Genomic DNA, 57,671 nt, shown 5'->3' with positions numbered 1-57,671 from the left:
CGCCCTGGGTGGAGTTGGTCAGACGGCCGTAGATGTTGCCCGGGTCAGCGAGGCCGAAGCGGGCCTCGGCGTGGTCGAAGTTGTGGAAGACGTAGGAGGTGGTCGCGTAGATCGGCACCGCACGGGAGTCGGTGGCCGGGTCGGCCTGCTCCTGGCCTACGTGCAGCTGCAGGGTTTCAAAACGGTACTTCTTGTTGTTCTCGGCCATGATGTGCTCCTTGTAGTGGTCGCGAGGTTTTTCCTTGCCACCCGCCTGCCGTGTTCGGCGGTTGGCGAGGTGTTGGTTATGAAGGTACGCGCGGCGTGCAGCGCGGCGCAAGCCGGACGTTATCGGGGTTGCCTATAGACCCTTATAAGCCGTTGGAATCATTGGGCTCGCGGGTTCCGTACGACGTTGAATTCATCGTCGGAACCGCCGCGACACGCCGGCGGCGGCGATACGGTTCGGCGTCACGCGGATGCGGCGAGGACGAGGCGCAGGTACGGCGCGGACATGCCATGGACCATGGCCGCACCATGATATGAACACGATTCGCCTCCCGACCCATGGATTGGCTACGCTCTCGAATGTGATGCCGGCGTTTCTGCCGGCCATGGCATCCGTTGCGATTCGATTGGAGCTATTTATGACTGACGTCACCCTATATGACCGTGATCCGCACTACATCCCGCGCGTGGCCGCCGTGCACGACATGTGCGGCTACGGCAAGTGCTCGCTGACCGCCGCGATTCCGATTCTCTCGGCCGCCGGCTGCGATGTGTGCCCGGTGCCGACCGCGCTGTTCTCCGCGCACACCCGCTATGCGGTGTTCACCTTCCACGACACCACCGATATCCTCTCCGGCTATCTCGACGCCTGGCGCAAGGAGAACGTGGACCTCGACGGCGTGTATTCCGGTTTCCTCGGCTCCCCCGATCAGGTGGCCATCATCCAGCGTCTGTACCGCGAGTACCCGAAGGCGCTGCGTCTGGTGGACCCGGTCATGGGCGACGCGGGCAAGATGTACCCCACGTACACGCCGGAGCTGTGCGAGGCGATGGGCGCGCTGGCCGACGGCGCGGACGTGCTCATGCCGAACCTCACCGAGGCGTCGATCCTCACCAAGCGCGACTACCCGGGTCAGGATCTGGATGATGCCGCGGTGACCGACCTGCTCGACGCGCTGCTGAAGCTCGGCGCCAAGAACGTGGTCCTCAAGGGCATCGACCACGGCGACGGCAAGATCGTCAACTACGTCGCCAGCGCCTCCACTGGTGCCGAAGCCAAGGTGGAGCTCGCCCATGACAAGCTGCCTTACATGATTCACGGCACGGGTGACGCCTTCGCCTCCGCACTGTGCGGCGCCGTGCTGGCAGGCCGCGGTCTGGCCGAATCGGCCGAGATCGCCGGCGAGTTCGTGCGCCACGCGATGGAGAGCACCCGCTACCAGCCGAACTTCGAGGAGCGCGGCGTGAGCTTCGAGCTCAACCTCGGAGAGCTTACCGGTCTGGTGAAGTGAATCAGCGCTGAATCGCCCGGCTCCCCTCTCTGAGGGGAGCTGTCAGCGCAGCTGACTGAGGGGAGCCGACGAGCCGATGGGAGCCCACACGGAAAACGCTACCGGTTCTTGAAATACCTGAGCAGGTGGCTTTCGCGGGTCAGCAATACGGCGACCCCCGACCCCACCAGCAAGCCCACGACCGCGGCGACCGGCACCCGAAGCAGCGTGTCGGCGAGCGCCGCGGATTCCGCATCCGCGTTGCCCATCCACACCCATGCGAGCAGCGGACTCGCCAGCAGCACCCCGGACACGGCCCACGCGCCCGTCTCCAGCATGACCTGCGTGATCAGCGCCGTTTTCGGCACACCGCAGTGCAGGGCGGACGCCATCTCCAGCTTGCGGGTCCGGGTGACGATGAATCCCAACGCCAAAGCAGCCACAAGCGCGATCCACGGCACATAGGCGGTCAGCCGCGCGCCGAACAGCGCCGCGCTGTCCCATGTGCTGCCCTTGGACATGTTGAGCTTGGCGATCTGTGGCCTCTCCTGCGTACTCTCCATGCCGGAGCCGACGCCCGCCAGACGCAGCAGCGACTCGATGTCCTTGGTCTCGGGCCATGTACGCACCCAACACTGGCTGAACGTCTCATCGGAGTCCGTGGGCACCGGAGTCAGGGCCGCGTATGAGAAGCCGGATTTGCGCCCGTCGTCGGGCCAGTCAAACACGCCGGCTACCTGCACCTCGCGCCCGTCGCGCAACGTCAGCAGGCTGCCGGCCGACGCCTTGAACGGTTTGGCCGCCTCGGCGGAGAGCATCACGCCTTCCGGATACAAGGTCACGGCATCGGTCTCCCCCATCCCGGCCCGCGTACCGGCGGTGCTCAGCGCGAACACCTCGCGCGCGCCCGGCGTAATCTCCACGACGGGTACGCCGGTGGACGGCAGCGCCGCGAACACCATCTTCCGGTCGGTCTGTCGCACCGCGCCAGCCGCTTCGACACCGTCCAGCGAGGCGAGGCGGTCGCACGCCGCCCCGTCGATGTGATTGTTGTACTCCATCACCCATGTGGAGCCTCCGGCGGCAACGTAGTCGTCGGTCTGCCGCTGGATGCCGGCGATGGTCAGCCAGTCGGCCCCTGCCAGCAGCACGATGAGGCAGGCCAGCCCGACGGCCAGCGCGCAGGCGTGGCTGGTGCCGGTCGCCAGATCGCGCCACGCCTCCCCCAGCATGCCGCCCAATCGCATGCGAGGCGCACCGGAAGACATATCGTCACGCCGTCGCCAGATCATGACGCACCTCCTCGCTTTGCCAGTCGCGCAGGTCGATGAGGTCGGTGCAGGCGTCCCTCGTGCGCGGATCGTGCGTGGCCACGACGACGATCGCGCCGCTCATCGACAGGTTGTGCAGGTGTTCGTTGACCGTGGCCGCCGTATTGAGGTCGAGCTGCGCGGTCGGCTCGTCCACCAGCAGCAGGCCGGCGTGCGAGGCCACGCCGCGCGCGAGCATGAGTCGTTGCGCCTCACCGCCGGACAGATCGCGGAAAGGCTTCAAAGCCAACGTTGTCAACCCGAAGGCGTCCAGCAGTTCCATGGCGTGCGCTTCGGCGTTCCGCCGCCGCTCGCCGCGCGCGATGAACGGCAGTGCCACATGGTCGAGCGCGGTACGACGGGCCACGCCGTGAGGGTTCTGCAGCACCCAGCACACGCGCCCGCAGTCGATGCGCTCCACCGTGCCCGTCACCGGCTCCACCCATCCGGCGATGATGGACAGCAGCGTGGATTTGCCCGATCCGGACGGCCCGGTGAGCGCGTAGACGTGCTTGGGCAGCAGCGTCATGGTCAGATGGCGGAACAGCATGTCCTCGCCGGTGCGGTCGAAGCTGTGGCCCACATCGGTCAGGATCACACGCCGCGTATCCCGGCGTACGTTCTGCTGTGTGTCACGGCGCGCGGCAGAACATCCGTCATGCTGCACGGCACGCCGTCCGTCCCGCTGCACATCCAGCCGCGCATCCTGACGCGCATCCTGACGCACATCCCGCCGCACGTCATCCCGCGCGCCCCTTCGCGGGCCGTCCTCCCTCACCTCATTGCCGCCCATCTCACTGCCCGCCTTGGCCCTGGGCCGCATCAGATGAGGATTGGGCCGTGGTATCGTCCGATGCCCCGCCTGATGACGACCCGGCAGCAGATGCAGTGGATGCGGATTCGCCCCCGACCCCGCAGTGCGCGGTGGTGCGCGGCGTCACATCCACATGGTCAAAGGACGTATCACCACTCGTGGAGACCATCGTCTTGCCCAGCTGCGAGGCGACGATGGAGACGGGCACCGGCTTGGCGTCCACGCTCACGCATCCAAGTCCACCCGAGGCGTCGTAGATTGCGGAAGGCGGCACGGTGAGCGCGGTCAGCGGCTGCGCGAGCCTCCAATCGTAGGACACGCTGAGTGTGCCGCCGCCCGTCCCGGACGTTCCCGCCGCACCGGTGCCCGCTCCCCCGGAGCCACCCGCCGTCACACCGCCGGAATCCCCGCTCATCGACGCCAGACGGAAGGCCACGGAGCCGCCGATCGCCGCGAGCAGCGCAGGATCGGTGAGCTCGACGGTTCCGGCCGGCACGGCGAACGTCTGCTCGCCGATGACGAGCGTGCGATCGCCGGCCACTAGATCGGTGGCGGACGTCGGCAACGTCGCCTTGAGCGGGATCGCGGCCGTGGTGAACAGGTCCGCGCCCGCAGTGATCTGTCGTCCCACGGCGATTGAGGATTGCTTGACCGTCACCGAGTCGGCGGGTATCCAGACGAACGATTCCGGGCCGATGGACCAGCCTGAGTCGGCGGTGATGCGGGCCGCGCCCTCACTGTCGGCGAGCGCGTTGTAGGCGGCGATGGTGTCCCACGTCATCCAATCGGAGTCGGGCGCGCCATAGCCGAGGCGACGCAGCGCGGCGTTGAGCCCTGCCGCATCGGGTCCGCGAGTGCCGCTGGACAGCGTGCGGTACAACGGCACGTCGGTGTGCAGTGCGAGGACGGGCTTGGCATCCACATCGAACACCGTGCCGCCGGAGCCGATGACGGCGCCCGCACCGGCGGAGGTGCCGGTGATGGTGCCCGACACCGGCGAGGTGACGGTGGATGATTCGCCGAGGGAGACAGCCAGCGTCACGGACCGTGCGTCGTCGAATTGGGCGGAGGACACCTTCACCGTCGTGGCCTCGGTACTGGAGACCAGGGACGGTGGGATCTTGGAGCGGGTGAGGAGGAACCCGCCGCCAAGACCCACCGCGAACATCACCAAGGCGAGCAGCACCACGATGGAGGCCGCCACCCCATTGCGCGCGGCCCGCAGTTCCTTACGATTCCTTGCTGCGCTTTCCCGCTTCATGTCGGCCTCCTTGCCTTGTGCCCCACGCTTTGCGCCTCATGTCTTGCGCCTCATGTCTTTCGCCGTCTTTCGCCCGGAAGAGCAAACCATGTGCACGCCTTGGTTGACTTCAGCGTATTACCGGTTCCGACGGCTTCCCAATACCGTTGTCGTCCGCAAGACGACAGTTCCGACCGCTACTGATGCAGCGGGTCCTGTCCGCATGCCCAGAACTGCTTGCCCTGTGGCGAATTCTGATCGTATTTGTAGTTCGGATTGGGTTGGCCGTCGAAGGTGGTGCTCATGTACTCGATGAAGAACTCGTGCCAACGCCGGAGATTGGCCTCGAACTGGCTGTTGTCGGTCACGTTCGCGGTGTTCATCGTGCTCATGTACTCGTCTTCGCTGATGGGGCTCGGCAGCAGATCGTGCTTGGCATAGCATTGGTAGATCTTGCGTGCCATGGCCTCCTGATCGACATTGTCAGGGTTCATGTTCATCGTCGCGTACAAGCTGGAGATGTCGCCCGAGCCGGTCTTGGCATGGCACTCGTCCATGACCTTGAACTGCTCTTCGTCGGACATCGACCCACGATACTGGCCGACCCCCTCGCCCCGGTCCAATGTCCAAGTGGCCTGCAGCCCATAGGGTTCGAGGCACTTGTTGTAGTCGTCGTAGACCTCCTGCACCTCGGCTTCGGTGATTTTGCCGTCCTTGAGTATGTTCCTGACCAGATCGGTGGGCGCCTGGTCATATTGCTTCTTGAATTCCGCGGCGTACGGCCCGGAAAAGGTCGGTTCGCCGCCGGTGCCGGATGTGTCGGCCGTCTTGGACGCCCCGTTGACGTCCGCGACCTGTCCGCATCCGGCGAACATCACGCATGCCAGCGTCGCCGCCCCGATCAGCACAATCGCGTGGTGCAGCCGTTGACGAATCGTCGTTGCCGTATTTCCCTGCATGATGGCCTCCCTGCCTTATGGATTTGTATATGTTCTCGTATGTGTGTTGTGTGTTACGTGTTGCTGTGTGTTGTGTGCTTCGCGCTGCACGCTGCGCCGATCCTGCATCGGCCCGTGCATCAGCCGTGTGCCTCACGGCCGCGTACCGGCCGCGTTGCGCATCGGCCATGTGCCGGCGCCGACAGACTGTGCACCGACGGCGCAACAGCCGGGCATCGTAACGATGGTTCAAGCCCCGAATCGCACGACTGACGCTGTGCCTACTGCTGATTCAGCGCATCGGTCTGGCATTCCCAGAACTGCTTCGCCTTGACGGCGTCGTAGTCGGGGTTCGGGCTGCCGTCATCGTTGCGCTCCATGTAGGCTCGGTAGAACTCGTTCCACTTCCGGGTCTTTTCGACGATCTGCTCCTCGCTCAGCCCTTCCGCGCCGGTGACCTCCAGATCGAGGAACTCCTGCTCGGTGATGGGCTTGGGCAGCAGATCGCGCTGTTTGAGGCACTGGTATATCGCGCGCTGTCGGGCACCGGCGTCAACGTTGTTCGGATTGCTTTGCAGCGCGTCATACATGGACTCGACGTTCCACAGGTCGGTCTCGGCGGCGCATTCGGCGTTCTTCTGGTTCATCTCATCCTCGCTCAGACCGCTCGCCCGCACCTGGGAGAGCTGCCCTTTGGTGGAGGCCAGACCGTATGGCGCCAGGCACTGGTTCTGCGCGTCGAAGACCTCCGTAAGCTCCGCGTCGGTGACCCGGCAGTCCTCGAGGATGCGTTTGCCCAGCTCGGTCTTGGACTGCTCCCAATTGAGCTTGAATTCGGACGCATACGGCCCCTGGAAGTCAGGTGCCTTGCAGACGGTCGCCGCAGCGTTCGCCGGCGTCTTCCCGTCGGCGTTCGCCGCGCCGCCGCCCTGCCCCGGACCGGAACAGGCCGCCATCGCCAGGCACAACGGCACCAGCACGCCGGCCGCGATCATCCGCCGCGCGACGCCGCCATATCCGTTCGTGTTCATCGTCATCCCCACCAATCATCGTGGACTTCCTCGTCATGATTCAGCTTAGGTCCGCTTCCTGCGTGGACCGCAATCGCCGTGTAGTCGGTGAGGTTACAAGGATCAGCTTTCAGACCGTCTTTGGCTGGTCCGCCAGCGTCTTTTGCCGTGGAAGCTGCTGAAAAGGACTGTATGTACGCGCCATCACGAAACAGACGCGTACATACAGTCCCTCTTGCCATCACGACAGACGGTAAACGCAGGACCTTCGCCGAGACGCGTACTTACCGTCGCTTTCATCATCGAGCACCGTCAGAAGGAGCCGAGAAGCCATCGGCATCCGGCCATTCCGAGATCATCCGATGTCTGTCATCCGCTGGCTTACGCGAGCGCTCGCGCGACGGTCCCATCTGTCATACCTTGGATTTACCGACAACGAGGTCACAAAGACACTGTGCGAGCGGCTGAACGGCATCCGTGACATTCACCCGCCGCGCCAAAACCAAAGACCCAAGGCCAAAGACCCAAGGCCCAGACCGAAGGACAACACTGATGAAACGCAGTACAACCTACGCAATCCCCCTGTCCATCATGTCTCTCACGCTGATGTTGACGCTGGCCGGCTGCGGGGGCATGCCAGGTACCGATGCCGCGCCTCAAGCCGCCGAACCCACCTTCTCCGGTCCATGGGCCGAGGACTTCCAGCGGAATTACGATGACGCGGGCCGGCAGGGCAACACGTTCGCGCAGGACGTGCTGCGTGATGGGCGGATCACCGAGGCCGAAGCCACCGAGGCGGTCAACCGGTATGCGTCGTGCATGAAGGACGCCGGGTTCGCGCTCGATTACGTCAATCCGGACGGCAGCAGCCAGATGTCGGGCGAAATGACCGACGCCGAGAATGCACGATACGGTGAGGCGGACGGCACCTGCGATGCATCATCGGGCTCCCGGTGGATCACGGCGCTGTACAACGCGGTCGCCGGCGATCCGAACGGCAATCTGCGCAATCGCAGCGACGAAGAGGCTCGTCAGGATCTGGCCGACTGTCTCAAACGCAAGGGCGTGGTCGGCGATGAGTTCACCGCCGAGGACATTCCCGAAGTCAATGCGAGCGGCGACGAGAATTGGGAGTTCCACCGTCAATTCGTCGAGCCGGGCGGCCGGTACTACAGCGAGCGCAGCACCGACATACTCACCCAATGCAACATGGATCCGAGGCAGTAAGGCAACCATTCGTCCCGCCGGCGATGCCACTGGGGTGAAGCATTTTCCCCAACGCATAGACGCCAGCGTCAACGTCAATGGCGTGGCCCCTTTCCCCAAGCTGCCTCGGGAGCATGGACGCCAGTATGGCGTAGTAGATGTGCTGGCCCGCGCCGGCCGAGCGGCCCCGGAAGCATGGACGCCAGTTCGGCTTGGCGCTCGTCACCGGTTTGGCCCATCGAGCGGCCCCGGAAGCATGGACGCCAGTATGCCATGCCGTACTCGCTGACGGATTCGCTGCCCCCTAGACCCATCGGGCCGACTTTTAGACCCATCGGACCGACCTCCCGACAAGGGACGATATTTGACGCAGGACGCCAGCCCACCGTGTAGGGAACGGCCCACGATGTAGGGAGCGGATTTTCGCTTTTCCCGGAATTCCGCCATTTCTCATCCCTACACGGTGGGCCAATCCCTACACGGTGGGAAGTTCCCTACACCATGGGAACGTTCCCTACATCATGGGAGCGTTCCCTACATCATGTGGTCTCTGCAGACGGCAAGCGGCCCGGCATGCCCAAGCCACCATTCAGTCACCCGCATGCCTCGACCTTCTGCCGGAAGCCCGCATCGGCGCGCTTGCCGGCATCGAACGGCCCGGTGCCCGCACGACTGTCACGCTCGTAGTCGTCAATAGAATACGATTCGCTCACCAACCCCTGCTTCACATAGCAATCGATGATGATCTGCCTCACATCCTTGCCGTCGTTGTCCGGATTGATCTCGGCAGCACTGGCCAGCTGCCATATGGTCCGTGCCCCGTCGCGCGTCGAGCAGGTCTTCACATCCTGATTGAACGTGCCACCCCACGCCGCCGACTCCGCCTGGGATGCCCCGCTGGGTGGCCGCGCGCTTATCTCACCCAGCTCCCCCATCGTGATCGAATCCGTGTCGTGACCCAGATCGCCCAGACATTGGAGCACGTGATCGTTGAGCTCGGCGAGCTCGGATTGCGTGATCACGCCGTCTTCGAGAATCCCCACCGCGAAGTCGGCGCCATCATCCTGCAACGTCCGGCGGGCTTGCCTCAGCTCAGCGGCATAGTGCGCGTTGAGGTCATACCCGCCAGCCGTCTCCATAGTTCCTTCAGTTCCTTCGGAGTCCGGATTGCCGGACGACGGGCCAGCGCAGGCAGTCAGCGTGCATAGCATTACAGCGGCCACGCACGCCGCCGTCAGCCATGCACGCCCCACGCCGGAGGCTACGGAAGTACCGCAAGCGCCCGGAATCCCGAATGAACACGAATCATGCATGTCAGCTCCTTCGCCGTCGGAACGGCATCATCACGCCGTTGCCGCCATGGTATGCAATCGTTCGCGGAACGTCATGCCCATGCGTAATCCCAGGGACGACGCGATTTCGCGGTAAGCCGGCGTCACACCGCAACCGGTCTCACAAGCCCGGCATCTCGACGCTGAGCGAGGGATGGCCGCCGTCCTTGGACGCCACGTCGCGCAGCGTCACGTAATCGGATTCGACGCCGCATTGACGGATGATCTCGTTCTTCTCCTGACTGCCGATCGAACCCCGAACCGTAACGATCACCTCGCCTTCGCCGCCGTCGACCGGCTGCGCCTGAAGCCCGTACACGGACAGGCATTCGTTATACGCCGTGCGCACCTCCGCAAGTTCGTCGTCGGACACCACGCCATCCTCGAGCACTTCGCGGCCAAGCCCGGTATGCAGGTTGTTCCATGCGTTGAGCAGGTCGTACTTGTCTGGCCCCGTGAATTCCGGGTGCTCACTTCCGGACGATGACTGCGCGTCCGTGCCGTTCGTCGCGTTGTATGGCACGTCGCGCCATGGTTCGGGCAGCAGCATGGCCCAGATGATGGCGCCGACCGCAACGATCACCAGCAACGCAGCGGAGACAATCGCGACGGCCCGTCGCCGCATGTCGGCATTCATGATGGGCTCCCATCGTCATGCTCCGACCGTGCAGGGACGCGCCCATCGGAGCATAAGGCGCCGTTCCGCTCTGTGACCGTCCCCGAATCCGAACGACCGGGTGCATCCCCGTCTGGGCGCGTGGGGATACGCGCGTACAGCACCCAATCGCCGTCCTCGGCGCTGTCGTTGAGCACGCCGCCGAGTCCGGCGATGATGCGACGGTGCATCATGAGCCCGCTGCCGTGCGCGGGGACGCCGGCGCTGAAATCAACGTTGGCATCGGAAACGGCCATCCCCTCGCGACCATCGGGTTCGCCGCCAATATCGGAGCCCACGCCGGCGACGTCAGTGCTTGCGCGGTTCTCGCCACGCCCCCTCGCCTCGCCGTCATCATGTTCGGCGTCGCGCGGCTGCCGCAACGGGTTGGTCTCCATGATTTCGATGGCCGAGCGGCCCAACGTCACCACGCAGCAGTAGTCACCTGTGGCCGGATCGAGATGACGGCTGATGTTCGCCGCGATCTCGCCGATGAGATTGGCGGCCTCCTGGGCCGATTCGGCGGCGCAATCATCCGGAAGCTCGCCACGTATCTCGAAGGTGCCGTGGAATCCGAGGCGAGCCAGACGCTCCCTGCCCGTGTCGACGGCCCGTGCAATCGCCGTGCCGCCCGCAGTATGGCCCGGCATGCCGCCCGACATTCCGCCCGCCGCATCCGTCGCGTCTCCCGTTATGCTCACTCGCCCACGCGACTGGCGCGCTGATTCCCTGACGACTCTCGGTTGCCGCGGTCCCGGTGATTCCGCTGATTCCGGAACCCGTACCGATGCCATCGACTCAGCCGACCCCGCCGATGCCGTCATTCCCGCAGATGCTGTCAGCCCCGACGCCATATCCGAATCCGCCCTCTCACCTGGCCGTGCCGACCCCGCGGATTCCACCGAACCGGCCGGATTCGCCAACTGCTCGGGCGCCACCTCCTCGAGCAGGTCGATGACATGATGGATCTCGTCGAGCACATCAAGCGCCTGCGTGTTGACGAATTCCCAGTCCCGCCGCTCAGTGGCGTGGGTGGGGTCGTCGGGCGTCCGCCGCAGCTGTCGTTGCGCGGTCAGGGCGATGTACGACAGTCCGCCGCTGGCCGAATCGTGGATGCGCGACGCCAGCCGCGTGTTGCGCTTGAGCATATCGGCCTGCCACTGGCGACGCTCCAACGCCATCGCATGGTCGCGCATCTCGTCGCGCTGTCTGCGCCATCGGAAGGACATGCCTCCCATGGTGGCGAGGGTGAACATGCCGATGTAGTTGACCATGCCCACCCATGTGGCGGACACCGCGTTGAACGTGTTGAGCGCCACCGGCACGCATTCGGCGAGCGACACGGTCAGCAGCGCACCGATCGCCACCGGAATCGCACTGTCGTATCCGATGATCGCGAGCGCCAGATATGCGGCCCACAGCGGATTCGGGCCGGACAGGTCGAGCACGAACAGCCGCCCCAGCACCGTGGCGATGATCATCCATCCAGACGTCCGTGGCAGGAACGGCGAGAGGACGATGGCCACCACCGATGCCCCGGAGAACACGAAGTTCAGCGGGTACACCGGTGGGATCGCCGCCCATTCGATAAGCGTGGCCGCAAGGATGAACAGCGCCATGACCACGCGGAACCAGTGCGCGCGCAACCATCGCAACGCGAACGTCGCACCCCTCATGACGCGGCTTCCGTCAGTGCGACGATTGTCGATTCCGTCATGGCCCGCGCCACGGACCGTAGCCCCGGCACGGTCTCCGCCCACTTCCCACGCCCCGGGCAGGCCATCGATTCCGTCGCGATTCCCGCCACGGAATCGATCATGATTCCCGTGCGCCGCGTATCCGGACGCGCCGTTCATCGCTCGTCCTCCGCGGCTCCGGTCCACAACGCCACGGCTTGGCCGCGCGAGGTGACGCCCAGCTTGTGGATGGCGCGGGTGAGATAGGTCTTGGCCGTGGAGACGCTCACCTGCATCTCGCCGGCAATCTGCTCGGTGCCCAGTCCGCGCGAGCACAGGTTCATGGCCTCGGCCTCCCGGTCGGAGAGCAGGAACTGCCGGGGTACGCGCCGTCCGCCGAGTCGCGCGTGGGCCGCCGCCGCGGTGTCGAACCCCTCGCCCCATGTGCCGCCCGCAGCCACAGTGCGTATGGCCCGGATGATCGGCGATTCCACGGATTTGGGCACGATGCCCTGGGCGCCGGCCTCCGCAGCCTTGCCGGCGTATACCGCCAGCGAGAAGGAGGTGACGGCCAAGATCGCCACGCGTGCGGTCTGGATGCGGATGGTGCGGGCGACCACCAGTCCGGACAGTTCGTCCATCGACATGTCGGTGAGCAGCACGTTGGGGCTTTGGACCGTATCCAGGCACCGCGCCACCGCGTCCCGTCCGGAGGTGGTCTTCCATATGACGCGAGCCTCGGGCATGAGCTCGCCGATCGACCGTTCCAGAAAAGCGAGCGAAAACTCGTCGTTGTCCAGCAGTCCGATGGTGACGATGGGACGGATCGTGCGCGATTGGCCGGCGGTTTCCTGTGCATTCGGCTGGTTCACGGATTGTTGATTCACGGATTGCTGGTCCACGGATTGCCGGCCTGCAGGCTGTTGGCCCGCAGGCTGCCGACCCGCGTGCCCATCACGTCCGTTCGAGGGGTCGGCCCATTCCACATCGCGCGATTGCAGTCCATCGTTCCCGGTCATCATGCGTCCCCTCCATGCGGCGACTATGCCACTTCATCTTTCACCGTAGCATTGCTGCACCGCGCCGTGCGAAACATGTTGTCATCCGTCGGACGACATTCATGTCAACATTCCTAACAAACGGTGGATAACCGGGATTCCGTCCACACGTTATCCACAACACGTCAAGCCGCGTCATACTCTCCACATTCGCCGTTCGAGCTTGTGTTCGAACGGCACCGACCCGCACAGTGGAGTCATGACTACTTCAACAGCCGCTCAATGCGCCGATTCCACCGCCACTGCCCTCTCCTCCGCTCCCATCGAACTCATCGCCTCCAACGCCTTCCCCGGCCCCGTCAAACCCTCCGATTCCGTCAAGTCCGCCTACATCCATCCGGACATCACCTGCCCGGACGGCATCCACGAACCTGCCGGATGCGACGCCGGCGCCGTTCCCGATCTTCCCTTCCAGCCCATGCTGGACGCCCCCGACCCGGCGACGATGGCGCCCTTGGACCAACTCGCCGCCGTAATGGGCGACCGGACCCTGACCCCAAAACGATTCGGCCTGTTTGGCGAGCAATACGCAGCCCGTTGGTTGGAATCGCAGGGATGGACCGTACTGTCGCGCAATTGGCACACACGGTATGGCGAACTGGATGTCGTGGCGCTCGCGCCGGGCCGCGTCATCGTGTTCGTGGAGGTGAAGGCGCGTCGCAACGCCCGTTACGGGCCGCCGCAGGAGGCGGTGACGCCCACCAAGCAACGCAATCTCCGGCGTGCGGCGTGCGACTGGCTGATCGACCGGCGCAACCGCATGCCGCACGCGGGCATTCGGTTCGATGTCATCACCATCGTGATGCGCGCGGGACGTCCGCAGGTGCTTCACATCCCCAATGCCTTCTGACCTTCCCCGAAGCGGTTTCGACTCGTCTTCCGTCTCTGTCTTCCCCGCCGTTACGACTCATTACGCCAACCCATTCCAAACCCATTCCACTCCGTTTCCAAACGTTCCGAAAGGAGACATCCATGGCCATCGGCAGCACGCTTTCGATCGGTCTGATAGGACTGCGGGCCTTCATCGTGCAGGTGCAGGCCTTCATCAGCCCGGGACTGCCCTACTTCACCATCATCGGCCTGCCCGATGCCAGCCTGTCCGAGGCGAGGGAACGGGTGAAATCCGCCTGTCACGCCTCCGGCTTCGCCTGGCCGCAGACGCGCGTCACCGTGAACATGAGTCCGGCCGCCACGCCCAAACGAGGGTCCTCGCACGATCTGGCCATCGCGGCGAGCGTGCTGTGCGCGGCCGGCGCCATCGGGCACGACTGTCTCGAGGACACCATCATGCTCGGCGAGGTGAATCTCGACGGTTCCGTGCTGCCCATACACGGATTGCTGCCGATCATGCTGCACGCCGAGGAACGCGGCATCCGCAAGATGATCATCCCCTACCGCAACCTCGAGGAGTCGGCCATGGTGGATGGCCTCGACGTAGTGGGTGTACGACATGTGGGCGAGCTCATCGAACTCATGGGCGGCAAGGCCTCCTACACCATTCCCGATCTGGTCGTCACCGGCGACGAAAGCGCCGACCAGCAGATTCCCGCCGATTCACACACCTGCGGAGACATGAACGAGGTGCTGGGGCAGGAATACGCCAAATGGGCGTTGCAGGTCGCCGCGGCGGGCGGTCACAATCTCATCATGACCGGGCCTCCCGGCGCCGGCAAGACCATGCTGGCATCCCGGCTGCCGGGCATCATGAGCCCGCTGACCGAATCCGAACAGCTGGAGGTGGCCTCGATCCGGTCGCTGTGCGGCACCTTGCCGCAATACGGCATCACGGATGTGCCACCGTTCGAGGCGCCACACCACACCGCCACCACGGCGGCTCTGGTCGGCGGCGGCAGCGGCATCGCCACGCCGGGCGCCATCACCCGTGCGCATCGCGGCATCCTGTTTCTGGACGAGGCGCCGGAGTTCTCCGCAAGGGCGTTGCAGACGTTGCGCGAACCGCTGGAGTCGGGGTATGTGGCGTTGTCGCGGTCCAAGGGAAGCACCTACTATCCGGCACGGTTCCAGCTCATCATGGCCGCGAATCCATGCCCGTGCGGCTACTACTATGGCACCGGCGAGCGCTGTACCTGCCGGGAGAAGGACCGGATGCGGTACTTCTCCCGTCTCGCCGGCCCGGTGCTGGACCGCGTGGACATCCAGCTTGCCGTGCCGCCGGTCTCGCGCATCGCGGCGAGCAACGAACCGTTGGGCGAATCGAGCGCAACGATCCGGGCACGGGTGCTTGAGGCCCGTACTGCGGCACGGCAACGGTTCCGGGAATACGGATGGACCTGCAACGCCCAGGCCTCGGGCAACTGGCTGCACACGCACACCTCGCTCAAGGCGATGGAACTGGTGAACCGGGCCTTGTCCGATCACCGGCTCACGTTGCGCGGCGCCGACCGTGCGATGCGATTGGCGTGGACGCTCGCGGACCTGCGCGGCCGCGTATCCCCCACCGAACAGGATGTCCATCAGGGCATCGAACTGAGAACGAGGATGTCATGACCGGTTCCAACATCGCCAGCAGCACCGAAACCAGCAGCACCGTCGTCACCAGCAGCACCAGCAACACTGGCAATACCAGCAGCGCCAGCGCACATGCCGGCACCGCAACACATGGTGGCACTGGTGTGAATGCCGGTACCAGCACACATGCCGACACCGGTGCGAATGCCAACGTTCCCGTCCAGCATTCCTCGCCACGCCCCGCCGCGATTCCGGCTCCCACCATCGAGGCGCTCTACCGTGCGGCGCTCACCTTCTGCTTGGATGGCACCGATGTGATGATGTACGCCACACTCAAGGGCGCGCCCAGTGCCGAAAGCCTGTGGCATGCCTTGGCGCAATCGCATCCAAGCAATCCCGACAACGTCTCCGGCCCCGCCTTGGGCCGTATCGACCGCATGTTCGTCAACGGCATCACCCGATGGGGCCGTAGCGTTTCGACGGATATGATGGCGTCCTTCCGCACGTCGCTGGCCTCCTGGCACAACCGCATGCGGGACCTACCCTCACAGGACATAATGCAGCTGGCGAACTGGTTCACCGTGGACGGCACGATGTGGCTCATCGGCCCCGACCATCCCTGTTGGCCCCACCAGCTGGCCGATCTGGCCATCCGCTCGGACTGGGCGCCGCCGCTATGCTTGTGGATACGCGGGGACCCGCGAGCGCTGACCAGCTGTCCCAACCCCATCGGCATTGTCGGCTCGCGGGACGTCAACGAATACGGACGCTACGTCGCACACACCATGGCCGAACAGGCCGCGGCGGCCGGGCATCTGGTGGTCTCCGGTGGCGCGATGGGCACGGATGCCGCCGCGCATTGGGGCGCGTTGAACGCGCTGCACGGCCGCAATCCCGCCAATGTGGGCAAAACCGTGGCCGTGTTCGCCGGCGGGCTCAACCATATGGGACCGATGCGCAACCGAACCCTTTTCGAGCGCATTGAGGCGCAGGGCGGCGCGCTCATCAGCGAGCATTGCCCGAACACCATCCCCGAGGCCAGACGTTTCCTGCTGCGCAACCGCATCATCGCCGCACTCTCCTCCACACTGGTGGTGGCGCAGGCCAGACTCCGCTCCGGAGCGCTTAACACCGCCGGTTGGGCATGCGAGCTCATGCGCGAAGTGTATGCGGTGCCGGGCGACATCAACCAGCCCGGCAATGCCGGATGCAACAAGATGATCAGCGACCATCGTGCGATTCTGCTGTGCGCCGCCACATCCACCGAGGACATCTGCCACGAACGCCATCGGCCCATCATGACCGCGTACGCCGGTCCGCCGGGAACGCTGTCGAAGGCCGGTTCCGCGAGTCAGCCCATACACGAGACGGCACAATCCGCGGCTTCCAACGACGCATCCTTGCCCGCCGAAGAGGAGACCGCAACCGGAACAGCCGCCGAAGGCGCCGCATCCCCGACCTCTCCGACTCGAGCCGCGGACCATCGCCCAAGCCGTTCCGCACCTCCCGGTCGGCCGTCCAATACCCGCGCCATGAAACCGGCGTCCGGCGGCATGCCCTCATCGGCGAAGCAACGCATGCCGGACATCGCACCGCATGGATCCCGCACCGCCTCCGACGCATCCGAGGCACGTCGCTCCCCGACCGATGGCAACCAACCGACGCTGATGCAGACAACGTTGATGCAGACGACGCTCCAATCGAATCCGATCAGCCGGTACGATGACGGCCCAGTTGGCGACCATTGCCATCAGGACGCCCATGCCGGCACCTCAACACGACGCATGCCCGATCTGCGTGCCCCATCCAAGTCGCAGGAGGACGCGGAGCCGCGCATCGACCCGAACACGTTACCGGAACCGCAGCGGGAGATGGTGGGGCTTATCCGTGAATGCCGCAGAAGGCATCTCATCGTCACCCCGGACGCCCTGTTGCGTGTGGCGCGAGAACTGCATAACGACGAGATTCCGAATATCGGCACCGTGCTTGAGCTGCTCGGCGCCCTTGAACTCAAGGGGGTGGTCACGCGGCAGGCGGACGGCGTGATGCTGAGCGACCGCGTGCGGTGATGGCGGGCACGTCGCACTGACCGGCGGGTGTGCGAGAATCAACACCATGAGTCCGAAACGTTTGGAAGATATGTACGATGCGGTGATCGTGGGCGCCGGCGCGGCCGGCTTGTCGGCGGCGTTGGGATTGCTGCGATCCCCTGAAATCGGCGACCTCAGGGAGCAGGGCGTGGACCCGAAGATCCTGGTGGTCTCCAAGCTGCAGCCGCTGCGCTCGCACACCGGTTCCGCGGAGGGCGGCATCGCGGCGAGCCTGGGCAATGTGGAATCCGACGACTGGCATTGGCATTACTACGACACCATCAAGGGCGGCGACTGGCTTGTCGATCAGGATGCGGCCAAGCTGCTCGCCGAATACGCGCCGGAGACCGTGATCAATCTGGAGCGGCAGGGCGTGGCGTTCTCCCGTACCGAGGATGGTCATATCGCCCAGCGTCGTTTCGGCGGTCATACCCGTGATTTCGGCGGCGAGCCGGTCAAGCGTGCCGCCTACGCGGCCGACCGTATCGGTCATCAGATTCTGCACACCTTATGGCAGCAGTGTGTGGCACAGGGCGTCGAATTCGCCGAGGAGTGGTACGTGACCGATCTGGTGCTGGCGAACGAGGCCGACTCGGCCGCCGACCCTTATCGATTCGTCGCGAACGGCACCGACAACGCAGGCAACTCGGAAGACGCTGGCAACGGCGCGTCCGCCTCAAATCAAGCTGCGCCGCTTCATGCGGACGGTCGGGGCGGTCGTGTGGCCGGCATCGTGGCGATGGACACCCATACCGGCAAGATCCAGGCCATTCATGCACGCAACGTGCTTATCGCCACCGGCGGTGCGGGCCGACTGTTCCATACCACGTCCAACTCGTGGGACCTGACCGGTGACGGCATGGCGCTGGCCCTGGCGTCCGGGCTGCAGCTCGAGGACATCGAATTCGTGCAGTTCCATCCCACCGGTCTGGCCCATACCGGCATCCTGCTCTCCGAAGCGGCCCGTGCCGAGGGCGGCATTCTGAGGAACGCCGATGGTGAGGCGTTCATGGAGCGCTATGCTCCGGAACACCGGGATCTGGCGGCACGAGACGTGGTATCCCGTTCCATCATGGCGGAGATCGATGCGGGTCGCGGCGTCGCCGATCCGAAGGACCCGGATGGGCCGAAGGACTGCGTCTGGCTCGATATGACCGGTATCGAAACGCAGCATATGCGTGAGACGCTGCCTCAGGTGGTGGAGACCATCGAACAATATGCGAATCTCGACCCGGCCAAGGACTGGGTGCCGATCAAGCCCACCGCGCATTACACGATGGGCGGCATCCCCGTCACCACGGAGGGAGAGGTGTACCGGTGGGCCACGCAGAACGGGCAGAGCCCGACGGCAGCCGGCACGGAACACACCAGCCCGGAGCACACCAGCCCGGAACACACCGGCAATGGCAATACCGGTAACGGCAATGCCGACAACAACGGAGCCGACGACGTAATTGCCCCCGCCCAGACCACCGGTCGTCGCGTGATCGTCGAAGGACTGTTCGCCGCCGGCGAATGCTCCTGCGTCTCCGTGCATGGCGCGAACCGTCTCGGTGGCAACTCGCTGCTTGACGCATGCCTGTTCGGCACGCGAGCCGGCCATGCCCTGGCCGCACGCATCGCGGAGAATCCGGTGGACTCCCCCATGGCCGACGAATCCAGCGAGGAAGCCGACGAACCGCTGATCGCCGCCGTGGACAAGGCCGCAAGCGACCGTACGTCCGAGCTGAACGCCTTGCTTGCAGGCCCCGATGCGGCCATCGACGGCGAGCCGGCCCCGGACGAGGCCGAAACACCGTCGGACGGGAATTCCGGCACCTCGGCAGCGACCGGGGAGGCACTCGATAACCCCTACGCGCTCATGGCCCGACTGGGCACGATCATGGACCGTGCGCTGGCCGTGCGCTGCAGCCGTGACACCATTGAAACGGCGAAGCAGCAGATCGCGGAAGTCATCGCACCGGCTGCGGCGGCCCTGCGCGCGCACGACAAGACCGCCGCGTTCAATCAGGAGGTCACCGCGATTTGGGAGGCACGGCATCTCCTGCTTCTCGCACAAGCCATGCTCGATGCCAGCAACGCCCGCGAGGAATCCCGCGGTTCCCTGCAGAGGCTGGACCATCCCGGACGCAACGACGAGCGGTTCCTGGCGCACTCCATGACCCGGATCACCCCGTCGAACGGCGCCGATGCGGCATCCACCAGCCAAACGTGGCAACCGGTGCATATCGCCGATTACCCGCCCCAGAGCCGCGCATACTGAATCCCGCAATCGAGCGATCGCTCGGGCCTACAGTGGTCTTTCCGGAGTCTCCCCAATCGAAGGCCAACTTATTGTGCCGCACGCCTAGGGCTTGTGGCACAATAAGTTGGCTGAATATCGACGTCATGGAGGCAGATGATGGCTGAGGCGAACTACACGACCGTCACGTTGCAGGTGCATCGTTTCACGCCGCGCGCCGAGCGTGCGGAACGTGCTCGCGGAGGTAGCCCGTTCGCCCGGAAAAGCTCACCATTCGGCGGCGGAGCCGATGCCTCCGCACGTCGTCGTCCGCGCGGCAAGCAGTGGGTGCAGGAGTACACCATTCCCGCCCGTCCCGAAGATACGGTTCTGGATTGCCTGATGACCATCAAGCGCACGGTGGACCCCACGCTGGCGTTCCGCTATTCGTGCGGCCACGGCATGTGCGGCTCCGACGCCGTATCCATCAACGGCACGCCGACCCTGTTGTGCACCGCCTCCGTCCGCGACTGGGCGAAGCAGCCCAGCGCCCTGCCACAGGTCGATGACGAGGGCTTCCGCCATATCGGCTCCGAACGGGCCGTTCCCGCCGAATCTGAAGCGACGGCTACAGGCGCGCTCTCCATCGACGGCGCCGACCGTACTGATGCCAATGCCAAGAACGCCACCGATGCCGCCGCCGCGACCAGTGCCGTGTCGAACACCCAAGCGGCCTCCGGCTCCCTCGGCGTCATCGAGCTCGCTCCCCTGCCCGGCTTCCCTCCGCAGCGCGACCTCATCGCGGACATCGACCCGATGCTGAATCAGATCAGAAAGCTCACCCCCTACCTGCAGGCCGATGGCGTGCTGGCCACCACGTCCGAAGGCAAAGTGGATGTGTTCGAATACCTGCAGCATCCGGATCAGCTGGCCAAGTATGAGACGCTGAGCAACTGCATCGCGTGCGGCGTATGCGAAGGCTCCTGCCCGGTGTTCGCCGGCGGCGACGCGTTCATCGGCCCTGCCGCACTGGTCTGGTCCTCCCGCTTCATCAACGATTCGCGCGACACCAAGGCCATGGCCCGCATGGATGCCATCGACACCGCGGACGGCGTGGCGGCCTGCCAGTCCGTACGCGCCTGCTCCCGTCACTGCCCGCGCGGCATCGATGTCGGCGAGGAGATGTGGCAGATCGTGGCCAAGGTACGCGAACGCTGAACGCCGCAGCGTACGCAGACGGCAAAACAGCCGGATGACGGCACGCATCGCGGCACACGCGCCCAGACCTGAGACGAAGCCGGCTGGACGATACGAGAAGGAATCGAAGATCATGGACAAGACGCAATACACGAATCTCGCCAAGGCTTGGGAATTCACCGAGGAGCATGCCCGGGAGCTCGAGCCGGACACCATCGCCGACGCCCGCGCCACAGCCGATCAGGCCGGGCAGCTTCAAGGACCGGCCGCCCAGGCGCGACTGCTGGGTCTTCTGGTACAGCTCACCGGCGCGTCGTCGGTGATTGCGGTGGGCACCGGCTCTCTGGTGGAGACGCTGCAGCTGATGCATGCGCTGAACGGTGCCGGCCAGCTGACGGCCGTGGACTCCTCCGCGCAGGGAATCATGCTGATTCGCAAGGCGTTCACGGCCTTGCAGGACGTCACCGACACCTCACTGCGAGCGGTGAACGCGCCGACCAGCGTGTTTCTGCCGCGACTGAACGCCCATGACTACGATCTCATCGTCGTGGCGGGCGACCCGGAGAACTACGCCTCCACATTCGCCCAGGCATCGCGTTTGCTGCGTGAGCATGGCGCCATCGTCTTCACCGATGTGCTGGCGCTGGCCTCCGAACAGGGAGGCGTGCTCAATGCAGCCGACCGCAGCGATAAGACGGTGGCCATGCGCGAGCTCATCGCCACCGTTGAACAGGACGAGGGCTTCACCTCCACCCTCACGCCGGACGGCACCGGCATGCTGATTGCCGTCAAGCAGTGATTGGGCTGCGCGATCTAATGATCTGAGATCGCAACCCGACAACGGCCGAGGTGCCAGCCACAACAGACCGACGACACGCACGAAACTTGGTCTTGCACGGAAAAGCGCCGGTACAGTTTGTTGCGGAATAGTTGCGGAATAACCGCGCCGATGAGGTCAGAGCGAGGTCAGAGTCCCTTAGTGACGAGCTTCACGGCCTCGTCGGGATCGTCGGTCAGCGTGACCAGATGCGGATCGATGGCGGAGATCATGCCATGATCCGAGACCGGGCCGTTAAGCCAGTCAAACAGGCCCTGCCAATACTCTTCGCCGTACAAAACGACCGGCATGTTGGCGACCTTGTGGGTCTGCACGAGGGTCAATAATTCGAACATCTCGTCCAGCGTGCCGAAGCCTCCCGGGCATACGATCACACCGGAGGCGTACTTGACGAACATGGTCTTGCGGACGAAGAAGTACCGGAAGCTCATGCCAAGATTCACCCACTGGTTAAGTCCCTGCTCATGCGGCAGCTCGATACCGAGTCCCACCGACTTGCCGCCCGCGAGCGCCGCTCCCCTGTTCGCGGCCTCCATGACGCCCGGCCCGCCGCCGGTGATGACGGCAATGTTGCGCTTGGCGATCTGACTGCCCATGCGACGGGCGGCCTTGTACACGGGATCGGTACGCGGGGTGCGCGCCGAACCGAAAATCGCGACCGCAGGCCCCAGCTCGGCAAGCGCGCCGAACCCGTCCACGAACTCCGATTGAATGCGCAGCACGCGCCACGGATCCATATGCAGCCAATCGGTATCCGCGTCGGGTTTCAGAAGATTGGCGGTGGTGTTGTCCTTGGGAATCATCTGACCGCGCAGAATCACCGGACCGCGATGATAGGTGTCGCCAAGCGGCGAGGCGTCCTCCAGATCGACCGGCTCCACAGGCGCGGTCACCGCATTCGAAGCATCCGCGGCATCTGAAGCATCCGCGGCCGCCGAAGCATCACCCTGCGTATCCGTCCCGTCAGCGGTAGCGGTCCCGGCAACAGACCCGGCAGCCTCGTCTCCAGCCGCAGCATCCGTCATCTCTTCCGCCTCAGCCGTCATCGCCTCCGCAGACGTGGACAAAGCCGGCTCCCCGTCATGCTTGTGCTTCTTCGGATGCTTCCGCGACGTCGTCTCGTTCGTCTCGTTCAGTGCCTCTTCGGTGTCCTTCCCGGCTTCGGCTTTCTTGGCCTTCTTCTGCTTCTTGGCCATCTGATTATCTCCTTGATCGTATTGGATGCGCGTCCGCTCTGCTCGGCCTGCCGCTGGCGCTTGGCCCTCATTTCGGCGATCTCCTCGGGGGTGAACGCATCCATGGTCACGCTCTGTGTGCCATCGGCCAGCGTACCAGCATGCTCCTCGATCACATGACCGGTATCCGTCTCATGGTCCGATCCCTGTCCGCGAACCGCCTTGGCGGATGTCTCCAGAGCGAATCGCTTCGACTGACGGCTCAGCAGGATACCGGCAATCAACGCGGAAATCAGCGATCCAACCAGCACGCCGAACCGGGCCTCCGCCGAAAGCTCCGCGTTGCTGTACGCCAGCGATGCGATGAGGAAGGACACGGTGAAGCCGATGCCGCAGGCGCACGCGGTGGGGATCATGTCCCGCACCTTCAGCCCCTTCGGCATATTGAGTCCACCCAGATGGGTCGCCACCCAGGCGGTGGCGATGATGCCGAGCGGCTTGCCGACGACCAGCGCCACGATGAGTGCGATGACCACCGGCGAGAGCATGAGTTCGGGCGTCAGCTCGGCGAAGTGCACACCGGTGGCGAACAGGGCGAAGATCGGCAGCGCGAGCAGCGCGGAGAACGGCTGCAGCTTGGAGGCGTACCGTTCGGCGCGAGGCGTGGCCTCGCCGTGCATCTCGCGGGAGGGGGTGAACAAGCCGACCAGCACACCGGCGAGCGTGGGATGCACGCCGGCCTCGAACATCATCACCCACGCGAGGATGCCGACGACGCCCACCGCGATCCAGGGCACGCGCTTCATACGCACCAGCACCGTCCAGACGGCCGTGCACGCCGCGATGCCCAGGAACCAGTACCAATCGTTGAGGGAGGAGAAGAACACGGCGATCAGAATGATGGCCAGCAGATCGTCCACGGTGGCGAGGGTCATGAGGAACGCGCGGATCGAACCGGGCAGTCCTTTGGCGAACAAGGCGAGCACGGCCAGCGAGAACGCGATGTCCGTGGCCGTGGGCACCGCCCAGCCATGGGCCATCTCACCGAACGGGACTATGCTCCCCGTGCTGGGGAGCACCACATTGCCCACACCTCCCGGACCGTATTGCGAGAACAGCGCGGCCACGATCACGAACAGTATCGGGGGCATGAGCATGCCGCCCGCCGCGCACAGCATCGGCACGGCCGCAGCCTTGGGATTGGCCAATGAACCGGTGGTGAGCTCTTGTTTGAGCTCAAGTCCGACGGTCAGGAAGAAGATGGTGAGCAGGCCGTCCTGCGCCCAATGCCCAATCGGCAGATCGATGTTGGTGTAGGGGATGCCGATCTGCGTCTCCGCGATGGACTCGAAGAGATGGTAGGTCATCGGCAGGTTGGCCGCCACCAGGCCGACCAATGCGAACCCGAGCATAATCAGACCCGACACACGGTCGGATGCGGCAAGTCTGCGAATTGCGGCCCATGGCCCTTGCTTCACCACGCTGTTCGCCATCATCCGCTCCTTGTCTCTCGGCTCTCCCGATTCCTACTGTTCTTCCTATCAGACGGTTCCGTCATCGACCGTGCACATGGTCCGCCGTTTGTGCAATCTCACCTCTCGCGACGTGCACCCATAACCGGAGTCGGACCGTCACACACACCGTCCATACTACGAAATATCCACGGACGTTCCGCCACTGGCTAAGCCGGCGATGCCGCAGACGTGCCTTATCCAGTGTCCTGTGACAATTCGTTGATTTTCTTTTGGCGCCCTTGTCAGAGGAGCTGGCCAGCAAAAGCGGAACTGAGGGCTGGTCACTTTCGCCGACGAATTTCTGGCGTAGGACATGGAGTGGCATCAGCGGACTTCCGGCAAAGATACCGGATTGTCCGCGGGCCCAAATAGCCGTTCGCGGGACCGGGGCAATCGTCCGGTGCCCGCGAGTCAGCGGCGGGATGCCAGCGCCTGCCCCAGACGGGTCAGGACACGCTCGAGCATTGCGGTCGGACACGCCAGATTGACGCGCTCGAAGTAGTCACCGGAATGGCCGAACAGGGAGCCTTCATCGAACCAGACGCGGCCCTTCTCGCGCAGGAACGTGCGCAACGCCTCCGGCGAGGCGAACCCGAGCCCTCTGCAATCGATCCACGCCAGATACGTGCCCTCGGGCTCGATCAGGCGAATGCCGTCCGTGTGTTCTGCGAACTCGCGAACGAGCCCGAGGTTGCGTTCCAGTACAATCATCAGTTCATCCAACCATTCTGCGGCGTGGTTGTATGCGGCCTGGCAGGCTACCAGACCGAAGTGGCTCACGGTCAGTCCGCCGATGTTCTCGGCCGCGATGTCAAAGCGGCGCTTGAGATCGCAGTTGGGGATGATGACGTTGGAGCACAGCAGACCGGCCAGATTGAAGGTCTTGGTCGGCGCGGTGAATTCGAATACATTGGCGGCGTACTCCTCCCCCAACGCGGAGAACATCGTGACCTGATGGCCGGGGTAGGCGAAATCGGCGTGGATTTCGTCACATAGGACGATCACACCGTGCTTCAGACAGATGTCGCCGATGCGCCGCAACTCGTCGGCGGTCCAGACACGGCCGACCGGATTGTGCGGATTGCACAGAATCATCGCGGTCGTGCGCGGATCGGAGGCTTTGGACTCCAAGTCGTCGAAATCGATGGCGTATCGTCCGGCCGCCTCGTCCAGGAACAGTTCGTTGTCGAGGATGGTCAGGCCGTTGCGTTCGGCGGCGTACGTGAACGGGTAGTAGACGGGCCGCTGGATGATGACCTTGTCGCCGGGGTGCGTGACGGCGCGCAGAGCCGTGTTGATGGCCGGCATGACGCCGTCGGACAGGCTCACCCAGGACGGGTCCATGTCGAAACCGTGACGACGCGACATCCAACCGGTGAGGGCCGCGAAATAGTCGTCGGTGGCGTAGTCGTAGCCGAACACATCGTTGGCGGCGGACGTGACCAAGGCCTCGACGATTTCGGGCGCGGGCTTGAACTCCATGTCCGCCACGGACAGAGGCACCACATCGCGGCTGTCGGGACCCATCTCCTCCTCGATTTCATGCCATTTGATGGACGTCGAACCGTGCCGTTCCAGAATGGAATCGAAATCGTATCGGATCTGCTGCGCCTGCGTCATCACGTTCCTCTCACTCCCAGAGAAACAACCCGGACCATCGTAATGGCGGATTGTGACGAATGACGGCGAATTTCCGTGACGAATAACGATGAATCTCTCCCCACCCGTCTTTCGACGGAAGCTCCCGCATCAGAGGAAGTCAGAACCACTGGATCGCCGTCGAAAATGGACCAATATTGAAAAACCTCGGAAGCATTTCGCCACCGAGGCTTATCGTGCGCCGGACAGGATTCGAACCTGCGACCTGCTGATCCGTAGTCAGCTGCTCTAATCCGCTGGGCTACCGGCGCATACCACTGTTGTCCCCGTGGTTCGGGAGTGCGCCAGACAGGATTCGAACCTGCGACCTGCTGATCCGTAGTCAGCTGCTCTAATCCGCTGGGCTACTGGCGCATGTTGTCGTTCAAACAACTCGATATATAATACACGTACGAACCGACTATGCAACTTGAGTCGTCATTCGGCGTGTCTCGTTGAAATCATGCGGTTTTTCGCTGTTCACCATATGACTCGTACGTCGGCTCACGCAGTAATTTCGGACTGCTGGCCCCCTCCACGGACGCGCGGTCCACAATCACCTGCCGCACATCGTCGAGGCTGGGCAACTGGAACATGGTGTCCTGCAAGGTGCGTTCGATGATCGAGCGCAGTCCGCGTGCCCCAATGCCCTGAGAGATGGCCGTATCGGCGATGGCCCGTATGGCCTGTTCGGTGAACTGAAGGTCGACGCCGTCCACGGCGAACAACTTGCGGTACTGCTTGACCAACGCGTTGGCCGGCTGCGTCAGAATCGCGCTCAGATCGTCCACGGTCAGCTCCTTGAGGACGCTGATGACGGGCAGACGCCCGATGAATTCAGGCAGCAAACCGAATTCGGCCAGATCGTCCGCATTGACCTGCTCCAGCAGTTCGTCGTCCTTGAGATCGGCGTCATGCCAGTTCACGCCGAACCCGCTTTCCCGTCGTCCAAGTCGCCTACGCACAATGTCGGTAAGCCCCACGAACGCCCCACCGCACACGAACAGGATGTCGCGCGTGTCCATCTGCACGGTCTCCTGCTCCTTGTGCTTGCGGGTGCCCTCCAGAGGCACGGCGGCGATGGTCCCCTCGAGAATCTTCAGCAGCGCCTGCTGCACGCCCTCGCCGGACACGTCGCGGGTGATGGAGGTGTTTTCGCCGGATTTGCGCGCGATCTTGTCTATCTCGTCGATGTAGACAATGCCGTGTTGGGCGCGCGCGACATCACCGTCGGCGGCCTGCAGAAGCCGTTGGAGCACGGTCTCCACGTCGTCGCCCACGTATCCCGCCTCGGTGAGGGTGGTGGCGTCCGTGATGACGAATGGCACGTTCATCACGCGGGCCAGCGACTGGGCGAGATAGGTCTTGCCCACGCCGGTGGGCCCGAGCAGCAGGATGTTCGACTTGGCAACCTCGACGTCGGCCAAGGAGTCGTTCCGCCGCCGAGAGGCCGCACGCGCGCGCCGATGCCGCGAGACGGTGCCTTGGCCATAGGAGGACGGCACAGATGACGGAACGCTTCCAGATTCGCCGCTGATACCGCCAACGAATCCGTCAAGTCCGCCACCGGCTCCGCCCGCTTCCCCGAAAATCTCCTGATCCGCGGACGACATGGCGTCGCCGCCAGCACGCCGACCGCCCTCCAGACGCTCGGCACCTTCACGCAGTTCCATGTTGACGCGTTTGTAGTGGTTGTACACGGCCACGGACAGGGCCCGCTTGGCATCCTCCTGCCCGACCACGTACCGGTTGAGATACTCGAAGATCTGAACGGGCTTGGGCAGCACGAGCGTATTGACTTCGGCGTCCTTGGCCCGTTCTTCGGAGATGATCTCGACGCACAGCTGAATGCATTCGTCGCAGATGGAGGCGTTGGGACCGGCCACCAACTTCTTCACCTGACGTTCGGTCTTGTTGCAGAACGTGCAACGGGGAATCTCCTCGTTGTAGCTGACCACCCGTCCCATGGCATCTCCTTTGCCTGTTGCCTCGCTGCGCGACCGTTTTCCCGATGCACCCGTCCTGCCGAACATTGCCGGAATGGATGCATTCGGCCAATCCGCTGAATCGCCGGTTCCGCGGAATCGCCGAATCGCCTATTCCCCTACCAGCCGTAAACAACGAACCACCGGCAGACAGGGAGCGGCCCGGAAAAGACCTTTAGATGACACCATACCCCCGGTCGACGTCGGCCGAGGGTATTGCGATGATGAACAGGGAAGCCCGTCGCGCACTTGGTGAGTCGCTACCGACGCGTCCCCGCCGGACTCACTGACGGTGCTCGAGCACCTCGTCCACGATGCCGTATTCCTTGGCTTCGGGCGCGGTCAGGAAGGTATCCACCTCGATGTCGCGGCGAATCTTCTCCACATCCTGACCGGTGTGCTTGGCGAGCGTGTTCTCGAGCCACTCACGCATGCGCAGCATCTCGCGAGCCTGGATCTCGATCTCGGTGGCCTTGCCGAAGCCCTGGTCGATGGCCGGCTGATGGATGAGCACACGGGCGTTCGGCAGCATGAGACGCTTGCCCTTGGCACCGGAGGCCAGCAGGATGGCCGCCGCGGAGGCCGCCTGGCCGAGGCAGACGGTCTGCACGTCCGGCTTGATGTACTGCATGGTGTCGTAGATGGCGGTCATGGCCGTCATCGAACCGCCGGGCGAGTTGATGTACATCATCACGTCGCGGTTCGGGTCCTGCGATTCGAGGACCAGCAGCTGGGCCATCACATCGTCGGCGGAGGCGTCGTCCACCTGCACACCGAGGAAGATGATGCGATCCTCGAACAGACGGGAGTAGGCGTCCTGGGTCTTCATGCCATACGGGGTCTTCTCCACGAACTGCGGCATGACGTAACGGCTGGTCGGCATCGCCGCATCGCGCGCGGCGCGGGCCGCCGCCGGCATGAATCCGGCCACGCCACGGGCGCCGGCCAGACGGTCGGCGCGGGCCGCGAACTTCGCTTCTTCACTTGCCATGATGCTCACTCCCCCTGCTTGGTGTCGTTGCCGATGGTGTCCGGCGTGGTCACGAGCTTGTCGACGAAGCCGTAGTCCAGCGCCTCCTTGGCGGTGAACCAGTGGTCGTACTCGTTGTCGCGATAAATCTCCTCGACCGTGTGACCGGTCTGCTCGGCGGTCAGCTCGGCCATGGTCTTCTTCATGTCCATGATGAGCTCGGCGTTGATGCGCACATCGGTGGTGGTGCCGCCGATGCCGCCGGACGGCTGGTGCATGAGCACACGGGCGTGCGAGGTCAGGTAGCGCTTGCCCTTGGTGCCGGAGCTCAGCAGGAACTGGCCCATGGAGGCGCACATGCCCAGACCCACGGTGGCCACGTCCGGCTCGATGAGCTGCATGGTGTCGTAGATGGCCATGCCGGCGGTGATGGAGCCGCCCGGGGAGTTGATGTACAGCCAGATGTCCTTCTTCGGGTCCTCGGCGGCCAGCATCAGCAGCTGGGCGCAGATGCGGTTGGCCATATCGTCCTTGACCTCTTCACCCATCCAGATGATGCGGTCCTTCAGCAGACGGTTGAAAATCGGGTCGACGGGGCCGGCCGGGACGTCATCGCCCGCCATGACCGGCAAGGTCGCAAAGGTATTGCTCACCTTGATTCTCCTTAACTCAAAACTCGAACATTGTTCAGACTACCGCCTTGAAGCGACCGGCAACGGCTTTCATCCCGATTTCGGCGGCCAGCGTAGGCGACCGCAGCCACGGTACGCGACCGCAGCCACCGTACGCGACCGCGACCGTTCACCGCCAGTCGCGACAAACCGCCAGTCGCACAAACCGCCAGCCATACAGGCATCCGCAGACTCCGGCATCCGGCTATTCCAACGTGTCGAGCACGTCGTCGATGAGAAGCCGCTCCTGTGTGCGGGCGCCGTCATTCTTGAGCCGCGGGAACCGTCGTTCGGCGTTGGCCGGGCTGGCGCCGGCCGCGCGGGCGACGTTCGACTTGCTGGAGCCGTGCGCCACGGCCTTCTCCGCGAGCCGGTCGACCAGCGAATCGGAGACCTGCCGCATCCGCTCGGCCACCCACAACTGGGCCATGTCCTGACTCAGTCCGTAATCCTCGGCTAGTTCGCTGGAGGCCTCCTGGATGGCGGCCCACAGCACCATGAACGGCTTGCGGTAATAGGCGATCTGCTCGTTCAGCGGCTCGCCATCGATCGCCGCCAAAGCCTTGCGGTCCTCGGTGTTCTCGGACATATACCTCCTAAGCCCTTCCTTGAACCGCAGTCTCACCCGAGGCGGCATCCCCCGGCGGCATCGCGTTCTCCCGGACCCTACGGATGCAGAGCACCAAGTCCAGAGCCTGCTTGGAATCGAACAGTTTGAACAGCGGGCGTGGCCTGTCGAACGGTGGTTTGCCCAACTGTTCGGGGTCGAGGTAGCCGTTGCATTCGATGTAGTCTACGACCGTGTGCAGGAAGGCGATTTGCGCCTGATTGAGCGTGTGCGAGTTGATGAACTCCGCGAACGCATCCATCGCCGCCTGATGGTCGAGTTTGGCGATACGCCGGACCAACAGCCCGAATGGCAACGGCCCGAACGACGTCTCGTATTCGATTCGGGAACCGAGCTTATGCACGAGGATACGTTCGAGCTCACTGTAGTCATCGGCGTCCAGCGGCTCGTTATAGCGCAGTTTGCGAATCGCGCCCTCGTTGTTATGGGCATTGATGTACCGGTTGACCTTGAGCTTGTAGTCCTCGTAATGCTCAGCCATGTCGAACGGCTGGTTTTCCGTACGTTCGATCAGCGGATCGGTCAGGTCGGTGACGATGACCTTACGCGCGCCGGAATCCGCCACGAACTGTATGAGGCCGCGTAGCTGCAGCCGCAACTGTTCCAGTCCGGTCACCGATAGCCCGGTCAGAAACGCATCATCGTGTGCGATTGAGCCAATCAGTTCCTTATGCTCATGCACTTGTGGAATGGTCATGCGCTCGTTGAGCTTTGCGGCGAGCGCACGGATTTTCGTGGCATACGCCGCGCCTGACGAAGCGCCGGACGACGCGCCCGATGCGACGTCGGAGTCCCCTGCCATGGCGGAAGCCCCTGCCGCAACGGCGACCATGAACCCGTACATCAGCGCATCGAACCGCAGCGCGTACACGTCGGGATCGTCGTAATGGGCCAGCGGAGCGAGCTCCGTGACGAGTTCGCGCACATTGAGCTCGTCCAGCGCATCGAACGCCTCGCGATTGCGATACCGTTCGACGTATTCGCGCTTGAGTCGCACGGCGACTTTGCTTGCATCCCACGATCCGATCTGGCCGCACAGGTCGTCCACCAGCGCCGCACGCCATTCGCCTACCTGCTGGTCATCGGCGTACGCGCCGGATTGGAAGGCCCGCGCGAGCTCGGCCTTACGGGCGAAAATCCGCTCGCTGATCGAGACGGCCGGCTTATCCTCGACCGTATTCGTCTGTTCGCGGAAGAACGCGAAGTTGCCGCAGTAGTCGAAGATCTTGAAATACTGCTTGCCAAAGTATTCCTCGCCGCCGTCCACGCAGTCGAGGTCGGCGCACAGTCTGGTGCCGCGGCCGATCATCTGCCAGAATTTGATCTTGGACCGCACTTTTTTGAAGAACACGAGGTTGACGACTTCGGGCACATCCACGCCGGTGTCCATCATATCGACGGAGACGGTGATGACCGGATTCTGTTTGTTCTTGAATTCGTCGATGATGCTGTGTGCGTAATCCTCGCTGTGCAGCACGGCTTTGATGAACCCGTCCGCCGATTCCTTGGGATAGAGCCGCGCATACCGCTCGACGATGTACCGCGCATGCACCTGATTGGACGCGAAGATGATGGTTTTGCCGAGCCGCTCGCCTCCGTCGGTGCGAATGCCGTTATCGTGCAGATCCTGCAGAACGGTATCGACGGTCTCCGGGTTCATCACATAGGTATTGAGCGCTGAGGCGTCGATATGCGGGGGGATATCGGACTTGCCGTCATCGCCGTCCACGTCATCGCCGAAGTCCTCTTCGTATCGTTCCTTGTCGCTGTCGGACAGGTCGTCGTAGGTGATGCCTTCGTCGATGAACTTGGTTTTGGCCTCGATGTTGCGGTACGGCACAAGTACGCGGTCCTTGAGCGCGGTCGCGTACTCGTAGACGTAGGTGGGCACGCCATGCTGCACTTGGAAGAAGTCGTAGGTGTTGCGGTCCACCTCATTGCGGGGCGTGGCGGTCAGCCCCACCATGATCGCGTCGAAGTGGTCGAAGATCACCTTGTATTTCTTGAAGATCGACCGATGCGCCTCATCCACGATGATCAGGTCGAAGTGTCCGGCCGAGAACACGGACTTGCCGTCCGCGCCGGCCTCCGTGTCGATAGCGTTGATCATGGTCTGGTAGGTGGAGAACACCACGCTCGCGTCAGCATCATGCTTGTTCTTGCACAGGTTGCACAACCACCAGTTGGGATAGTATTCGCCGTACGCACTGTTCGCCTGCGAGACGAGTTCGAGACGGTCGGCGAGGAACAACACGTTCTTGACGAGTTTCGCGCGCATGAGTACGTCCGCGAGCGCCGCCGAAACGCGTGTCTTGCCGGTGCCGGTGGCCATGACGAGCAGGCTGCGGCGCTGGCCCTGGTTGAGATTGTCGCAAACGGCCTGGATGGCTTCGAGCTGGTAGTATCGGCCGTCACCACCGGCGACCGCCCGGTTGACGGGAACAGTGGACGGGTCGATGGGGTTGTCGCGACGGTCGATGATGCGCTGCAGATCGTCCTGGGCGAACACTTCGCCGACTTCGCGGTATGAGCCGTTGGCGTCGTCCACGATGTAGGTGCGGTATCCGTTTGACAGGAAGATGAGCGGACGGTAACCGAACTGCCGCTCGAGACAATCGACGTACAGCCGGGCCTGTTGCAGACCTTTCGCCGGATCGTATGAGGTGCGTTTCGCCTCGATGATGGCGAGCGGCCGCCCGTCACGGCCGTTGAGCAGGTAGTCGATGCGTCCCTGTTGACCGGGGTTGCCTTCCATGCCGGTGACGGGATATTCGGCGATGACGTCGCGCTGCATGTTCCAGCCGACGAGTTGCAGGTCGAGGTCGATGAAACGGCGGCGGGTCTCGGCCTCGCTGAGCGCATCGGCAGGAGGCTGGGGCATGGGCGGCTGTTCGGCCTTGCGTGCGGCGAGCTGCTCGCTCAGCGCACGGATGTGCTGTTCGAGTTCGGCGATGTGCTTGGTCTGCTCGCCGAGTTGCGCTTCATACTCTTTACGGGCGGCGTCTTCCTGCGCCTTGCGCTGTTTGGCGGCGAGCATATGCTGCACGGCGGGGACCTGCGCAGGGTCGAACTCTCGCTTCTGGTACTGGCTGCCGTAGCTGTAGTCGATCCATTGGATGAACTGGAAGAGTATCCGCAGGGAGTACATCGCGTTTTCTGGTTTGAGCTGCGTATTGCGATGGGCGGCCGCATTGCCGGCCTTGATGATGTACCGTAAGGATTCCCACAGGCGGTTGTCCGCCAGCGCGTCGCGGAACGTCGGCTCATGGATCAGCGATTGCAGGTTATCTTTATAGGGCGGTTTGATGGTCTCGTCCGCGGCGTACACCCATTTGACGGCCAGCTCAAACGCGCGTCTGGCGGCCAGTGCGCTGATGGTGGGCGATAGCGACAACGCCCGTTCCGCGTCCATGCACGCCCCGGCGAACATCTCATAATTGCCCTGCCCGATGAGGAACGAGAAATTGGCCATCGCCACCTCCGCCGGATTGCACATTTCACGCCGTTCTTGGTTGCATATTGTACGCGTTCCGCCGTCTTGCTTAGGAACCCATAGGATTCATCGAAACCTAACGATTTTTTCGAATATTTCGTTTGCTGATATGATATGAGGGCAATTCATCAAACAATGCATAGGTCCAGAGAGGCGATTCACTATGGGGGCACGCAGTCTTTCCAACGACGCCGCGACGTATCTTCCCAACGCGGAGGATCGCCGCCAACTTATCGACATTAAGGAAGCGCTTTCTCAAATCACACAGGAGACAGCCGACACCGCGTTTGACGATATGTCGAACGACAAGGACTTCCCCGTAGCAACGCTGAAGGTTCCCGGATCTCCGGCTCGACCGCTGACCCCGGAGCTGGCGGATGCGCTACTGCAAGTCGCCGACCAGCTGGCTAGGGGACGTGCTGTGTTCGTCGCGCCATATGATACGGTGCTCACCACGCAGGATGCCGCTGATTTTCTCGGCGTTTCACGTCCCACGCTGGTAAAGATGCTGGAGAATGGGGCAATACCGTTCAAGAGGATAGGACGTCATCGTCGTGTGTTGCTAGCCGACCTGCAGCAGTACATGAGCAACAGGCACCGCGAGAACATGAATATGTTCGACGACCTTGCCGCCGACATGGATCCTCGAGCAACCCTCGATAATCCTCTGGTCTCCTGAATGTTATGTTCGGCTATGGCAAAGGCGAGTCATGAGTTTCCCAGTCTTCTTCGATACTTGTAGCCTCTTCGGCGAAATCGTCAATGATTTGGTGCTTCGTCTCGCCGAAGAGCGCTTCTTCACCCCATATTGGTCGCAAACCGTACTCGAAGAGCTTCGCAAGAACCTCGCGCCTCGCATCGGCGAACATCGGGCGGACCGGCGTATCCATGCCATGACGACGGCGTTCCCCGATGCGATGGTTACTGGTTACGAAAGCTTGATTCCGAATATGACCTGCGATAGCAAGGATCGTCACGTACTCGCCGCGGCAGATCACTCCCCAGCACAAACACTGGTGACGTTCAACCTCAGAGATTTCCCGAAATCATCAACTGTTCCTCTGCACATCGAGGTCAAGCACCCTGACGATTTCCTATTGGATGTACTTGACCTCGATCCCGGAAGGGTCTCAACGGTTTGTTATGACGCGCTTATCAGCTATAAGGCATACCCGCAGACACCCGAGGACTATGCGTATATGCTTCAACGCTGTGACCTCCCCCGGTTCTCCAAACAGCTTTACCCAATTCTGGATGCGCTCTACGAACAAAGCCAATAATGCACTGTTGCTTCGGCTTTTCCAAGGTGGCGTTCAGGTCAGAAGACGATAAGCGAAATAGATGGTGGCGGACGAAGGTGTAGATACTTCGTCCACCACCACTGCTGTTTATTGAGCAAAGTAGCGCTGGGCGAGGCTGTCGTAGAGGGTGTTGAGACGGTCGAGCTGCTGGCGGGTGGTGGCCTTGAGGGATTCGACCTGTGTGACGAACTCGGCGAACTCGTTTTGGATGGCGAGGGGCACATTAGGAACGGCAACCGAGCCAAGCACATCAGTATCTAGCTTTTTGGTACCGTGCGCCGATTGTCCAGTCTCAGCCAACAGCATTTTCTCCTGATTACGCAATGCAGATGCGAGGAATACTGCATTGTATTCTCTTTTGGGAATCATCGCCTTCAAATCCTGATTGATTGTCGCCGCAGTTTTCACAATCGCGACGGGAACATTATGAGCAAGAATCATTCCACGAACGACGACGACAACTGTATCTTCCGGAATTAATTTCAGATTAGTTCTCTCAGTGATTTCATCATTGACATGATCGATTGAGTCCCAAAGCATAGGGCTCTTGATATCTTTCGGGCTAAACCACGGCAATGAACCGTCCCAGTATTCAGGATTCTTTTTCGAGGGAGTCCCGCCACTATAGAAATCACAAAAATCAAGAAGTGCGCACGTAGGCTGACTGTCAAACATCTCGACGAAGCGGGATTGGATGAGTTCGTCGGCTCTGGCGAGTATCTGCTCGGCCAAGGCTATTTCATCCTGAATAGTATCAAAGGATTCAGCTATCTGACACTGATGTTCATAATCAGGAATAATAAATGAGCATTCTTTCAACCATTTAAAGTGGCGTGTATATTGCTTGCTACCGGGCAGATTTGCAGCATAATACTTCAATGCATGAAAGAGAAAACGCAGATTGTCATTTCGAACTTGTCGAAGAATCTTTGTTCCATCAGCACCAATGAAAAACGGTGTATCTGCATATTTGATTGCGCATGTGTGGTCGCCAAATACAATAGCCGGTACATCCATGAACAATCCATCCCGAATATCAGAATAACCAGCAATAGCACTCTGACCCTGATCAATGATTGGATTAATTCCCTTGGGCTGATATTCCTTTGCCGGTATCTTAGTGGCTTTCCGAGTTACATCAGAGAATACATCCTTGAAAGCTAACTGCTCCCCCATCACTCACCATCTTTCGCGAGCATGGCATCGAGGGAGTTGAGACCGTCCACGAACTTGGCATTGAGTTCGCGTAGTTCGGCCATGAGCTGGCTGGTTGGCGGGTATTCCTTCTTCTCGTATTCGACTTTCACATACTTGTTGAAGCTGAAGTCGTAATCCTGTTCGGCGATGTCGTCGCGGGTGACGAAGAAGCTCTGCTCGGTGCGTTCGCGCGAAGTCTCCGCATCCAAGTGTGCCCAGCGCTCAAGAATATCCGGAATATCGTTATGCGTCGGGTCCTCGTCGCGCTTGTCATCCAGCGTGAAGCCGTCATGCTCCATGTTGTACAGCCACACTTTATCGGTGCTGTTCGGCGCATCGGTTTTCGTGAACACGAGAATCGCGGTGCTGACTCCGGAATACGGCTTGAACACGCCGGAAGGCATGTAGATGATTGCCTCCAGACGCTGATGCTCCACCAGTTCGCGGCGCAGTTCACGATACGCCTTCGCATTGGAACGGAACAGCACGCCGTTCGGTACGATGCACGCGCACCGGCCACCGAGCTTCAGCATGCGCAGGAACAAGGCCACGAACAACAGTTCCGTCTGCTTGGTCTGGACGATCGACTTCAACGAATCGTCGATGTCCTCCACGTCCAGCGAGCCAGTGAACGGCGGATTCGCGAGGATTACATCGAACCGGCTACGAATCGTGTTCAGCCTCGACAAACTGTCCTGATTGCGCACGTCGGGATTCTCCACACCATGCAACAGCAGGTTCATCGCGGAAATACGTACCATCGTTTGATCGGTGTCGAATCCAGTGAACTGTTCGCCCTCAAACAGATTCCACTCCTCAGCGCTCATCGCATCACCATGATGGGCGCGAATCCATTCGGCGGCGGAGATCAGGAATCCAGCCGTGCCGCACGCCGGGTCGCCGATTAGCTGTCCGGGTTTCGGATCGAGGAGGCCGACCATCAAATCACGGATATGCTTGGGCGTGCGGAACTGTCCGTTCGCGCCGGCAGTGTTGAGCTTGCTCAGCATGTACTCGTACAGGTCACCCAGATCGTCCTGATCCTTGACGACGTTCGTCAGCAAATCATCGATGCCGGCAACCGCACGCTCCAGCGTCTTCGGCTTGTTGAACCCGAACGAGGCGTCCTCCATGCTTTCGGCAAACGCATTGCCGGTATGCAGCGTCTTCAGGAATGGGAACACCTGCTGGGAGACGACGACGAACATCTGCTCTGCCGGCAGGTTCTTGAACCTGCTCCACCGCAGTGCCTGGCCTTCCGGTGTCTGCGGGAACGTGAGCTTGGCGGCCGGCACTCCAGTGAGCTGCGCCATGTGCTCGTTCTCAAGCTCCCTGTCGTCCAGCGACTTCATGAACATGAGATACGTGAGCTGGCTGATCACCTCAAGCGGATTGGTGATGCCGCCCTCCCACATGCGTTGCCAGATGTCATCGACCTTGCTTTTCGTGGCCCCGGTGATCATGAGCGCCTTTCCGTTCGTCCCATCACAATTGGATATTCCTCATTACTGTACCGGATGTCCGGTGGTCTCCCGGCGTTTCATGCCGTCCAGCACCCACTTGGAGACCAACGCGGAGGAGGCCACGGCCAGACCGACCGGCACGAAGAACGTGATCGGCGCCTCGGTCAGCTCCATCACGAGGCACATGGCCATGAGCGGGGCCTGCTGGGATGCGGAAAGCAGGGCGGCCGCGCCGATCAGCGCGCAGGCGGTGACCGAATCGGCGGGGAAGGCGAACATCCAGACAAGCCCCAGCATCGCGCCGAGCGTCGATCCCAATGCGATGCCCGGCTGCAGCACGCCGCCGGACGCGCCGGAGCGGATGGTCATCAGCGTGATCAGCGCCTTGGCCACGAACGTCAGTGCCAGCACGGCCAGAATCATCCCGACATGGGAAAGCGTCAGCACCGTGCCGGCGTTGGGGGCGAGGCCGGAACCGAAATCGAGCCACGAGCCGGCACCTGTGCCAGTGACGGACGCGCCCGAAGCCGCAACGGTACCGGACGCATCGGCGGATGCGCCACCGGCGACCGCGCTATCGGCAACGACGCCACTCCCCCCGCTCAGCAGCGTCCACGGCGACGCGGCGGCCGATGCCGGCGACTGCACGGCACCCGAAGTGCCGGCGACCTCGGGAATGAACGTGCTGAATCCGAGCTGCGCGGCGGCACGACCATTGCCCATCACCTGCGGCACGAACACCGCCACCAGACCGGTCACCAGACCGGCGAGCGGCATCTGCCACAGAATCGCCCGGCCCGAGGGCTTGTGCGCCTCCGCCCACGAGGAGCCCTTGCGGAACAGCGCACCCACCGCGCCGCATGCCGCGCCGCACAGCAGGGCGAACAGCATCAGTGTCGGCGTGGAGGAGGGCTGCATCGCGGTGATGTCGTAGAACGTGTGATGCCCTTTGATGGAGGCCGCCACGAATGCCGCCACTGCCGACATGCCCAGACCGAACGCCACCTTCTCGATGGTCACGTCCACCAGCAGAATCTCCACGGCGAAGAACATGCCCGCCAGCGGCGCGTTGTAGACGCCGCCGAGGCCGGCACCCGCCGCGACCGCCACCACCATACGGCGGTCGATGCCACTATCGCCCTCGATATGCAGCAGATTGCAGAACCGCTGGGCGAGCATCGCACCGAGCTCGCGCGGGGCGACCTCCCGGCCGATCGACGCGCCGGAGCCCACGATGAAGATCTGCAACACCACATGCAGCACGGTCTGCCATACCGGCATTCGCTCCCCCGCCACGGCTTTCTTGACCGAGGGGACCTTGGCGGTTTTGTGGCGCAGCAGATACCAGATCACGCCGGCGACCGTCATGCCGAGCGTCACCGAGATTGCACGGCGGATTGCTGGAACGCCGAACGGTCCGGGCAGTTCTGAACCTTCGATGTAGCCGAGCATCACATGTTCGACACCGTACAGCAGCAGCGTCAGCAGTCCGGCACCCGCGCCGATGACCGCCCCCAGCACCAGCACGGCGAGGATAATCCAGCCGAGGCGTTTTCCATCGAGTTGTGCGTTCGTCTGTGTATGTGTCATTGCGCCAACTCCTCATGCTTTGTCTTGTTTGCCGTCTGACTCTATAGTTCTCGTTCCGAAAGCGACCCGTGAAGGGTAGGAGCATACTGGGCGTCCGTAGGAACGGAATCGTCATGTGCTCCATCGCAAGACTACCCCCTCAGTCGGCTTCGCCGACAGCTCCCCCCGATAGGGGCGCCGAATATAACAGAGCCCGGAACCTTGGGCAGGTTCCGGGCTCGAACGATCACGCTAGCGCGCGAAAGTTATGCTCACTCGGCGTCGGCCGGCTTGTCCTCGTCGGACTTGGACAGCTCGTCGGCCACGGCGGCAGCGGCGGAGGCGGCCTCGACAGACTCGGACTCCTCATCCTCGGCGGCCTCGCCCAGGAAGGCGGAGAGGTCCACGACCTCGCCGTCGGCGGTGAACTTCACGGCGCGCATACCGGCGAGCAGGCCCTTGGAGCGGCCCACTTCCTGCACGGCGGAACCGAGCTGGCCGTTCTTGATGATGGCCTGGATGAAGGCGTTCGGATCCATGCCGTACTGCTGGGCGATGGAGGCGAGGAAGTTGAACACGTCGGCCTGGGAGACCTTGACGTCCAGCTTCTGGGCCAGGGCGTCCAGAACCATCTGGTCACGCAGGTCCTTCTCAACGTTCTTCTCGGCCTCGGCCTTCTGCTCGTCGGTGGCCTTCTCCGGGTCCGGGGTCATGCCCTTGAGCTGCTCCTCGACCATCTTGTCCTTGACGCCCTTCGGCACCGGAATCTCCAGGCCCTCCTGCAGCTTGGCGATGAAGGCGTCGCGGGCCTCGGTGGCCTGACGGCCTTCGGCATCCTGGCCGGCGGCCTTGCGGATGTCGGCCTTGAGCTCGTCCAGAGTGTCGAACTCGGAAGCCTCGGAAGCGAACTCGTCGTTCAGCTCCGGCAGCTCCTCGGCCTTGACGGAGTTGACCTTGACCTTGACCTGGGCCTTCTCACCCTCGTGCTCGCCGGCTTCCAGCGTGCCCTCGAAGGTGGTCTCCTCGCCGGCGGACAGGCCGTCAAGGGCCTCATCCAGACCGTCGAGCATGGTGTTGGAGCCGAGCTCGTAGCTCACACCCTCCTGGGAATCGACGACCTCGCCGTTGATCTCGGCGCTCAGGTCGATGTTGGCGAAGTCACCCTTGGTGGCCGGGCGATCCACGCCGACCAGGGTGCCGAAGCGCTGGCGCAGGGCCTCAAGACGCTTCTCCACGTCCTCGTCCTTGACCTCCGGCTTGGCGATGGCGATCTCCATGCCGTCGATCTCAGGCAGCTCGAAGTCCGGGCGACGCTCCACGGTGGCGGTGAACTTCAGCTTGGTCTCATCCTTGGCGGACTGCGGAACCTCCTGCACGTCGAACTCCGGCTGGTCCATCGGGTGGATCTGCTTCTCCTCCAGGGCCTTGGAGTACAGCTCCGGCACGGCGTCGTTCACGGCCTCGCCGGCGACGGCGGCAAAGCCGATGCGCTGGTCGATGATCTTGCCGGGCACGTGGCCCTTACGGAAGCCGGGAACGTTCACCTGCTTGGCGATTTCCTTGCGAGCCTTGTCCAGGAACGGGTCAAGCTCTTCCGGGTCGACGGTGATGGTGAGCTTCACCTTGGTGGGCTCGAGGTTACGAACGCTGATCTTCACGCTAATGACTCCTCAAAAGTCGTTTTTCTTAACAATCTGCCGTAAGGCAACCTCTATATGATAGCGCTAGTTACGGACGGTGCGATAAGCCGCACCTGCCAGTTTCTCGCTCCCTGTTGGGCGAGGAACTCCTCCACGTCCAGATCGGAGACGTTTTCGCTCCAGCACAGGTTGCGCAGAATCTGCGGCTTGATGACGATTTCGGGCGGCGTGCGGGTGTCCTCGGCGATCTGGTTGACCACCCGACGCACGCGCTGCAGCCGTTCGTACCGGTCGGGATGACGCTGCTGCCACAGGCGCATGGAGCGCGGCGCGTTGGCCACCATGCCGTTCTCGTCCTGATCGGGCGCGGGCATGGACGGCCACTGCGAGGGCTTCAGCGCCATGGCGCGGTCGATGGCGGCCTTCCACACCTTGGGCTTGACCTCGCGCTGGATGGGCGCGTACCGCTCGAACATCTTGTCCTGTTCGGTGCCGGTGCGGATGCGCACCCGCTCGTTCAGCGACCGCAGCGCACGGAACTGGGCGGCGTTGTGCGGCTTGGCCGTGGCGGCCTCGATGATCGAGGCGTCGGTCAGCAGCAGGGTGGGGGCGATGTCGTAGCGCCGGGCGAGCCGGTCGCGTTCCTCCCACAGCGATTTGGCGATGGCGAGCCCGCGCGGGTCGCGGCTGAGCTGGGTGATGCGCGAGATCCGCAGCCACGGGATCGGATGGGGCTTTCTCGGGGCCAGTCCCTCCTCCAACGCATGCGCGAACTCCTCGGCGGCCCATGCGTCCTTGCCGTGGGCCTTCAGGTCCCGGCGCATGAGCGATTCGAGCTCGATGAGCACCTCCACGTCCAGCGCCGCATAGTTGCGCCAGTCGCGCGGTAGCGGACGGTAGGACCAGTCGGCGGCGGAATGCTCCTTGGCCAGCGTGATGCCGAGGTAGTGTTCGGTCACCGCGGCCAGGCCGAAGCGATGCAGGCCGAGCAGCCGCGCGGCGATCTCCGTGTCGAACAGGGCGCGGGGCTTCAAGCCGATGTCCGCGAATCCGGGCAGGTCCATCAGCGAATCGTGCAGGATCCAGACGGCGTCCCCCACCGCGTCGTTGAATTCGTCCCAGTCGGCCCCGGCCCGGGTCAGCGCCACCGGGTCGAACAGGGCGATGCCGGCGCCTTCTCGTTTGAATTGGATGAGCCAGTCCTCGTGGCCGTACCGGAATCCGGAGGCGCGTTCGGCGTCCGCCGCCAACGGACCGTCCGAAGCGGCCAGAGCCTCGCAGTACCGGTGATATTCGGCGAGTGTGGAGGTGACGTTGGGCACTCCCCCGCGTGGTTCCTTGAGCAACCGGGGTTCGGTCTCACGGACGTCGCTCACCTGCAGTCATCCTCCTCTGGACGGACGGTAGATCTGATGAAGGCGGCCCATGAGTTCACCTGGGCGCCGGCGTCCATCGTAGCGTCCGGCCCGGTCCCGTCAAGCGGCGTCCAGGACACGCGCATCTCGCAGCCGGAGCTGGGGGCCTCGTCGAGTCCGCCGAACGCGGTGTTGCGGGTCACAGTCACGGTGCCAGAGACGCTGTCCGGTTCGGCGTATTCCACGTAGTCGCACATGCCGTCCCAGTACATGCCGGGTGCGAGCGGGTCGTTCTCCCCCGCCTCCAGCGGCAGGCGTGCGAATCCCACGCACCGCCAGTTGGAATCCCAGCCGATGCGCGGCTCGCGGGAGTAGAGCACCATGAGCCATCCTGTGGCGAGCCGGGTTTGCAGCGGGTCACCGGTCCGATCATTCCGATCGTCGGGATCGCCGAAACCATCACGCCCGGACGCGCTGGCCTCCAATTCCACGCCGATGCCGAAATCGGCCAGAGTGGAGGGCACGGGTATCTCACGGTAACGCACATCGGCGAGACGGGGCATGGCGTCCACCGATTCGACGGCCGCCCACACCTCGTCCGGCACGCCGCGCGGGCGCACGGGATGCTGCGGCGCACCGGCTCCATCGCCAGGCCTCGTTGCCGCAGGAGTACCCGCCGGAAAAGCGAAGATCTCAGCCATATCATCAGGGTAAGGCAACGACGCCCGTTTCCCGGTATCGGCACGCTTTGCCGCCAAACATCTCTTGCTCTTCACCGGTCTTTACTGGGCACGGTTGCCCGCTTTACACCCGCACCTGCCCACCTATTCCGGTCATCGGTCATCTTGGATATTCCGGACATTCTGGGCATATACCCACCACCTGAAGGAACCCAAAATCGGTTCTGGGCATACACCTACCAGTTATCGGCGTTTTCACGCTCCTCGTGGTACGTACATGCCCAGAACCGTTTATTTGTTACGGTTATGCCCAGAATAACTGGTCGGTCGATGCCCAGAACTTGGTTTGGCGAAGCCTTGTGAGCCTTGTGTCTAGTACACGGTGAAGCCGTGGGCCTTGAACTGGTTGGCCACACGCTCGCGGGTCGCAGCGTTCGGGCCCTTCTGGTTCTCCAACGGGTACGGGATACGCAGCTCATGCCACTTCGGACGGCCAAGCTGATGGAAACCGAGCACATCGATGTGCTCCACGGCATCGCCGAACGTCTCGCAGATCTCAGCCACCTGCTCCACGTTCTCCTCGGAATCCGTCAGCCCCGGCACGAGCACGAAAAACAGCGCTACCACTGCACGCTTACTGCCCCAGTACCCGATTCCGGAACCGTATATTGATGATTACTTCCTCCTTCCCATACAACCGTTCCATCCGCTTTCTTAACGAAGAACTTATACTCGACTGTCATGCCTGCCGGAACACTTGCCATGACGAACCACGTCGGATAGTTCGGACAGACCAACGGCCCTATTGCCTCCGCCGTATCGGTGCTCCAATTGCCAAGTTCCGGTACATTACCTGTGAGATACACCTCATCACCATACGATGTGGAGGTATCCGTGACGGTAAAGGTCACCGCGGTCTGCGGTGCCGTTAATACGTGGTATGAAATCGCATTAGATTTCACCGATGCCGATGTGGTCAGAACAACATTCTGTGTTCCAGACGGAGTCTCAGCGGGAACCACAAAATCGACTTCCTCATCAGACCAGTACTTAATTTCAGCTGGGACACCGTCGACAAAAATCGTGCCTTCCTGTCCGCCAAAATTCTTGCCCGCAACGGATACGACATCGCCTGCATGTCCCATAGTGGGGCCGATATTACCGATCTGCGGAGAATCTGCGGCAGCCGCAGTATACGACCACACCGCCGACTGTCCACCTCGTAGAACATACTCACTTGCAATGTTCGCAGCATCTTCCGTCCCCGCGGAAACCTTAAGAGAACCTCCGCCGAGCCGTCCACCAAGGACATCATCATAGGTGCCAGCAGGAAGGGCCGTATAAAGATTCGAAAGAGTGTAAGAATCATTGCCCTTATTCACTGCGATAAGTACTACATCATCGTAAAAACGTCGTTCATACACGTACACGTCATCATTGATCCAACGCTCGGTCAAAGCCCCATATCGTAATGCAGGATTGCTTTTCCGCAAGTCTGAAAGCGCGCGAACAATCTTAAAGTTACGGGTGCTTTCGTCAAACGACGACATCGCCTGCCGATTATACGGATCCCCGCCAACTTGCCCGGAAGCGTTCGTTGAATCATTATGGCTATATTGCTCATCGCCGTAATAGATCGATGGGATGCCAGGCACCGTCATATTCACCACTGTTGCTTCGTCAAACAAAGTCTTGTCATCATTAATTGACAGGAAGCGAGAAACGTCATGCCCGTTGACGAAATTGACAAGCTGGTTAGACCAATCAAATGACGACTGCTGACGCTCCAAGGCGGAATTCAACTCCTTCATTGATGAGCCATAGGCAAAAACGTTACGTAAACTGCTGTTTAAATCAAAATTCTCAAGAGATTGACCACTGGCATTCGCGAACTTTACCTCATCGTTCCACAATGCAGATCCAGAAGTGTCTGCCCATTCACCAAAGATGAAAACACTGTGTTCATCATAGATATGATCAGCATAACTTTTCAGGAATCCGCTTGACATGTGTTTAACGGCATCCATACGAATACCATCCACCCCGTGCGAGGCCCATAAATCGATAGCATTTTCTAGATAAGTAGTTACCGCAGAATTTTCTTGAGCCAAGTCGGCAAGATTAAACAAATTCTTATATTGACTCTCATATCGATCACTGTAATTGGTTACACCGCCATTATGATGAAAATAACCATTTGGATCATTATTATAAGTTGCCAATTCTTTGCCTGATTCCAATAGTGCACCGTTCACACCATATGAAGAATCATTGACGTCTTCCGGAGATGTATGATTCGCCGCCCAATCCATGATTACTTTGATTCCATTCTTGTGAGCAGCGGAAATCATAGTATCAAAATCATTCCATGACCCAAAATGAGGATCAGGCACATAATAATCCATACCCCAATATCCATGATATCCAGCAGACAAGCCAGAAGAATCAGTCACGGGCGAGCTAATATTTTGCACCGGCGGAGAAATCCAAATAGCACCTACACCCAAATTCTTCAGATATGACATCTTTTCAGCAACACCGGCAAAATCACCACCCCAGTATAGTTGCCAGTTTGTCCTATCCGCACTATATTCCCCTATCGCAGACGCAGGGTTATTATTGCTAGAATCACCATCATAGAAACGATCTGTAATCAATTGATAAATCACATCGCCAGTCATATCTGCAGTGCTTGCTGGAACATTTGAAGAACTGCTTTGACTCGTAAACAACGGCTCTTCTGCCTGCACGATATTCGCTGGTAACCCTACAGCCAGCATCGTTCCGGACAGCGCAGTCACAATAATGGCATCAGACAGTTTCCGGAATAACGTATTTATTCTAGACATACTTCACCTCTATTTTCATGGAACTTCATTGTCCAAGGCAGCATTACCATGGGCAAAGTAATTAGCATTGAGTACCAGCAACATCAACAAGGACAGTTTTTAGATGCCAGTTTTGCCCTTTGACGGCAAATTAACAACTCCTCTCTCTCATTTCACTGCGCCAGCTGTCAGGCCGGACACGATGTATTTCTGTAAACATACGAATACAACGACTACAGGCACTGCAGCCAAGACTGCCCCAGCAGAGAACAATCCCCAATTCTGAGAAAACTTTTGGGAGACAAAACCATATAGGCCAACAGCTAGAGTTTGTTTCTCCGGTGACACCAACACCGTACTTGCCACTGCATATTCATTGACTGTAGCAATAAAGGACAGCAATGCCACAACCGCAAGAATAGGAGAGACCAAGGGTAGAATAATTGTAAAGAATATTCTTGCATGCCCGGCACCATCAATTTTGGCAGCCTCATCTATTTCCTTAGGTACAGTATTAAAGAATCCGTACATTAGATAGGTATTCACACCAAGCGCACTACCTAGATACACCAATATCAATGCCAAACGACTGTTAATACCCAAAAGTGGAAATAAATCACCGAAATGACTCAACAACAAATAAATTGCCACTATAGACAATACCTGAGGAAACATCTGCACCAGGATCAAAGAGAACAAACCTGTTCGCCTTCCATAGAAGCGCAATCGCGAGAAGGCATAAGCTGCCAAGGCCCCCAAGAATACGGAAAGCGCAGCACTTGACAAGCCAATTACTATGGTATTGATGTACCATGCACCAAAAGGTTGCTGGGGCATATGAAAAAGCTCAATATAATTTGCTAAGGTGAATCCCGCGAACAGCTTATTCGATGAGATGAGCGTTCCCTGTTGATTTAGAGAAGCTGATACGATATAGAAAATAGGAAAGCCAGCGAACACACAGGCAATTACGCCAACCACGTGTCGCCATCCTGTACCGGCAAACCATCTAGCGAATGATAATTTATGTTTTTGAATCAACTCGGAATTATTTGTTCCACAGTTTTTACGTAAAACAGCCATTTTAATTCAGCTCCTCAAGCGATTTGGATGTTCTGAATCCAATTGCAGATACCGATGCGACAATAAAGAAGATCAGAATGGCAAACGCACTCGCCAAGCCATAATCGCGATCCGAACCCGCAAAAGCAATCTTGTACACCATCGAAATCAAGATATCCGTACTACCGATATTCATTCCGGTGCTGGTATCGGTAGGACCTCCAGCAGTCAACATGTAAATTAAGTTGAAGTTATTGAAATTCATAGCGAAGGTCGATATAAGCAATGGCGACACAGAAACCAACAGCAACGGGAACTTGATAAATCGGAATATCTCCCAAGCCGACGCGCCGTCAAGTTTCGCGGATTCCGATAGCTCTTCCGGTATGGACTGCAATGCTCCCATGCAAACCAAAAACATATACGGAAAACCCAGCCATAGATTGACAACCAATACAGCGACCTTAGCCAAAGTCGGTGACTGCAGCCAGGGGATATCAGCGCCTCCCAGCAATACCTGATTGATGAAGCCAAATTTTTCGTTCAATAATCCAGCCCAGACCAATGCGGAGAGAAACGATGGAAATGCATAGGGAAGGATCAGGATGGAACGATATATCTTACGTCCTTTCATGCGCGAATCATTGAACGTGATGGCGAGGAACAGTCCCAAGATAAAAGTCGAGACGACCGAAACGACGGAAAACACCACCGTCCATACGAGGACTCTTAAGAAGGGACCGGTCATATCCCGGGAAGCAAAGACACGTTTGAAATTGGCCAGACCGACATTGACTCGCCAACCTGGATTCAATTCTTCGCCCCGCGATGAAACGAAGGCTCCGTTGCCGGTATCGCGATACTTGACACCCGTTTGGGTATCGGTCATCGTATCTGTTTTTTCGTCATATTCCAACGTCGATTTGAACACATATGCCGTTTGTCCATCGGATGTCCGCAATTCTCCATTTTCCAAGTCATCCGATATAGGAACATTGATATTCAGGATTTCATCCTGCCTGTTCAAGATATCGTTGAATGATAAGGCACTACAACCATCAACGGATACCGCTTTCCCTGTGGAGTCCATCGTTACATTGGTTGCATCATGGAGCGGAACCCCATTGCTACCGATTTGAACCGTCCCATCCGATGCGGTCACAAGAAAGTTCAACGTGCCCCCGCACTGCAATATCGCAACATTGTAAGTATCCGAATCCGGAACCTTGGTAAGCGACGACTGCATCAGAGAGCTGATCGCCTGTTCCTTCGTGCCGTTATGTCCAGTGCCATAATTGGTAAAAGCAATATAGCCCGAATACAGTATTGCGGATATCTGAAAGATGATAAGAAAAATCAACCCAGGGGTAAGGTACTTGGCTGCAAGACCTCCACGTCGCCAATACACCCAATTGATCAGTATGCCTACAATCAGCATCACACCGAATGCCACCCAGTATCGTTTGCCCGCAACAATGAGTAGACAGTAGACGCCAAAGGCATCAAATAACCCCAATAGTAGGATCTTGACGAGTATGGGCCAGATGCGGACATCGGCGCTTACTGCCACTCGTTCCGCGCGACGTCTCTTTGCCGTGGCCTGTCGATCTGATTCATGACTTAAGGTTTTCACGATTATCGCTCCTTACCCGTTGTCCGCATCTGCCCATGCCCATAAACGGAATTACTTGTTCAACGCAGATTGAATCTCATCGGTCATCTGACTCCACAATTCCGCCGGGTCTCCTCGCTGAGAAATAATGGAGACTTCGGTAGCGTTCCAATATTGCCAGACCGAAGACATCTCCGTGATGTTCGGCATTGGTACGCCATTTTCCGAAGCCTTGCCAAATCCCTGAGCAATGGAATCCTTACTCGCTTGATCATAGGCAGCAGTCAATGCGGGCAGACGTTGTCCCACTTTGTACAAGGACTGCTGAACATCAGCAGTACCGATGTAATTGATAAGAAAGTCAGTTGCGGCGATCTTGTTGGTAGTCTTCGAGCTGAGGAAGAATCCGCTAACACCCACGAAAGGCTTGGCAGTCTGGCCTCCAGCCGAAGGAATCGGATCCACGGCCACGTCAATGCCGGCTTTCTGTATCGCGGAGATATTCCACGGACCGGTGATGAAATATGGAGATGCCCCCTGCTCGAACTTCGACAAGGCGATATCAGCACTCATTGAAGTGCTCAACGTTCCATTTTGCGCCTGTTGTTGCACCCATTGCGCGAATTTGACTCCGTTTTCATCTCCGATGGTGAGTTTGGAAGAGTCATAACTACCGTCATCACGTTGTCCAAAAACAAACGATCCGAAAGAAGTCTGGATCGGGTACATGGTGTAGGAATCCCCTTGGTCGCCCACCTGCAACAGATATGGATACTCCGCACCGACGCTTTTCGCCGTGGCAACCATGTCATCCCACGTTGTGGGAGCTTGAGGAGCAAGCTTCGTGTTCCTGACCAGAGCGACGTTTTCAATCGCATACGGCAAAGCATAGATCTTACCGTTGTAGTTGAACGCGTCCGTAGCGACTTTCTCATAGTCGGATTCGGCATCGCCAAGTTCAAGAGGCTGAATCACGCCATCCGTGGCGAGGATTCCGGTCCAGTCATTTTGTCCGATCGCAATATCCGGTCCCTTTCCTGCAGGAACCTGCGTGATGAGATCCTGCTGAACCGATCCCATATCCTTCTGAACAAGATTGACTTTCACTCCGGTCTTATCGGTGAATTGCTCCGCAACGTCCTTCAGCACGGAGACACGGTCCGCATCGGCCCATATCGTCAATGTACTTGAGGTCGCTTCACCCTGATCTTGCTGCGTAGCAGTAACATCACCAGGATTACCGCATCCAGCCAAAGCGATGAGGGCTACACTGACCGCACCAATTGATCTGAAGATGCCGCGATTGGTATGCATGTTCATGACTTCCGCCTTTCTGAGAGACCTGCACGATGTTGTGCCGTTGTCTCTGATTTCCAAGCTAACAGTCAGAATGGCGACAATTCAGATGTTTCATTATGTCGAATAAGTTTTGCAGATAATTGCAACACTATTTCATGCATCATCAATCCATTGTGAAATGCTTGTTCCTTGGTGCGGTAGAACTGCGAATAACCAGTTCCGGAGGAAACAGCGACTCCCCGTCAACGGCGTCATTGCCCTGTATGCGATTAATCAATGCATGCGCAGCAAAAGTGCCCATGGACAGCATCGGCTGCCTCACCGTGGTCAGCGGCGGATCGGTATGAGCCATCAATGGAGAATCTCCATATCCAATCACCGACACATCCTGAGGTACCTTCTTCCCACGCTGGCGCAATGCACGAATCGCGCCCAAAGCCAGCAGGTCGGAGCCACAGACGTATCCAGTCACTCCTTTATCCAGCAGGCGTATCGCGCCGGCATATCCGCCTTCCTCGCCCTCAAAACTGATATCGACCCACTGTTCCGCATTTGCGCCAAACGATTCGGCCATCGCCCTTCGGTACCCTTCAGCCTGGCGCGTAGCCGAAATATTCGTTCCAGACGGGAGAATCAGGCCGATTTTGCGATGGCCAAGAACCGCAAGGTGCCGAACGGCCAATTCCCCTGCAGCCTGATCGTCGCTGGATACGAACGGAGCATCCAGATTCTCAAGAAATCCTTTCACGAACACAATCGGAAGCCGCTGAGCCACCAGACTGTCATACCGGGAACGATCGGTTCTTGTGTCAGCATGTTGCCCGGCGACGAATATGATCCCGGAAACTCCGCGATCGAGCAACATACCCACATACTCATCCTCGCCAACGCCATCACGATCCTGTATGCACAGCACCGGAGTATATCCAAGACGTGCAAGATTCGTGGAAACGACTTGAGCGAAAACCGGATACACCGGATCCTCCAGACTCGGCAATATCAATCCGACCAGCCCGGAACTACGAGGTCGCAGTCCGCTCGGCCTTTCCAGACCCAATACATCGATGGCCGTAAGCACGGCCCTGCGCATTTGCGGGCTCACTCCCGGCCGTTCATTAAGTACACGGGATACCGTCGCCTTACTTACCGCCGCCTGCTTGGCAATCTGGTCCAGATGAGAAGTCATGCATTCATTATGCAGCCACTGAAACTGTATTGCAAATAACAGAAATAAAACAACACAAAGGAGAAATCTACTTCCTGGTTCATCGTTCACCATTACATTTAAGAATGCAATACGAACGCGAAGGGAGCGTTGTGTACAACAAAAAACTTTTTTTGCAGGGGCCACTCGCCCATCATGACGGTTCTCCGTTATATGTCGATAATGCCCGGCCTTGCATCGACGATATCGTCAACCTGTCCATCCGCATATCGCATATGTTTCCAGTCAAACAAGTTTTTATACGAGTTGTAGTGGATGGAGAGCCACACTATACGCAAGCACATATTGTCCATGACAATCCCGAGGAATCATGGTGGACCGGTTCCATCAAAATCTGGAACACGCTCACCAGTTATCGGTTCCTGTTGGTGACGGAACATGGCAATATCTGGCTCAACGGCCTCGGTCTTTACTCATACGACATTCCCGATTCGCATGATTTTCGACTCAGCACTTTCCATGTACCGGAATGGGTACAAAACGCTGTCATTTATCAGATTTTCCCGGACCGATTCGCCTGCTCGACAGTGCATCCTATCGAAGGACAGCCCGACTGGGCCATCCCCGTGACATGGGACACGCCAGTGGCCGCGCATACACCAGACGCCGTCAGACAGATGTACGGCGGATCACTTTGGGGAATCGCCGAGCATCTGGACTACATAAAAAATCTCGGAGCGAACGTTATTTATCTCACTCCTTTCTTCCCGGCCGAATCGAATCACCGCTACGATGCAGCGACCTTCGACCATGTCGATCCATTCCTTGGAGGAGACGAAGCATTACACTACCTGATCGATTGCGCCCATCACATTGGAATTCGGATCATTGGCGATCTGACGCTTAACCATTCGGGCGCAACTCACGATTGGTTCGTGACAGGACAGCATGATCCCAACAGTCAGGAAGCAGGCTTCTATTACTTCGATCAGGACGACCGAGCCTCGTACGCCACATTCGATGGCGTGAAGACCTTGCCTAAATTTGACCATCGCTCGCATGAGCTCCAACGGAGACTCTACGCAGGTGCTCAATCGGTCGTGGCCAGATATATTCAAGATTTTGGACTGGACGGATGGCGCATAGATGTCGCGCAATCTGCCGGAATCTATCGAGATATAAATCTCAACGAAAACGTCGCAGAACAGACACGTTCGACCATGGAAACGGCCGATACTGACACACTACTCATCGCAGAACATCAGTTTGACGCATCCCAGACACTTCAAGGCCCCGGGTGGCATGGCACAATGTCCTATGCCGCCTTTACCAAGCCGACATGGGCGTGGCTCGGCCGGCATCATCCAAGTAGCGAATGGGGAGCTCCCGGCGTACCGGCTCACTATGGCGGCGAAGCTATGGTCAAATCCATGCAGGCCTTCACGACTTTGGTGCCTTGGCAGTCATGCCTTGCCAGCATGAATCTATTGGATTCTCACGACACATCCCGGTTCCGCAGCATAGCGGGCACTTTCCAAGCTCTCGGCATTGCTCTGCAGATGACGCTTCCCGGCATACCCTCCATTTTCTCCGGAGATGAAGTCGGTTTGGAAGGACGAGGCCTTGAAGAAGGACGGCAACCCTTTCCTTGGAATCCAGACCACTGGGATCACAGCGTATACGAATTGTATCGGTTGTTGATAACGCTCAGGCATAATCACAAGGCCCTGCAGGATGGTGGATTACGCTGGTATCGCCACGACGATGACACCATCATTTTCGAGCGTGCAGATAAAACCGAAACATTGATAATCGAAATCAGTCGCAAACATCATGCTCCATTGATTTCGACCGTCAATGCAGAAAGCCTTACCGATGGTGACGACCTTAAGAAAGGCTCACCGATGCCTTCAAGTGGCCCCGCATTCCATATCTGGCAGGTACACGACTAAACCCATCGCGTAATGAGGAATTCCGTGTCCTCCTCGCATTTTTGCCATGGTGCTTATGGGCGTGCAGCCAATCATCCCAGCGAGTTGATTGGCTACACGCCCATGGCATATCGGCGATCCATTAGTACACGGTGAAGCCGTGGGCCTTGAACTGGTTGGCCACACGCTCGCGCGTCGCGGCGTTCGGGCCCTTCTGGTTCTCCAACGGGTACGGGATACGCAGCTCATGCCACTTCGGACGGCCAAGCTGATGGAAACCAAGCACATCGATGTGCTCCACGGCATCGCCGAACGTCTCGCAGATCTCAGCCACCTGCTCCACATTCTCCTCGGAATCCGTCAACCCCGGCACGAGCACGAATCGCACCCAGATCTTCTTGCCGGCCTTGGCCAGGCGCTGCCCGAAATCGATGGTGGGCTGCAGCGTGCCGCCGGTGACCTTGTGGTAGGTCTCCTCGTTGCCGGACTTGACATCCAGCAGGCACAGGTCGATGTCCTCGAGCATCTCGTCCGTGTAGTTGGTGTTGAGGAAGCCGGAGGTGTCGAGGCAGGTGTGCACGCCCATCTCCTTGGCCGCGTGGAACACGCGCGAGACGAATGCGGGCTGCATCATGGACTCGCCGCCGGAGAACGTGATGCCACCGTGGGTGGCCTTGAACAGGTCCTTGTAGCGGTCCACCTTCTTGATCATGGCGTCGAGGTACACGGGCTTGCCGTCGCGCATCTTCCAGGTGTCCGGGTTCTGGCAGTACTGGCAGCGCAACGGGCATCCGGACATGAACACGGTCATGCGCGTGCCCGGCCCGTCGACCGAGGTGTTGATGTCCCATGAGTGGACGAAGCCGATATCGCCGGACTTCAGCGCGGCGAGTCGGTCGCGGCGGTCGAGACCGATGGGCGATTCAAAGCCGGACAGACCGCCCATGAGGGTCTGTGAGGCGTACGTCTTGGATTCGCGCAGCATATGGCGCGTGGTGGTGCGGAACTGGTTACCGGGCATCGTTGTCCTCCTGTTCCTGAATACGATTGTCCGAAAAGTGGGTTGGACCGGGCAAACGGAAGGGGCGGGACGAATCCCACCCCTTCATCGTTCTACCGTTTCACACGGTCGCGGTCATTCGACGAATCAGTCGGTGACGGCGCCCTGGTGGAAGGTACGGGAAATCACGTCGAGCTGCTGCTCCTTGGTGAGCTTGACGAAGTTCACCGCGTAGCCGGAGACGCGCACGGTCAGGTGCGGGTACTTCTCCGGGTGCTCGACGGCGTCCTCCATGGTCTCCTTGCGCAGCACGTTGATGTTGGCGTGGTAGAGGCCATGGCCGTTGCCGGCGTCCAGGATGCCGACCAGGTTGCCGATGCGCTCGTCCTCGTCGCGGCCAAGGCCATCGGGGGTGATGGTGTTGGTCAGCGAGATGCCGTCAAGAGCGTCGTTGTAGTCGATCTTGCCGACGGAGAACATGGACGGCAGCATGCCGTGGGAGTCCATGCCGTTCTCCGGGTTGGCGCCCGGGGCGTATGGGGTGCCCTTCTTGTGGCCGGACGGGAAGGAACCGGTGTTCTTGCCGTACTCCACGTTGGAGGTGATGGTCAGGATGGACTGGGTCGGGACGGCGCCACGGTAGACGGGCAGACGCTTGACCTGGCCCATCACGGTGGAGACGACCCACTTGGCGATGTCGTCGGCGCGGTCGTCGTCGTTGCCGTAGATCGGGAACTCGCCGTCGGTGCGGTAGCCCACGACCAGATCGTCATCGGCACCCTCGACGTACTCGTACTCGTGGCCCTCGAGGTTCTTGGCCTCGGCGTTGGTGATCGGGTACACCTTGGCGTACTTGATGGCGGCCAGGGAGTCGGCGGCGATGGACAGACCGGACATACCGCAACCGAGGGTGCGGTACACCTCCTTGTCGTGCAGGGCCATCTCGATGGACTCGTAGGCGTACTTATCGTGCATGTAGTGGATGATGTTCAGGGCCATGACGTAGGTCTCGGACAGCCATTCGAGAGCCTTCTCGTAGTTAGCCTTGACCTTCTCGTAGTCCAAGGAGCCGTCGGCCTCGGGGGCGATCGGCTCGATCACGCCCTTGTCGATGACCTGCATGCCGGTCATCTCGTCGCGGCCGCCGTTGATGGCGTACAGCAGGGCCTTGGCGGAGTTCACGCGGGCGGCGAAGAACTGCATCTGCTTGCCCACACGCATCGGGGAGACGCAGCAGGCGATGGCGGCGTCGTCGCCCCAGTGGGAGCGGATCTCCTTGTCGGACTCGTACTGGATGGCCGAGGTGTCGATGGAGATCTTGGCGCAGAAGCGCTTGTAGCCCTCCGGCAGCTTCGGGTCCCAGAAGATGGTGATGTTCGGCTCGGGGCCAGGTCCGAGGTGCTCAAGGGTCAGGGTGTTGAGCAGACGGAAGGAGGTCTTGGTGACCAGCGGACGGCCGTCGTCGCCGAAGCCGGCGTCGGACCAGGTCGCCCAGTACGGGTCACCGGAGAAGATGTTGTCGTAGTCCTTGGTACGCAGGAAGCGCACGATGCGCAGCTTCATGACGATGTTGTCGATGAGCTCCTGGGCGTCGGTCTCGGTGATCTTGCCGGCCTTGAGGTCGCGCTCGATGAAGCAGTCGAGGAAGGCGGAGTTACGGCCGAAGGACATGGCGGCGCCGTCCTGGGACTTGATGGAGGCCAGGTAGCCCATGTAGGTCCACTGCACGGCTTCCTGGGCGGTCTGGGCCGGACGGGACAGGTCGAGCCCGTACTCGTTGCCGAGGTTGATGAGCTTCTTCAGGGCCTTGATCTGCTCGTCGTGCTCCTCACGGAAGCGGATCCAGTGCTCGATCTCCGGCTCGGTGAAGTCGTTGCGGTACGGCACGGAGTCCTTGTCGCGCTTCTTGAAGGCGATCAGCTTGTTGACGCCGTACAGGGCCACACGACGGTAGTCGCCGATGATGCGGCCACGGCCGTAGGCATCCGGCAGGCCGGTGAGGATCTTGTTGTGGCGGGCGACCTTGATCTGCTTGGTGTAGACACCGAAGACACCGTCGTTGTGGGTCTTGCGGTACTTGGTGAAGATCTTCTTGATCTCCGGGTCCGGCTCCTTGCCAGCCTCGCGGATGGCCTGCTCGACCATGCGCCAGCCGCCGTTCGGCATCATGGCGCGCTTGCACGGCACGTCGGTCTGCAGGCCGACGATCACGTTGTCGACCTCCGGGGAGTCGATGTAGCCGGCCGGGAAGGCGTCGATGTCGGCCGGGGTGTGGGTGTCCACGTCGTAGACGCGCTGCTTACGCTCGACGGCCAGGTAGTTGTCGTCGAGGTACTTCCACAGGTGCTTGGTCTTTTCGGTCGCCGGAGCCAGGAAGGACTCGTCACCCTCGTACGGGGTGTAGTTCTTCTGGATGAAGTCGCGGACATCAATGTCCTTCTGCCAGTTGCCCTCGGCGAAGCCTTCCCAAGCCTTGGCTTCAAGCTCCTCCTGGGAGACAGCTGCATTCTCTACTGCGGTCATGTCACTCCTTTAATGGGGTTGCGGTTCCGCATCTTCACGGAACCATTGAGACCAAGTGTAGTTTGCACAGCCTTGGGAAAAGCTGAAATCACGAGTGAGCTATATCACATTCAAGTGTGAGCGTTATCATTCCAACGGTTTCAAGCCTGTTGTGTACCGCAATGATTTGAATTTCGAAGTGAAAACCGCTCAGGCCACTATGTAAGAATGAGCGGTTTCCCACTATGCGGACGCACTATGGACATGGTATAGCCACGTTGCGGGCAAGTGCGGTCACAATTGCCCCCAAGGTAGCGGTATCCACCGGGGTCAGCAAACGGTCAACGACGGTAGCCCTTACCGTTCCACTGGCGGTCCTGCTCCTCCCACTTGGCGTTGCGGTCGGTCACGATGTCCCAGGCGTGCTCGGCGTCCTCCTTGGTCTTGTACGGGCCCATGCGCTGCTCAATCGGCGAGATCGGGCCGAGCTCGGCCTTGCCCTTGACCATGTTGAAGTACCACTGCTTGTCGCTGTCGCTCATATTCCTGCGCCTTTCCGCGGAGACCGGCCGGCCCACCGGCCACCGGGAGCATACGGCCCACCGGGATTAGGTAGGTCCCGTGGGCCGGGTTCCGGGACCGGATGGAACCGGTGCCCGGAGGCCGTCTCCCCCATCCATTATTCACCTGCATCGTGCCGCGCAGGCGGGACAGCGCTGGAATAGCCGGCCTATCCCTTCGCATCCAAGGTCAGACCGCCGCCGCCACGTCCTCCTCCTGGGTCCTGACGCGGGCCGCATGCTGTTCCTTGATGCGGGCCAGCAATGCGGGGTCGGTGAGGATGTCGAGCGCGGTGAAGGCGAGCGCCTTGGAGGACCAGCGGATCGATTCGAGTCCGAACGGGCTGGCCGCGGCCGCCGCGATGTTTTGTTTCAATGTTTGTTCGACAGGTTTGGCAGTGTTTTTCCGCAGTGTAGGCTGATGGTTTTCCTCAGGTTTGGCAGTACTTGGTAGTGGGACGTCGGTTCGCCTGTCTGTATATTCCCGAGTTGCAATTCGTTTTGGTTTCGGCCGGTTGCCGCTGGCCGAAGGCTCGGGAAGGAAAGGAACATGGCGATACCGATGCCCATGGTGCAGGATATCAGGAGACTTGATCGGCAGGGATTGTCCCGCGCGCAGATAGCGCGGCGGCTGCATGTCGATCGCGGGACGGTCGCGAAGTACGCGGATATGCGGGATTGCTCGCCCAGGCCGAAGACGGATCGTCGGTATGGTTCGAAGATCGACCCGTACACGCATCTGGTGGATTCGTGGCTGGAGGCGGACCGGTTGATGCCCCGCAAGCAGCGTCACACGATCAAACGGGTGCACGAGCGTCTGCTCGCGGAGACTGATTACGATGGCGAGTATTCGACCACGTTGCGGTACGTGCACCGGTGGCGCGAGGCGAACCGGAGCGGTG

General features: G+C 60.6%; 42 protein-coding genes, 2 tRNA genes and 5 pseudogenes (1 of these 49 running past the window's edge). 13 read left to right on the top strand and 36 right to left on the bottom strand.

Annotation, left to right across the window (positions count from 1 at the left end; all coding sequences use genetic code 11):
• A protein-coding gene (locus BMYO_RS09915; RefSeq protein ID WP_094668301.1) for an O-acetylhomoserine aminocarboxypropyltransferase/cysteine synthase family protein crosses the window boundary here: on the bottom strand, positions 1–208 show its 5' end (the start). The gene continues 1,109 nt to the left of window position 1, outside the view; 208 of the gene's 1,317 nt are visible here — the first part of the coding sequence; its start codon is at positions 206–208; its stop codon lies beyond the left edge, outside the window.
• A gap of 418 nt (positions 209–626) precedes the next feature.
• On the opposite strand from BMYO_RS09915, the gene BMYO_RS09910 reads away from it, so the two are divergent.
• Positions 627–1,499: a pyridoxamine kinase gene (locus tag BMYO_RS09910; RefSeq protein ID WP_094668300.1), complete on the top strand. Its 873-nt coding sequence runs from the start codon at positions 627–629 to the stop codon at positions 1,497–1,499.
• A gap of 98 nt (positions 1,500–1,597) precedes the next feature.
• Here the strand turns inward: BMYO_RS09910 and BMYO_RS09905 are convergent, their stop codons facing one another.
• The 5 genes from BMYO_RS09905 to BMYO_RS09885 all read right to left on the bottom strand — a co-directional run bounded on the left by BMYO_RS09905 (position 1,598) and on the right by BMYO_RS09885 (position 6,811).
• The gene (locus BMYO_RS09905) at positions 1,598–2,770 is read right to left on the bottom strand and encodes a hypothetical protein (protein WP_094668299.1); all 1,173 of its coding nucleotides are present in this window, start codon (positions 2,768–2,770) and stop codon (positions 1,598–1,600) included.
• On the bottom strand, positions 2,751–3,581 hold the full coding sequence (locus BMYO_RS09900) for an ATP-binding cassette domain-containing protein (protein WP_233428254.1): 831 nt from the start codon (positions 3,579–3,581) through the stop codon (positions 2,751–2,753). Before BMYO_RS09900 ends, BMYO_RS09905 begins: the two co-directional genes overlap by 20 nt.
• A 1-nt stretch (position 3,582) precedes the next feature.
• On the bottom strand, positions 3,583–4,863 hold the full coding sequence (locus tag BMYO_RS09895; RefSeq protein WP_094668298.1) for a hypothetical protein: 1,281 nt from the start codon (positions 4,861–4,863) through the stop codon (positions 3,583–3,585).
• Between the two features lie 176 nt (positions 4,864–5,039).
• On the bottom strand, positions 5,040–5,801 hold the full coding sequence (locus BMYO_RS09890; RefSeq protein ID WP_094668297.1) for a hypothetical protein: 762 nt from the start codon (positions 5,799–5,801) through the stop codon (positions 5,040–5,042).
• A 260-nt stretch (positions 5,802–6,061) separates the two neighbouring features.
• Positions 6,062–6,811, bottom strand: a complete 750-nt coding sequence (locus BMYO_RS09885; RefSeq protein WP_143249166.1) for a hypothetical protein — start codon at positions 6,809–6,811, stop codon at positions 6,062–6,064.
• Between the two features lie 531 nt (positions 6,812–7,342).
• Between BMYO_RS09885 and BMYO_RS09880 the strand changes: the two genes are divergently transcribed.
• Positions 7,343–8,017 carry a hypothetical protein gene (locus BMYO_RS09880; RefSeq protein WP_094668295.1) on the top strand — a complete coding sequence of 225 codons (675 nt, stop codon included), beginning with the start codon at positions 7,343–7,345 and terminating at the stop codon, positions 8,015–8,017.
• A gap of 572 nt (positions 8,018–8,589) precedes the next feature.
• Here the strand turns inward: BMYO_RS09880 and BMYO_RS09875 are convergent.
• The 4 genes from BMYO_RS09875 to BMYO_RS09860 all read right to left on the bottom strand — a co-directional run bounded on the left by BMYO_RS09875 (position 8,590) and on the right by BMYO_RS09860 (position 12,680).
• Positions 8,590–9,135, bottom strand: coding sequence for a hypothetical protein (locus BMYO_RS09875; protein WP_094668294.1), 546 nt, complete (start codon positions 9,133–9,135; stop codon positions 8,590–8,592).
• A gap of 313 nt (positions 9,136–9,448) precedes the next feature.
• Entirely contained in the window at positions 9,449–9,964 is a 516-nt protein-coding gene (locus BMYO_RS09870) for a hypothetical protein (protein WP_094668293.1), read from the bottom strand.
• A complete protein-coding gene (locus BMYO_RS09865) occupies positions 9,961–11,658 on the bottom strand; it encodes a sensor histidine kinase (RefSeq protein ID WP_094668292.1) in 1,698 nt (565 codons plus the stop codon). The genes BMYO_RS09870 and BMYO_RS09865 overlap by 4 nt, the downstream gene beginning before the upstream one ends.
• Positions 11,659–11,834: 176 nt before the next feature.
• Entirely contained in the window at positions 11,835–12,680 is an 846-nt protein-coding gene (locus BMYO_RS09860; RefSeq protein WP_094668291.1) for a response regulator transcription factor, read from the bottom strand.
• A gap of 454 nt (positions 12,681–13,134) precedes the next feature.
• Between BMYO_RS09860 and BMYO_RS09855 the strand changes: the two genes are divergently transcribed.
• From BMYO_RS09855 to BMYO_RS09830, 7 genes and pseudogenes are all read left to right on the top strand, one after another.
• The gene (locus tag BMYO_RS09855; RefSeq protein WP_094668328.1) at positions 13,135–13,566 is read left to right on the top strand and encodes a YraN family protein; all 432 of its coding nucleotides are present in this window, start codon (positions 13,135–13,137) and stop codon (positions 13,564–13,566) included.
• 122 nt (positions 13,567–13,688) lie between these two features.
• On the top strand, positions 13,689–15,224 hold the full coding sequence (locus BMYO_RS09850) for a YifB family Mg chelatase-like AAA ATPase (protein WP_094668290.1): 1,536 nt from the start codon (positions 13,689–13,691) through the stop codon (positions 15,222–15,224).
• Between the two features lie 278 nt (positions 15,225–15,502).
• A complete protein-coding gene (locus BMYO_RS12650) occupies positions 15,503–17,254 on the top strand; it encodes a DNA-processing protein DprA (RefSeq protein ID WP_420807311.1) in 1,752 nt (583 codons plus the stop codon).
• A gap of 46 nt (positions 17,255–17,300) precedes the next feature.
• Positions 17,301–18,596 (top strand): annotated as a pseudogene (locus tag BMYO_RS12475) (FAD-binding protein); the annotation flags it as partial.
• Between the two features lie 150 nt (positions 18,597–18,746).
• Positions 18,747–19,538 (top strand): annotated as a pseudogene (locus BMYO_RS12470) (FAD-binding protein); the annotation flags it as partial.
• Between the two features lie 138 nt (positions 19,539–19,676).
• Positions 19,677–20,714, top strand: a complete 1,038-nt coding sequence (locus tag BMYO_RS09835; RefSeq protein WP_094668327.1) for a succinate dehydrogenase/fumarate reductase iron-sulfur subunit — start codon at positions 19,677–19,679, stop codon at positions 20,712–20,714.
• A 112-nt stretch (positions 20,715–20,826) separates the two neighbouring features.
• Positions 20,827–21,492 (top strand): O-methyltransferase, encoded by a 666-nt coding sequence (locus BMYO_RS09830; protein WP_094668288.1) that lies wholly within the window; start codon positions 20,827–20,829, stop codon positions 21,490–21,492.
• Positions 21,493–21,659: 167 nt separating this feature from the next.
• Here BMYO_RS09830 and BMYO_RS09825 read toward each other — a convergent pair whose 3' ends face one another.
• The 10 genes and pseudogenes from BMYO_RS09825 to BMYO_RS09780 all read right to left on the bottom strand — a co-directional run bounded on the left by BMYO_RS09825 (position 21,660) and on the right by BMYO_RS09780 (position 33,584).
• Entirely contained in the window at positions 21,660–22,577 is a 918-nt protein-coding gene (locus BMYO_RS09825; RefSeq protein WP_233428255.1) for an LOG family protein, read from the bottom strand.
• A 230-nt stretch (positions 22,578–22,807) separates the two neighbouring features.
• Positions 22,808–24,202, bottom strand: a pseudogene (locus BMYO_RS09820) (Na+/H+ antiporter NhaA); the annotation flags it as partial.
• 429 nt (positions 24,203–24,631) lie between these two features.
• Entirely contained in the window at positions 24,632–25,840 is a 1,209-nt protein-coding gene (locus BMYO_RS09815) for a MalY/PatB family protein (RefSeq protein ID WP_094668286.1), read from the bottom strand.
• 216 nt (positions 25,841–26,056) lie between these two features.
• A tRNA-Arg gene (locus tag BMYO_RS09810) sits at positions 26,057–26,130 on the bottom strand.
• 29 nt (positions 26,131–26,159) lie between these two features.
• Positions 26,160–26,233: transfer RNA gene (locus BMYO_RS09805), tRNA-Arg, on the bottom strand.
• Between the two features lie 86 nt (positions 26,234–26,319).
• Complete coding sequence (gene clpX / locus BMYO_RS09800; RefSeq protein ID WP_094668285.1) at positions 26,320–27,825, bottom strand: ATP-dependent Clp protease ATP-binding subunit ClpX; 1,506 nt, start codon at positions 27,823–27,825, stop codon at positions 26,320–26,322.
• Positions 27,826–28,126: 301 nt separating this feature from the next.
• On the bottom strand, positions 28,127–28,834 hold the full coding sequence (locus tag BMYO_RS09795) for an ATP-dependent Clp protease proteolytic subunit (protein WP_094668325.1): 708 nt from the start codon (positions 28,832–28,834) through the stop codon (positions 28,127–28,129).
• Between the two features lie 5 nt (positions 28,835–28,839).
• Entirely contained in the window at positions 28,840–29,466 is a 627-nt protein-coding gene (locus BMYO_RS09790) for an ATP-dependent Clp protease proteolytic subunit (protein WP_094668284.1), read from the bottom strand.
• A gap of 223 nt (positions 29,467–29,689) precedes the next feature.
• Positions 29,690–30,073, bottom strand: a complete 384-nt coding sequence (locus BMYO_RS09785) for a transcriptional regulator (RefSeq protein WP_094668283.1) — start codon at positions 30,071–30,073, stop codon at positions 29,690–29,692.
• A 7-nt stretch (positions 30,074–30,080) separates the two neighbouring features.
• Entirely contained in the window at positions 30,081–33,584 is a 3,504-nt protein-coding gene (locus tag BMYO_RS09780; RefSeq protein ID WP_094668324.1) for a DEAD/DEAH box helicase family protein, read from the bottom strand.
• Positions 33,585–33,768: 184 nt separating this feature from the next.
• Between BMYO_RS09780 and BMYO_RS09775 the strand changes: the two genes are divergently transcribed.
• Positions 33,769–34,284, top strand: coding sequence for a helix-turn-helix domain-containing protein (locus BMYO_RS09775; protein ID WP_094668282.1), 516 nt, complete (start codon positions 33,769–33,771; stop codon positions 34,282–34,284).
• 31 nt (positions 34,285–34,315) lie between these two features.
• The gene (locus BMYO_RS09770; protein ID WP_094668281.1) at positions 34,316–34,885 is read left to right on the top strand and encodes a PIN domain-containing protein; all 570 of its coding nucleotides are present in this window, start codon (positions 34,316–34,318) and stop codon (positions 34,883–34,885) included.
• A 108-nt stretch (positions 34,886–34,993) separates the two neighbouring features.
• On the opposite strand, the gene BMYO_RS09765 is transcribed toward BMYO_RS09770, so the two are convergent.
• From BMYO_RS09765 to BMYO_RS09710, 12 genes and pseudogenes are all read right to left on the bottom strand, one after another.
• Positions 34,994–36,082, bottom strand: coding sequence for a restriction endonuclease subunit S (locus tag BMYO_RS09765; protein WP_094668280.1), 1,089 nt, complete (start codon positions 36,080–36,082; stop codon positions 34,994–34,996).
• Positions 36,082–37,566 carry a class I SAM-dependent DNA methyltransferase gene (locus BMYO_RS09760; protein WP_094668279.1) on the bottom strand — a complete coding sequence of 495 codons (1,485 nt, stop codon included), beginning with the start codon at positions 37,564–37,566 and terminating at the stop codon, positions 36,082–36,084. Before BMYO_RS09760 ends, BMYO_RS09765 begins: the two co-directional genes overlap by 1 nt.
• A 42-nt stretch (positions 37,567–37,608) precedes the next feature.
• The gene (locus BMYO_RS09755; RefSeq protein WP_094668278.1) at positions 37,609–39,156 is read right to left on the bottom strand and encodes a chloride channel protein; all 1,548 of its coding nucleotides are present in this window, start codon (positions 39,154–39,156) and stop codon (positions 37,609–37,611) included.
• Positions 39,157–39,407: 251 nt separating this feature from the next.
• Positions 39,408–40,793: a trigger factor gene (gene tig, locus BMYO_RS09750; protein WP_094668277.1), complete on the bottom strand. Its 1,386-nt coding sequence runs from the start codon at positions 40,791–40,793 to the stop codon at positions 39,408–39,410.
• A 53-nt stretch (positions 40,794–40,846) separates the two neighbouring features.
• Positions 40,847–42,151, bottom strand: a complete 1,305-nt coding sequence (locus tag BMYO_RS09745) for an HRDC domain-containing protein (protein ID WP_094668276.1) — start codon at positions 42,149–42,151, stop codon at positions 40,847–40,849.
• Positions 42,148–42,831 carry a DUF3000 family protein gene (locus tag BMYO_RS09740; protein ID WP_094668275.1) on the bottom strand — a complete coding sequence of 228 codons (684 nt, stop codon included), beginning with the start codon at positions 42,829–42,831 and terminating at the stop codon, positions 42,148–42,150. Before BMYO_RS09740 ends, BMYO_RS09745 begins: the two co-directional genes overlap by 4 nt.
• A 351-nt stretch (positions 42,832–43,182) precedes the next feature.
• Positions 43,183–43,422: pseudogene (locus BMYO_RS09735) on the bottom strand (pyruvate formate-lyase-activating protein); the annotation flags it as partial.
• An 8-nt stretch (positions 43,423–43,430) separates the two neighbouring features.
• On the bottom strand, positions 43,431–45,659 hold the full coding sequence (locus BMYO_RS09730; RefSeq protein ID WP_211276850.1) for an alpha-amylase family glycosyl hydrolase: 2,229 nt from the start codon (positions 45,657–45,659) through the stop codon (positions 43,431–43,433).
• Positions 45,660–45,806: 147 nt separating this feature from the next.
• Entirely contained in the window at positions 45,807–46,721 is a 915-nt protein-coding gene (locus BMYO_RS09725; protein ID WP_094668274.1) for a sugar ABC transporter permease, read from the bottom strand.
• 1 nt (position 46,722) lies between these two features.
• Positions 46,723–48,333: an ABC transporter permease subunit gene (locus BMYO_RS09720; RefSeq protein WP_211276849.1), complete on the bottom strand. Its 1,611-nt coding sequence runs from the start codon at positions 48,331–48,333 to the stop codon at positions 46,723–46,725.
• Positions 48,334–48,384: 51 nt separating this feature from the next.
• Complete coding sequence (locus tag BMYO_RS09715; protein ID WP_211276848.1) at positions 48,385–49,632, bottom strand: sugar ABC transporter substrate-binding protein; 1,248 nt, start codon at positions 49,630–49,632, stop codon at positions 48,385–48,387.
• A 142-nt stretch (positions 49,633–49,774) separates the two neighbouring features.
• On the bottom strand, positions 49,775–50,797 hold the full coding sequence (locus BMYO_RS09710; RefSeq protein WP_094668272.1) for a LacI family DNA-binding transcriptional regulator: 1,023 nt from the start codon (positions 50,795–50,797) through the stop codon (positions 49,775–49,777).
• Between the two features lie 131 nt (positions 50,798–50,928).
• Between BMYO_RS09710 and BMYO_RS09705 the strand changes: the two genes are divergently transcribed.
• A complete protein-coding gene (locus tag BMYO_RS09705) occupies positions 50,929–52,728 on the top strand; it encodes a glycoside hydrolase family 13 protein (RefSeq protein WP_211276847.1) in 1,800 nt (599 codons plus the stop codon).
• 121 nt (positions 52,729–52,849) lie between these two features.
• On the opposite strand, the gene pflA is transcribed toward BMYO_RS09705, so the two are convergent.
• The 4 genes from pflA to BMYO_RS11810 all read right to left on the bottom strand — a co-directional run bounded on the left by pflA (position 52,850) and on the right by BMYO_RS11810 (position 57,145).
• Entirely contained in the window at positions 52,850–53,728 is an 879-nt protein-coding gene (gene pflA, locus BMYO_RS09700) for a pyruvate formate-lyase-activating protein (protein ID WP_094668270.1), read from the bottom strand.
• 126 nt (positions 53,729–53,854) lie between these two features.
• Positions 53,855–56,230 (bottom strand): formate C-acetyltransferase, encoded by a 2,376-nt coding sequence (pflB, locus tag BMYO_RS09695; protein WP_094668269.1) that lies wholly within the window; start codon positions 56,228–56,230, stop codon positions 53,855–53,857.
• A 320-nt stretch (positions 56,231–56,550) separates the two neighbouring features.
• A complete protein-coding gene (locus tag BMYO_RS09690; protein ID WP_094668268.1) occupies positions 56,551–56,751 on the bottom strand; it encodes a hypothetical protein in 201 nt (66 codons plus the stop codon).
• A gap of 208 nt (positions 56,752–56,959) precedes the next feature.
• Positions 56,960–57,145 (bottom strand): hypothetical protein, encoded by a 186-nt coding sequence (locus BMYO_RS11810; protein WP_094668267.1) that lies wholly within the window; start codon positions 57,143–57,145, stop codon positions 56,960–56,962.
• A 174-nt stretch (positions 57,146–57,319) separates the two neighbouring features.
• On the opposite strand from BMYO_RS11810, the pseudogene BMYO_RS09680 reads away from it, so the two are divergent.
• Positions 57,320–57,671 (top strand): annotated as a pseudogene (locus BMYO_RS09680) (IS21 family transposase); the annotation flags it as partial.

The organism is Bifidobacterium myosotis, assembly GCF_002259745.1.
Taxonomy (GTDB): Bacteria; Actinomycetota; Actinomycetes; order Actinomycetales; family Bifidobacteriaceae; genus Bifidobacterium; species Bifidobacterium myosotis.
The sequence above is the reverse complement of the archived record's forward strand: the minus strand, read 5'-3'. Positions and strand labels throughout refer to the sequence as shown.

What these genes read in the sequence shown, in the direction of transcription:
- BMYO_RS09910 (WP_094668300.1), top strand. Translation starts at nt 627, where the DNA reads ATGACTGACGTCACCCTATATGACCGTGATCCGCACTACATCCCGCGC.
- BMYO_RS09905 (WP_094668299.1), bottom strand. Translation starts at nt 2,770, where the DNA reads ATGATCTGGCGACGGCGTGACGATATGTCTTCCGGTGCGCCTCGCATG.
- BMYO_RS09900 (WP_233428254.1), bottom strand. Translation starts at nt 3,581, where the DNA reads ATGGGCGGCAATGAGGTGAGGGAGGACGGCCCGCGAAGGGGCGCGCGG.
- BMYO_RS09895 (WP_094668298.1), bottom strand. Translation starts at nt 4,863, where the DNA reads ATGAAGCGGGAAAGCGCAGCAAGGAATCGTAAGGAACTGCGGGCCGCG.
- BMYO_RS09890 (WP_094668297.1), bottom strand. Translation starts at nt 5,801, where the DNA reads ATGCAGGGAAATACGGCAACGACGATTCGTCAACGGCTGCACCACGCG.
- BMYO_RS09885 (WP_143249166.1), bottom strand. Translation starts at nt 6,811, where the DNA reads ATGAACACGAACGGATATGGCGGCGTCGCGCGGCGGATGATCGCGGCC.
- BMYO_RS09880 (WP_094668295.1), top strand. Translation starts at nt 7,343, where the DNA reads ATGAAACGCAGTACAACCTACGCAATCCCCCTGTCCATCATGTCTCTC.
- BMYO_RS09875 (WP_094668294.1), bottom strand. Translation starts at nt 9,135, where the DNA reads ATGGAGACGGCTGGCGGGTATGACCTCAACGCGCACTATGCCGCTGAG.
- BMYO_RS09870 (WP_094668293.1), bottom strand. Translation starts at nt 9,964, where the DNA reads ATGAATGCCGACATGCGGCGACGGGCCGTCGCGATTGTCTCCGCTGCG.
- BMYO_RS09865 (WP_094668292.1), bottom strand. Translation starts at nt 11,658, where the DNA reads ATGAGGGGTGCGACGTTCGCGTTGCGATGGTTGCGCGCGCACTGGTTC.
- BMYO_RS09860 (WP_094668291.1), bottom strand. Translation starts at nt 12,680, where the DNA reads ATGATGACCGGGAACGATGGACTGCAATCGCGCGATGTGGAATGGGCC.
- BMYO_RS09855 (WP_094668328.1), top strand. Translation starts at nt 13,135, where the DNA reads ATGCTGGACGCCCCCGACCCGGCGACGATGGCGCCCTTGGACCAACTC.
- BMYO_RS09850 (WP_094668290.1), top strand. Translation starts at nt 13,689, where the DNA reads ATGGCCATCGGCAGCACGCTTTCGATCGGTCTGATAGGACTGCGGGCC.
- BMYO_RS12650 (WP_420807311.1), top strand. Translation starts at nt 15,503, where the DNA reads ATGATGTACGCCACACTCAAGGGCGCGCCCAGTGCCGAAAGCCTGTGG.
- BMYO_RS09835 (WP_094668327.1), top strand. Translation starts at nt 19,677, where the DNA reads ATGGCTGAGGCGAACTACACGACCGTCACGTTGCAGGTGCATCGTTTC.
- BMYO_RS09830 (WP_094668288.1), top strand. Translation starts at nt 20,827, where the DNA reads ATGGACAAGACGCAATACACGAATCTCGCCAAGGCTTGGGAATTCACC.
- BMYO_RS09825 (WP_233428255.1), bottom strand. Translation starts at nt 22,577, where the DNA reads ATGACGGCTGAGGCGGAAGAGATGACGGATGCTGCGGCTGGAGACGAG.
- BMYO_RS09815 (WP_094668286.1), bottom strand. Translation starts at nt 25,840, where the DNA reads ATGACGCAGGCGCAGCAGATCCGATACGATTTCGATTCCATTCTGGAA.
- clpX (WP_094668285.1), bottom strand. Translation starts at nt 27,825, where the DNA reads ATGGGACGGGTGGTCAGCTACAACGAGGAGATTCCCCGTTGCACGTTC.
- BMYO_RS09795 (WP_094668325.1), bottom strand. Translation starts at nt 28,834, where the DNA reads ATGGCAAGTGAAGAAGCGAAGTTCGCGGCCCGCGCCGACCGTCTGGCC.
- BMYO_RS09785 (WP_094668283.1), bottom strand. Translation starts at nt 30,073, where the DNA reads ATGTCCGAGAACACCGAGGACCGCAAGGCTTTGGCGGCGATCGATGGC.
- BMYO_RS09780 (WP_094668324.1), bottom strand. Translation starts at nt 33,584, where the DNA reads ATGGCCAATTTCTCGTTCCTCATCGGGCAGGGCAATTATGAGATGTTC.
- BMYO_RS09775 (WP_094668282.1), top strand. Translation starts at nt 33,769, where the DNA reads ATGGGGGCACGCAGTCTTTCCAACGACGCCGCGACGTATCTTCCCAAC.
- BMYO_RS09770 (WP_094668281.1), top strand. Translation starts at nt 34,316, where the DNA reads ATGAGTTTCCCAGTCTTCTTCGATACTTGTAGCCTCTTCGGCGAAATC.
- BMYO_RS09765 (WP_094668280.1), bottom strand. Translation starts at nt 36,082, where the DNA reads ATGGGGGAGCAGTTAGCTTTCAAGGATGTATTCTCTGATGTAACTCGG.
- BMYO_RS09760 (WP_094668279.1), bottom strand. Translation starts at nt 37,566, where the DNA reads ATGATCACCGGGGCCACGAAAAGCAAGGTCGATGACATCTGGCAACGC.
- BMYO_RS09755 (WP_094668278.1), bottom strand. Translation starts at nt 39,156, where the DNA reads ATGACACATACACAGACGAACGCACAACTCGATGGAAAACGCCTCGGC.
- BMYO_RS09740 (WP_094668275.1), bottom strand. Translation starts at nt 42,831, where the DNA reads ATGGCTGAGATCTTCGCTTTTCCGGCGGGTACTCCTGCGGCAACGAGG.
- BMYO_RS09730 (WP_211276850.1), bottom strand. Translation starts at nt 45,659, where the DNA reads ATGTCTAGAATAAATACGTTATTCCGGAAACTGTCTGATGCCATTATT.
- BMYO_RS09725 (WP_094668274.1), bottom strand. Translation starts at nt 46,721, where the DNA reads ATGGCTGTTTTACGTAAAAACTGTGGAACAAATAATTCCGAGTTGATT.
- BMYO_RS09715 (WP_211276848.1), bottom strand. Translation starts at nt 49,632, where the DNA reads ATGAACATGCATACCAATCGCGGCATCTTCAGATCAATTGGTGCGGTC.
- BMYO_RS09710 (WP_094668272.1), bottom strand. Translation starts at nt 50,797, where the DNA reads ATGACTTCTCATCTGGACCAGATTGCCAAGCAGGCGGCGGTAAGTAAG.
- pflA (WP_094668270.1), bottom strand. Translation starts at nt 53,728, where the DNA reads ATGCCCGGTAACCAGTTCCGCACCACCACGCGCCATATGCTGCGCGAA.
- pflB (WP_094668269.1), bottom strand. Translation starts at nt 56,230, where the DNA reads ATGACCGCAGTAGAGAATGCAGCTGTCTCCCAGGAGGAGCTTGAAGCC.
- BMYO_RS09690 (WP_094668268.1), bottom strand. Translation starts at nt 56,751, where the DNA reads ATGAGCGACAGCGACAAGCAGTGGTACTTCAACATGGTCAAGGGCAAG.